The following is a 49,169-nucleotide window of genomic DNA, read 5'->3' as shown; positions in this document are numbered from 1 at the left end:
GCTAGTACAGAAACAAAGTATTTTCCAGAAGAATTACGTCTTACTGTGGCATTGATAATACGACCTTCTATTTCACGGCTTTTAGCAAAACGAACCCAAGCTTGGGAAGTTTGATTTCATTGTCTACAATGGCAATATTTCCATTTGTATGCTTTGTGTATAAGATTGAACTTTGTTCTTCTTGCTTTTGAATCGTGGTGCATCATTTTGTTTTTTGAAGAATCGTGAGTACGCATCAGCAAGATTCTTTACTGACGACTGAATAGAGATACTATTATAACTTGACTATATTGTAACTTAATCTGATATTTATTACTGTACATAAATTCACTTTATAATAAGTTATTAACTCAATTAATATTGAAAGTCTAATTAAAAAAAATGTACCAATAATCGTTTCACCATCATGTAAATATAATGGTGTCGATTTTTTGAATGATTTATTATATTCATCTAGCTTACTTGGCGAAGGTATGCCTTCAGGTTGATAAATATATCCTAATACACCGTTCGCACCTTCTGCCAATATTATATAAGGTTCTACAAGCATTAAGTTTTCCATATTAGGACCGTATGTTTGCCCATTTTCATTTGTTGGATAACCATCGCTTAAAATACTAGCCCTAGTAGGTATAACTAAATCCTGATGCTATTGTTATCATCTGTCATTGTTTTATTACTGAAAGAGGTATTACTTGATGGTACTAAAAAGAATATTATTGCCGACAACATTAGAAAAACAGTAAGCACCTTAATATTTATCTTTTTACCATTTTTATTATTGTAAATCCTCCTGTTGAAACTCTTCTTTTATAATTTAGAAAGATTTCCTTTTCTTAATATTCCTCCTTTCTTTATTTACTATAAATACTATAAAAATTAATATGGTTAAAAAGTATTTGAAGAAACAAAAAAATGGATAACTTTACATTGAATACTGTAAAGTCATCCATTTTGAATGGTTAAGATAAACTTCATTTAGTTGGCGGGACCCCTTAAACTAACATACTATACTAGAAAGATATCATTTTCTTTCTTCAAAATTTCATTCTAAGTAAAACGGTTAATTTATCCCACATCTAACTGGCAGTAAAACCCCCACCTCAAGAGTTAAGAGAATTCAGAAGCGCTAGGTGGGGGATAACTGAAAGTCAAATGTCCGATTGGTTCGGGCCTACAGGACGTAGGTCACAAAGGCGTTGTAACAGGACGTTGCGATCTTAGCCTTTGTTCTACTTCTTGTCCAGTGGGGGATGATAGAACCCCCCCACTGATGGAAGTTTCACTTTATTTTAACTTCGGAGAACTACACTTACCGGAACAAGATTTTTGCAGCTCACACGCAGAGCATTTTCCTTTTTTTGATTTATTGATAAATTTCACTAATGCCCAAGTTGCGTAACTAAAAATAGCAGTGCCTATTATGATACTAGCAATCATATGTTCCACCTACTTTTTTGAGGTTATACGAGACCGAATAGCTTGCCACCTTGATAAATTACTAAACACAGAGTATAAGCAATTGTGATTGCATAAACAATCGAAATAGCTGTCCATTTCTTAGAGCCTGTTTCTTTATAAATCGTTGCGATCGTTGCCAAACATGGAATATATAAAAGAATAAAAACCATGAAACTGTAGGCAGCGAGTGGAGTATAATAATTTGATAATATACCTTGCAAGCTTGCTTCGTTTGGAACAAAATGAATAATATTCATCGTAGAAATAATTGCCTCTTTCGCCAAGAATCCAGTAATTAACGAAGCAGCAGCTTGCCATGTACCAAATCCAATTGGCTCCAATATTGGTGCCAGAATATTTCCTATCATCGCTAAAAAGCTATGGTCCATGTCCACATTTAAACCATTTGGTCCTGCATAAGATAAGAGCCAGATAAAGACAGAGCCTGCAAAAATAAACGTGCCGGCTTTTCGTAAAAATCCTTTCCCTTTATCCCAAGTACTCCTCCATAGCAACTGAAAATGAGGGAGTCGATAAGGCGGAAGCTCGATAACAAATAATGATGTTTCAGATTTTAATAATGTGGTAGAAAAAATCTTTGCTAGGATAAAAGCCACAACGATACCAAGAACATAAAGACTGAATACAACAAAAGCTTTATGCCCTGCAAAAAAAACTCCTACAAATAATGCATAAACAGGTAACCGTGCTGAACAAGACATGAACGGCGTTAATAGAATGGTTAATAGTCGTTCACGCGGTGTTTCAATTGTTCTCGCCGCCATGATTCCAGGTACATTACAGCCAAACCCGATCATCATTGGAATAAATGCTTTACCGTTTAGTCCTACCGATTCCATTATCCGATCCATTACAAGTGCAACACGAGCCATATACCCGGAATCTTCTAGTAAGGATATAAAGAAGAATAAAATAAAAATCTGCGGTACAAAGACGAGAACCCCGCCTACTCCAGCTACTAATCCTCGAAGTATTAAGTCATGAATGAAACTGGAAGCATGAACTGCACTTAGCATTTTTTCGATCATACCCGCTATTGGACCTGTTATGAATGAATCTAATGCATCCGATAAAGGAGTTCCGAGCCAATCAAATGTCAACATATAGATGAAGTACATGAGTAACAGGAAAATCGGCATTCCTAAATACCGATTGGTTACAATTTTATCTATTTTGTCTGATAGAGGAACAGTCGCATCTTTTCTTGTAATAGCCTCTGAAAGAATGTTGTCAATCACTTCTTTTCTCTTTAAGTATATGAAATTTGGAAGTGATTTTCCTTCATGTTGATAGGTCAACTTTGATTTTAAATCAGATAAAATCATTTCCAGCTTTTTTGGTTCAACAATGTTTGATAAGTATTGCTCTACGTATTCATTTCCTTCAAACCATTGAAGGGCAAGCCATCTTGGAGAATGTTCCGTTGCCCCGATTATCTCTTCAGTTAGGGCTGTAATTGCTTCTTCGATTTCTTCCCCATAATAAACGAGTTCTGTTTGCTTTGTTTGAATTGATTCTCTCGAAATCATCTCCACCAGCTTATCGCATCCCTTGCCGCTTCTAGCAACAACAGGAATAACAGGAACTCCGAGAATATGTGAAAGCTTGTGAAAGTCAATCTGAATCCCACGATTTTTTGCCACATCAATCATATTTAAGCCAATAAGTACAGGTTTATCAAATTCAAGCAATTGAAGTGTCAAATGTAAATTACGTTCCAATTGTGAAGCATCAAGTATATTTAACAATCGACTAACTGGTTCATTTAAAAAAAACGAAGAAACGACTCCTTCATCTTTTGATAACGGGTTTAGCGTATAAACGCCAGGTAAATCAATTAATCTATCAATATGATTCTTAAAAATCCCGACCTTCTTTTCAACGGTGACGCCGCTCCAGTTGCCAACATACTCGTAGGAACCAGTTAGATGATTAAACAATGAAGTTTTCCCGGTATTAGGGTTTCCGATAAGAGCGATTTCCATTATATTTTCTCCACCTCTAATTGTTCAGCTTCTTTACGGCGTATTCCTACACACTGACCGTTTGACTCGATCATAATGGGTCCGCCAAACGGCATCACACATTTCAAACAAACTTCTGAACCTTCAGTTATACCTAAATCAAGCAAACGTCTTTGAACAAGTGGACTAACATGAGAAATGTTCATAATGATGCCTTTATCCCCTGTTTTTAACGTACCAAACATATCAATCATCCTTTATTTTCATTTAATGAGAATGATTATCACTATTTTATAAAATCATTTTAACATTAAAAGCTGCGATGATAGACATGAAATTTGTGACAATAATACGAAAAAACTTCAGTTTTTTTCTCATAAAATGATGATTAGTGGTGTCAATCGTAATAGTTCTACTACAATAATAATCAAAATGAGGAAAAATATTGTTACTACCCCATATTTGTCTCATTATTACTTATGGAAAATTGTCTTTTACTGCTTTTTGCAGTATACTGATACAGCGCTCAAGATCATGCTTTATTAATTTTTTGTATGCGTTCACTTTTTCTTTATCACCTATATGGTAAACAGCCACTTCTTGATATTTTGATCCTTCTTTTACTATTTTTCCTCTAGTCAATACGCCATCTTCTAAAAGCTCATGCAATGCGCGATATATTTCTGAATGCTGCGGTTTATAGCCATCACCATCAAACCTTGATTTGATGTCATCAAGCAGCTGCATCCCATACGATTGATTTTGTTCAATGTAAGTAATTAAATAAATTTTTAAAAAAGCCCGTTGTTTGATTAAAAAACCTGTACTTTTTCTCTGTTGATTCTGACTTTCCACCAAACTCCACCCCCATTTATGGGGAATTATAACACATTGTGCTAAATTCACAATGAATAAACTTATCTTTATACTCTATATGTAGTAAAAATGCTTTATTTTCTTATACGCAAGTTTATAAGAATGGGTTTTTTAGCATCTCCCCTCTTTTTATCTTCCTCTGTTACATTATTTTCTTAGATTTTTGTTTAAAAAAACTGGGTTCTCGTACTACTGAAAATCACAGTGTTTATTTTAAGTGGTCAGATTTGGGAAATGCGATTTTTTACTAACCTTGCTTATCACAAATTTGCTTTTAGGCAGCGTAGGCATTCTTACCACGCTAAAGCTTAAATCCTGTTCCGGAACTTCATAATCTATATATTTTGTCAAAAAGAATAGGCTTGCCTTTATCGCTTCTATTGTCACCCACTCGCCAGGACAGCGATGCCCCTTATAATGGTTCCCGCCTCCTTGAGGTATAAGATCAAATAGACTGCCTTTCCAATCTTTAAATCGCTCAGGTTTGAACTCATCCGAGTTTTCCCATAATCTTGAATCGTGATTGGTGCCATAAATATCTAGCAACACTAATTCTCCTTTATGAAAGTGATTTTGCCTCCAAGTGAAATTACTGTGTACCCTTGCACCTAAAAACGGACCAAAAGGATAAAAACGGCGGATCTCTTGAATAAACATTTGAAGGTAATCACCTTTATCCGATTGCAACTTCTTTCGGCACTCAGGATGTTCATGTAAAGCTAATGCTCCAAAGGTGATATATGTCGCTATCGCAACAATAGGCCGCAAAACATTAATGAGTTCTATAGCTGCCATTTGTGTATCAAGAGGTTTTCCATCCATTTCACGATGAAATGCGATAGCATGCACCGCTGTCCCTTCAAGTGAATCCAACTTACAGGTGCGGACTTGTTCAATGACCTCTCTGATCCACTTTTCTGCTCTCGCACGCGCCCATCTCCCTTGCCAATGTCTCGGTCCTACAGCTCCAAATGCATCAACCATCGACCCAAAGTCTCTTGCCCTTTGCTTTACCTCTGTTTCTTGCAATGGAACACCAGCCCACTTGCACGCTACTTGGCACAAGATTTCCTGAGCTTCATCGAAAAGTACTATCTTGCCCATCTGTTCCCATCGACTAGCTCTCATTAGCCACTGATCTAAAGTCAGATCTGCAAGTGATTTTAGACTTTCGGGTGTCATTAGCGACATAAACAAAAGTTTCCGATGTTTATGAGCATCACCGTCCATTGCTTGTACTGCATTTTCTCCAAATAACGTTTTTTGAATTCTTTTAGGCGCTGCTCCTTTTCGCTGAAACAATTCATTATTATAAAACACCTTTGCGGCTTCTTCTCCACTCATGCAAATCACCTTCTCTCCGAACAAACGAGTTGCAAAGATATCCGACTGATAACGACGGCACCTGTTTTGAATGAACAGGTAACCTTCAAACAACAGCGCAAGGCTACTATCCAAGCTTTTATCACGGGGAATTTGCCCATTTAATTTCATAAGTATTTGTCTCCTTTTATACAATCTGTTACGCATATGATAACCTGATTTCTCAGTAAAATTACCGCATCTAGTGAATAATCATGTAATCCAGATAAGTTGCCGAGATCAGAGGAAGTCATTCCTGCCTTCTAATTAGCAGCATCATTACATTGTATAGACATAAAGAACTAGTTACTTGACCATCCTCATGATGCTTCTTAAACTACTAATCTGAATATAAACCCTTAAAAAATTTTCTACTTATATGTTCCAAATAAGGTTGTATGAGCCATCTTTATGAAATATAATCATAGTAATAACGACATTAAACAAATGAAAAGGATACAACATGAACCAGCTTTGCGGTTGGGAAACGTAAGCATTTTTAGAGAAATATTCAAGTAGATCTTTCCGTGTGGTAGTGGATAGGTTACTTTCGAAGTATAGAAAGAAGATGGATGATAAAGACGAATGCTATTTTACAGCAGCCATGCATATCAGCATCTAAAATCGTGGATGACTCTCTTATGAAACTTCACTTAAAGATGAAAAATCCTACTGAGAGGAGAACTTTAATGAAAAAGACGATAAATCAGTCGCAACTTGATGAGATAATGTCCTATGCGACAACGAAAAAGAATATATTTGGTGCTGTACTATGTGTGGAAAAAGAGGATGATTCGTTATCGTTAGTAAGTGGTGTTGGAAATATACAACCAGATGATCAATATTTCATTGCAAGTGTAACAAAATTATACATCACAGCAGTCATATTAAAATTACGGTTGGAAAAACAATTGCAATTAGATGATAAAATTTCCAAGTATCTTTCAAAAGAGATTGTAAGTCACATTCACGTGTTTAAAGGGATTGATTATTCGAATGAAATTACAATCAAGCATCTTATGTCTAATACATCCGGAATTCCAGAATATTTTTCCTCTGATGTAATAAAAGAATTAGTAATCAACGGGAATGATGATTCATGGCCTCTTGAGAAAACACTGGAAGTAATAAAGGAGAAGAAACCAAACTTTATCCCTGGTCAAAAAGGAAAAGCATCATACTCTGACCCAAACTATAAACTTTTAGGGAAAATAATTGAAACAATCACAGGAAAGCGCATTCAAGATGTATTGAAAGAGTTTATTTTTGACGAGCTGAAACTAGAAAAAACTTACGTATTTGAAGACGTAAAAGATTCACGCCCAGTCCCAATATATTACAAATCAAAACCGCTTCATCTGCCCCTTTACATGTCTTCTATTTCATCGGAAGGAGGCGTTGTTTCAACAGCAAAAGAAACAATGATATTTTTTAGGGCTTTTTTTAACGGACACTTCTTTCCCAAGGAGAATCTTACAGAACTAATGCATTGGAATCTGATCTTTGGTCCGGGAGTCTTTTATTACGGAATTGGCATATCACAACAACCATTATCACTCTTCGAATTTAAAAGGGGATTAATTGGACATTGGGGCCATTCCGGGGCATTTGCGTTTTATCATCCTAAAACAGACATTTATTTCACAGGGACCATCAATCAATTTACCGGACACGGTGTAGCTGTGAAGTTAATGAGAGATGTTATTAAGTTTTTTAAGGAGTAGGCAGTCGATTTTTCAACTGGGTTTCCGACTATATTGAGGAAATATATACTCGGGTTGTTTTTGACTTCATATGAATGATCCCGTTAAAAATTGAAAATACAGCTGATTCCTTGTTAAGAAAAACAGCTGTATTTTTTGTCTAATTGTGATTGACTTTTGGGAACAGCCCCGTCCATTTAATTAAATTAATCGAATGCCTAAAAGTGATCAGGAAAATGATCATTCCCAACTTTTTATCAAAATATAAAATGAGATAATATATAAATGGTCAAGGGGCCACGGGCTTAACGAGGAACTTTATCTGGTATCATTCAAATAAACCACCTTTTTAAATAATATAATATTGAATGTTACTTATGATTGATATGTAATAAATAGTTTCATGCACTTAAATTTTGATGTAAGTCCTCTTTACCGAAATCTGCTATCTGAAAGGTCAGCATTTCCTATCCTAATTGTCTTAGTTAACGTAGAAAATCAAAAATGTATGAACGTATAATCCTCGTTATTTTCACAGAATCCAAATAAAAGAACATGATTGAGCGAGCATGAAATAACATCATTATTTATGCTCGTCTACAAAATTTTATTTCTTTTGCAATGCTTGTTCAAGTAATTGAATCACAAAACTTTCGAGTGAGAGATTAGCCTGTTCTGCTCTTTCTATTGCTTTCTCCTTTAATGATGTTTCAATATAGATAGAAAGACTTTCCACTGGGGGCTGAATAACAATTCGATCATTGCTTTCCTTTATCTCTCCACTTACAATTGATTCTCTTATCATTTCAGTCTCTTTTTCACTCAAGTTAAGCTTAGGAATGAAGAATTTTTTCACTCTTACTTTTATCTCACCACCACTTTTTTCTAATTGCATATTTTCTACTCCAGCAAATGTATAAAGTAAATCAAGGACTGAAAAGACATCGGAACGAACATTGATAGCATCTTCTAATGAAGGTGCTTTGAGAACAAACGTTGCATATCCTTTGCTCGTCACATATTTTTTTGGTTGATATGGATAAATAGAACGATAATTGTATTTCTCAATCTTCGTAATTGGCAAGATCGTTCCCCCTTCTGTCAAGAAGGTTCCGTTTTTTTCATTTAACTCAATCACTCTTCCAAATTCACCTGTCTCTTTATGTTCAAATGGTTCAAATAAATAGCGGTTGTTTTCTTTAGAAAAAAAAGCTTTTTTTCTAGTTTTCTTCTGATAATATGTACTTTTTCGGAAAAGATCGAGGTCCTTTTGTTTGATGAAGTATTGCTGTTTTCCTTGATAGATTTCTTTTCGAGCAGGAAGATAGCCGTTTTTAATATCTTTCAATACTGTTGATACAGACAGTTGTAGGCATTTAGCCGCCTCCCTAGTAGTGAATCCCGGTTTCTCCCTTATCTTTTTTAACTTTTCAATATCTATCTTTTTAAAATAGTATGTTCCATCTATTTGCCAATCTTCTTTATTAATTGGATGCAGCTTCCCTGCTTTGACATAATGATAAATCGTTTGTACCGTACACGATAATAGATTCATTGCTTCCTTCGTGGAAATAAACGCTTCGGAATGATTCATTTACGCTCTCTCCTTCTCTTCATCTATGTTTCATAAAGTTTTATTTTAATGATAAATAAACGTATGAAAATGAGTATAGGTGACTAATAAACTATTATTCACCTATATTAGGTTTTACAAGTATTATTTATATGGTAACATATATGTATACTTTACCCCACTCTTATGATTTAAAGATGGATGGAGAATAACTGAAAGTTAAATGTCTGATTAGTTCGGGCCTACAGGACGTAGGTCACAAAGGCGTTGCAACAGGACGTTGCGATCTTAGCCTTTGTTCTACTTCTTTTCCAGTTGGAAGAGAGAATTTATTCACTTTAAATTGGAAAAAGATCATTTGAACTGTAAAAAAATAGGGCGTTGGAGAAACGCTCTATGTTGCATTTATCTTTTGAAACTTGGGTAATCCATCAGTAAATGCAAATTTAGATAAGGGGGATCAGAATTGCAACAACTGACAATGACAACGAAAAGCCAGCGTGGAATATTTGCTATAACACATTGGCTGGATCGTACTGCGCTCTCTTTTTTGGAAGAAAAGAAAAGAGAAAATGAACGTGAAGATCAATTTGCTTATGCTGGATTCTCTGATCTTGATATGATATATTATTTTGTCCATCGCAAGCAGCATATTAGAGAAAGCCATGATCGAAAAATAGAAACAAAGAAAGAATACATACGAGATTTGCTGCAATTTTATGAAACTTGTTTAGATCATGCTGAGTTTTTAGCGGAAGATGTAAAACAAATTGATCAAACATCCCTCATACGCACATTGAAGCCGCGGCATCTAGAATCATATGTAGAGTGGCTCGCCGCCGTTCCATTGGGAAAAGGAGGAAAAGTTTATCAACTTGCAACGATTGAAAGAAAAGTAGTTGTCTTAAAAAGTTTTTTCAGATGGCTTTATGCTGTTGAGTATATTCATTCGCCTCTTCATACTACTTTTATTCGTACAACAACAAGGATCGAGGATCAGCCGCATCGTGAATTATCATATGAAGAGGTAAAAGAGCTGCTTGCTTTTTATGAAGATCACCCTATCAATTATGCCATTCTATTACTATTGGCAACGACCGGACTAAGGATAAGAGAAATTGCGACAGCGCGTTGGAAAGATTTAATGTATGATAAGTACGAAGATTTGTATTTTTTACAGGTAAAAGCGAAACGAGGAAAATTAAGAGAAGCAGTTATATTTCCTTATGTATTTGCAGCGATCCAAACATTTAGGAACAGAAGAGGATTGTCTAGCCATTTAGATAAACAAGATGAAAGTCCACTTTTTACAACAAATAAAGGAAATGCTTATTCGTATAAATATTTAAGCAAGTATGTTACTCGTATTATTTCAAATACAAAGCTCCCTTTTTTAGAAGACAAGGAAACAACGATTTCTCCCCATGTTTTTCGTCATTTTTTTGCTGAATATAGCTTACATCAAGGAGCTAATATTGTACAAATTCAAGAAACATTAGGACATGCTGATCTTCAAACAACTCGGCGCTATTTAGATAAGACATTAAAGCGGAAAAATAACGCTTCTTTAAAATGGAATAAAAACGTTTTTTGAATTTGCATCATGAAAAATCATTCAAAAAACACCATCCTTTATAAAAGGTATGGTGTTTTTTGATTACATTAACTTACGTTCTAAAGTCAACTTACCCTTTTTTCTGTCTATTGCTAGTTAAATGTGGGATAAAACAACACCAGGTGGAACGCGATCGCTTAATAAATTACTGTTGTTTACTGAATTCTTGAACTCGAAAAACTCCATCAATCAATTCGACATGATACAATGTATCAAATCCTTCGTCATAAGAAGGAGGTTGGAGTTTACTTATTGTACTTTTGATTGCTACTTCTGGAACCTTCTCTTTACCCTGGCGTAATTCGTTCCTTAAGATTGATTTTGTGCAGTGAGGCTTAAAATAATAGCCGATAACGTTAAACCCCGCGTTTTTAGCTACTTCAATGTATTTCATTCGTGCTTCTTGTGTAGGATTTGTATTATCTACAACAAAAGACTGCTTGGCATGAATGCATGCCATAAAAAGAGATTTTTCTCTATATCTTGTCTTCAGCATATCTAAGTTAATCCTAATGTGAGTATTGAAAAATTTCTCCTTGTAAAAGGTTGATTTACCCGAAGCTTGTATTCCAATAAAAATAATACATTCCACTATCACTCATCCTTATCTATTTAAACATATTTTTTGATGTCATCTTTATTTAAGAGAATATTGGCGTTTCGTGATCGACGTCCCACTTTCTTCTTTGTGTTCACCTTTAAGGTAATACTGCCACATAGGCAACTCATTCTTATAACGCATTTATTAGTTTTTCATCCAATGGTTTCTCTAGGCCCTGAGTAAAAATGTGAAAATGACACCTGCCTATCCTTATATTTCAGAAAGTCGTCATGGCAGATTATAACGAAAGGCATTTTCGTATTCCTTTATTCTATTTCCAAAATCGTCCTTTTTCATGCACGCATCACCTTACATTTCACTTCATTATTTTATTTTAAAAAATAACATTAAAAAACGGACCGACTTACATACTTATTTATTTATCAGTATTCTACTAAATAACTATAAAAATATGATGATTCATCTTATTTCAGGGGCAACGATGCCGCAGATATTGCGTTATATCTTTACAGAGGTTATTTTTCTCATAGGGATACCAGGAGTACTCGTCATATTACTATTTATTATCGTCTTTCAAATAATCGTGCCACTGCATGTTTTAATCATCTCAGCAAGTGTCATTTTCATCATCTTGTTGGCAATGATTCCTATTTATTTACAATTTCGTCGTTTACCGATCTCTAGATTGCTGAAGCGAGAGGAGTAATATTGTGATTCAATTAAAAGGTTTATGCAAATCTTACTTAGATGGGAAGAAAAAGTTAGAAGTGTTGAAAGGCATTGACTTAGACGTCAAAAAAGGAGATATGATCGCAATTATGGGAAGGAGCGGTTCTGGGAAATCGACATTACTCAATATTCTTGCCGGCCTGGAACAAATAGATAGTGGTGAATATTTTTACGATCAAGAGCGGATCAATGATAAAAGTTTGAATGAGTTAGCGGATTTCCGTAGACGAAAAATAGGATTTATCCTCCAGAATTATCCGTTGATTGACAGTAAAAATGTGTTTGATAATGTGGCTTTGCCATTGCGCTATAGTAAACAATCAAAAAAGGAGATTCATGAAAAAGTTACGAACTTGCTATCATCACTACATATCGAGCACTTAAAAGATAGATGGATTGATATGTTGTCCGGAGGAGAGGCGCAGCGTGTTGCTATTGCTAGGGCACTTGTTCAAAATCCTGAATTAATACTAGCTGATGAACCGACAGGGTCTTTAGACGAAAAATCCGAAAAAGAAGTACTAGCTCTGTGCAAAACATTAAATGAACAAGGAAAAACACTTATTCTTGTTACCCATCACCCACAAGTGGCTTCTATTTGTCATAAAACGTATACGATCAGAGATGGAAAATGCTTTCTTTCTGAGAATATAACGGGGCAAGTATTAAATTCAGATGCTAACAGTAGGTTAACCTTTGCAAATAGGAACTGATAAAGCCAACATTTTCTAAGCAACTCATAAAAAAGCCCTGAAAACACCCTTGGCTTTGATGAATCAAATTTTTTCGTTTATTGATCTTAAAAGCAGATCAAACCACATCCAGTGATCACTTGAAAAATCGGAAGTTTTATCGGAGATGTTCATCGTTAACATGTCTGAATTCAATACATTTATGCATTGCTTACTCTTTCCAAAATGCTTTTAGGAAACACTTGCATCCTTATGTTTAAATAATGATCTTGTCATGCCTTATTGTTAAACAATTATTAGCCAATTCCCTATACGTAAAGGAATTGGCTAATTTTTTTAACATCTTTACTGGTAGGAAAATATCATTTAAGCTATTTAACATTCTTTCTTAAATAAAGCTGTCAAAAGTGCAGAAACACCAAATACTTCACTCGATTGTTTCATTTCTTTCATCCTGCGTATGTTTATTTCAGTGAAGTCTTTAAAGATAGCTCTTAGCTTTTTATCCGTATACCCTAGTCCTCCTTTAAGACTTTGTAGTCTGTATACATCCCAATCTGTTATGTCTGCCCCGCCTAATTCTCCCCCGCGCACAAAACAATTGATTGAAAAATAACCACCTGGTTTTAAAGCCTTGTTCACCAAATCAATATAATTCATTCTTCTGTGGAGCAATATGATGAAAGCATCCTGTATCGTACACATAATCATATATTCCTTCTTCAATTTGTAGGTTAAAAATATTGTCACAAATAAAATTAACATTTACATTTTTTTCATTCGCTCGTTCTGTTGCCCACTGAATTGATTTTTGCGATAAATCTACGGCATCAACTAAACATCCTTTTTCAGCAAAATAGATGGCATTTCTACCTGGACCACAACCAAGTTCAAGGACTTTTCCTTGCTTAAATAATTTTTTCTCGAAATATTCAACTAAATTTTCATCAGGCTTATTCACAAAAAAGGGAATTTCTTTTTCGCGATCAGAGTAAAAATCTTCCCAAAACTTCGTTGGTTCGCGCAATAATGAATCCAACATCTCCAATAAATCATCATAATTAGTAATTATTTCTTTCATTATAACCCCCTCTTTACAATTTAATTTCCACACATCCTTATCATATATATTCCTCTCCTAATAAAATAGGATTATATTTTCTACTTTGCTTATTTCTGTGTCTGTCTTAGAAAATACAGCGTTTTTCTCCACCAGATTTTAAAGTCAATTACGTTTATTAGATTGTAAGTAAATACAATAAGAATAGATGGACTGAATAGGACAAAAACGGTTTGATTTAGCTTATAAGCCAGCAGAATCTCGATTAAACTGTTCGTTTTAGCTTATAAAGCATCACTTTCCTGCTTATTTTTATTTATCACTGTTTGAACAAGAGAGAAAAATGTGATATGTACGAGTATCTACAAATCGATTCTTTAAAATCGTCACGATGAACGGATTCCTATATACTTTCTTGTTTTTAAAAGAACGCTTCTTCCCATATAGGCAAATAGTTTATAAATATTATTGTGAATTTAGCACATAGTGCAAGAATAATAGATTAAACTTTGACAGATAAGTCTTTCTTTTTATTTTCACGAATTAATGTTCGCATAAAGGGTAAATAGAAAATAATGATACAGCCAACTGCTATATATGCTAATTTTAATCCAAATACATCTGTTAAAGTACTACTAATCATTGGACCTATCATCATTCCGATAGAATATGCAGTATTGTAGATAGCGAAGGTTAAACCATAAGCATTTACACCACTTTGTTCAGAAACATTGGCCAATTCCGGCAATGATGGTGTTAAGACTAAAGCCATACTAATCCCAAGTAGACCCATTGCAAGTGCTTGAATCCATATTGTATCTGGCAATATAGTCAACGGCAGTGAAATCGATACCATTATTAAACCAATAATAATGGTTTTGATATGGCCTATCCGTATAGAAAACGTTCCTATAACAGGAGCTAGTAAACCGTATGATAAAGTAGGTACAGCAAATAATAAACCGATATATCCAGGAGTAATATTAAAATGTTTTTGCAAGTGTATAGGAAGAGTCGGTTCTAAAACACTTGGAACGGATGCTCCAATAATAACTACGCCAGCAATAATGAGCAAACGCCGATCACGCATTACTTTAAAAGGAGATAAATAATTTTCAGATTTGCTACTCGGAATATCTCGAAGTAGTATTAGTCGTAAAACACCGTCAAAAAGAGCAAGACCTGCAGCAAATAAGAATGGTGCTTGGTAGCCTCCTAATTCGTAAAACCAACCACCGACAGTTGGACCTAAAAGTGTCCCTGCTGCTTGACCTGACAATGCAATTCCCATTGCTTTTCCTCGTTCTTCTGGAGGATAAAGATCTGCCAGCAGCGCCAATCCTGCTGTCCAAGTTACAGCTGCTGCAACTCCTTGGAGAGCCCTTGCAACAATTAATAGTATATAGCTATTAGCAATACTGAAAAGAATGGTTGCTGCTGCCAAACCTAACAATCCCCATAGCATCGGCCCCCTCCGCCCTATTCTATCAGATAGTAATCCAAAAATAGGTGTTGCTATAAAAAGCGTGATTGCATAACTACTGAACAGAAAGCCAATAGCAGTTTGCGATACTCCTAGAGAAGAAGCGTATCCTGGTAGTATAGGCACAACCAAACCATAAATCAGCATATCCGTAAATATCGCGATTGCAACAACAAACAAAGCAGCCTTGCGAGTACGACTTAATTCTTTTGTATTTGCCATTTCATCACTCTCCGTTAAAAAATAAACGATCAATACACTATAGATATACTTTTATCAAATGAGATTTTTTAAAACGAATAAAACTATTTTTTCTTTTGGGATAATAGCTTTTCATTTATTTGTTTAATAAAATTCAATTGAAGTTCACATTGTTCATACATATTAGTAAAAATCAACATTACATTTTCTGGGATATCGATAAAATTCTCTTTTTCTTTTTGACCAGCTTTCATTTCCTCATAAATGGTTTGAATCGTCAGTTTTTGTTCCTCTAAAGCATTTAATATTTCTTCTTTTGTAGACTCATTCATAAATGTTAAAGCTGTATATAATTTTGCTGGGAAAATAACAGAGGATTCTTTAAATGATTTAATAACTAGTCGTTCAAGCTCTTTTTTTCCTTCCAACGTAATGTTATATATAGCTTTTGAGCGATTGCCTGTTTGTTCAATCGTTTCTAATACAACTAACCCCTCTTTCTCCATCCTTTTTAAAGCGTGATAAATGGATGCAGGCTTAACATAAGCCCATTTATCTGTTTGCGATAATTGCATTTTCTGTTGAATTTCATAGCCAGACATTTGCCCAAATGTTTGTAATAAACCTAGCACCATTGTTCTCGTCATTTTGTCACCTCAGTAAATATTTTATAATCAATGTATAATACTAAACGTTTAGTATTGTGATAAAAATTATAGCATGATCGGTAATGAATGTAAATATTTGTTTTACCGATCATTTGTATATATTTAAGTGTAATTTTGCGCATCCAACATGAAGAACCTAACATCTTTTCTCATGAGAAGATGCTGGGTTCTTTATTGCTATTTGTAGTGCTTTTAGGTGCTATCCTCCCACTATGTAGATAACGGTAGCGAATCTAGTAAAACTCGAATGTCAATAAGAAAAACAATAATGGGAATTAAGTCTTCCTAGTACATCGTCTAAAGCATGGTATTTATTTAAACTAATATAAAACTGCTAAGTTGATTTTTTTAGCTCATCTATTTATTGAATTCATTAACTGGAAGAAGTATTCAGGTTTTTGAGTCTTATTTAGGTTATACCATGAATGTAATGTATCTGGTGCAAATACATCTAATTTTTTCAGTACTTCCATCGCAAATTCCAGAGGAGCTACTCCTGATGCAGTAACCAAATTCTCATCAGATACCGCAGGTCCCATCTCATAAAATTTTTCTCCTTTATAATTAGGACAGACCATTATAATATAACTTCCCTGACAGCTACCGTCAGGGAAGTTATCATACTTGATGAAATTTTATTAACGATAACACTGTTATTAAAGTTTCTATATCCATATACTTGACGTATTTCTTCTAAATGCTCAGCCTAGTTGTATCACGTTGAGCATATCAAGAGTAAACCTCTGGATTTCCTTTCTTTTCGCTGTTCTGATGTCAGCAGTTTCTTTCACAACAGACTATAAATCTACTGACTATAGCATGGTTATTTGACTTACGTCTGGCTTTTATAAGTTGGCTGAAAAAGTAGGTAAGGAAACAGCCGAATATTATCGTGAAGCCTATGATGGACCAAAGGGTAATGCACTGGCCTCAAAAGCAGAAGAAATGTACAGTTATCTAAGTAATGAGTATAAGGCATATTACGATTACAGTTGGGGATGGTCAAGGCTTCATGCCATGCAAACGACTCTACCCTTTACGATTGGCCTGCTTCTAATTGTGGTATTGTCACCCATGTTTTCTAACGAATATGGCAAAAGAGTAGATTCTCTGCTTTTGAGCAGCAAATATGGCAAGAACAAATTGATAAAAGCAAAGTTAGTTACCGGATTTTCAATTGCGATTATCTCATGGTTATTTATTCAACTAATAAATATAGCCATCATTTTTTACTTTTTTGGAATAGAAGGCTCAAAAGCTTTTGTTCAAAACTGGGCGGTGAATCCGAGCCCTTACGCTCTAACTTATCTAACAAGTTATCTTACGGTTACTGCTATAAGCTTTGTAGGACTCCTGTTTTTAATATCAACAATCTTGTTTATTTCATCTCGTAGCAAGGGTCCTTTTATTTCACTTATCATCGTAGCGATTATTACTTTGTTTCCTACATTGCAACTCGATTTTATCGCCAGTAGAGCAGCACAGAAAATCTTGATATTTATGCCTGCTAATATATTAATAGGTGTGCACCATGTAAAAAACTTTGATGCTTTCTATCTCTTTGGCAAAGTAATCATGCTACCTTCTGCAGCAACGGTTGTTGCCTGTTTATTATCAATACTAATGGTAATTGGGACGTATTATAGCTTTAAACAACATCAAGTAGAAAATTAGTAGGGTAATTAATTGTGGCTAAAACATTTGATTTTTGGCTTGTTTTTATATGTTGATTACACTCAATTAAGGCGAATTGCTGGTCAAAATACCTTGGTTCAATTGATGGACTTATTATCGGAGCGTTAATTTGGATAGGGTTAGATGTGTTTAGCTAATTCAATCTAGAAATATATAAACTAAAATTGTATAATTTACTTTATGGTTCATAACCAAGTTTTCTATTATACATTCATATATCCCTCCTATAGATATATGCATTTTTAAACAGAGGTGTTTTCTTATGTTATTTTTTGATCGAATTTTGATCATGGTCCCTCCGATTCCGTAGCTATCGAATAATCTTTATATCTGAGATTTCTAAGTTATAGGAGGGTTATTAGAAATGAAAAAAATCTCAGTACCATCATTATGGTTAATGATTATTCTTGTGGCATTCCCACAAATTAGTGAAACAATTTATGCACCTTCTTTACCTGATATTTCTAGCGCTTTGCATGTAAGCAGCAATGCTACTCAGCTTACACTTAGTATATACTTTATAGGTTTCGCCCTAGGCGTCTTTTGTTGGGGATGGCTATCCGACTTGATAGGACGGCGCCCTGCAATGCTTTGGGGGATCCTTATTTATGGTATTGGTAGTCTTTTATGTTACCTATCAACCTCAATAGAGCTCTTAATGATTAGCCGTATGATTCAAGCATTTGGTGCAAGTACAGGTTCTGTAGTAACACAAACGATTCTTCGCGAAAGTGTTGCTGGACATAAACGTCATGCCATGTTCGCACAAATCTCTGCTGTTATTGCATTTACGCCAGCCTTAGGACCATTAATTGGTGGTTGGGTTGATCAAGCTTTTGGCTATAGAGCTGTATTCTTTACACTCATTGCGATGAGCATTGGGATTTTTATATATGCATTTACAGCTTTACCTGAAACAAGAACAGTTACAACGATAAATAAAATAAATGTTTTTCAGGTGCTAAAACGCATTATTACAGATAAAAAAGTAATAGCATTTAGTTTGCTAATTGGAGGTACAAACGGCATACTATTCAGTTATTATGCTGAATCGCCATTTATTTTCATTGAATACTTTAAAATATCTCCAGGATTATATGGTTTTTTAGGAATAATCGTAGCATTAGCTTCTATTGTGGGAGCAAATATTTCAAAACGTTTATTGCCTATTTATAAACCAGAAAAGATTATCTATATTGGATGTTTAGTCATGACAGTAGGTGCAATAGTCTTGACAACTATCATTCTAAATGGAACAAGCCCTAACGTCTTTTTTGCTACTGCAATTTTAGCGGCAGTATTTATCATCTTATTAGGAATAGGAGTTGCTTTGCCTAATTGTCTTAGTTTGGCGCTTGTAAATTTTCAAGATGTAATCGGAACAGCTGGTGCTTTATTTAGCTTAGGTTATTATATAGTAGTCAGTCTCATCACATGGGGAATGAGTCAAATTCATACTGGTTCATTGTTAGCAATGCCGTTATATTTCCTTGTGTTAGCTTTCTTCATGACAATTGCTTGTAGGATATTTATTTATCCTTCTAGGCTTGAAAAAGCTATTTCTTTTAAAATTTAGTTTCAGTATGTAGATATACGAAAAGAGGCTCATTTCAGCATGAGCCTCTTTTTTATGTGATAATTATTTATTATTTGAAGGCTAATACTTGTACAATAAATGAAATAGGCGATGTGATAGATTTTAAAAACCAGTCTATGCCTCGGCCAGACATTTGACTTTTCGTTTTCCCTAACCTAAACTTCTTCGCTTGACTTGCCAATAAATATGAATAAAAATTATTGCTATTTGTTTTGATCGAAATTGCCTTCTTTCATCTTTAGTTGCAAAAAGATATTTTTCTATGTGAATTTAGCACATGCTGCTTAATTTAAATGACTTGTACAATTATAACGCTCACAAGACCAGTTGTTATTTTCATATACTATTGTCGTAAGTGAAGTATTTTTTAGATTTGTTTCCATATTAGCTTCTCGCAATATTTTTGTTAGTAAAAGTTTAAGAAAAGCACCATGACTAACAATTAAGATGGATTCATGATGATGTTTCTTTATGATTTCATCTATAAAAGACAATCCCCTAGCAATTACATGTTCAACTTCTTCAATTCCTAAATCTAAAGTCCTCCAATCCTTTCCCCACTTTTGAATTCTTTCTTTTTCTGTTGTTCCTTCAATCTTACCTCCTGCAACTTCACAGAGCCTTGCATCATAAATGATATTTCCAGTCCCGATTTTTTCTTCAATCGCTTCAGCTGTTTGCTTTGCCCGCAATAAAGGACTTGAATAGATTACGTTCCAATTTTCATGACTTAATCGTTCTGCAAGCCTGTATGCTGCTGTTAAACCATCTTCGTCAAGTGGAATATCAGAACTTCCTTGCGCCCTTCCTTCTTTATTCCATGATGTACTTCCATGACGAATTATCCCAATTTTTATCATTGTTCTCCCTCGTTTCATTTTCACTTCACCACTTCTAAAATATTTTAACTGAATAGCATCATCTCAATTATCTTAACTTTCTTCCGATCCAGCTTGGAGATACAGGTTGAAGCCCTACCTCCCTCGCCCATATCGATAGTTGCCCAATATGATGAATTTCGTGAGCGATTATGTGCCGGAGCACTTCACCGTGAGTATAAGACACTGGATCCCATGATACCTTCACTCTTTCATTCTCCCTTTCAATTGACCAGTCCTGAAGAAACTTTTCAATCTTTTCATGATATTTATCTGAAAGATATTTTACTTGATCGATAGAGTGATAATCCTTCATATCTATTTGTTCATCTGCTTCTCCTTGAAGTGCACGAACCCAACTGTATTCTACATCAATAATATGTACAAGTGTATATAAAATATTTCCTATCCCTCCTGTTCTTCTTTGCAGTAGTTCTTCATTCGTTAATTGCTTGGACCATTCCATCCATTCTTCTCTCACTTGCCAATTATAACGAAATAAGGTGATCATTCATTTGCTTCCTCTCATACGATTGTTTGTTATTTGCTAGCTTATCATTATTTCCGTAAAAATACGTCGTCTTACCATTTTTTTAAGAAAATCTTTATTTAAAATCATGTATGAGCATAAAAATATGTTTTGCCAGATGTTTAAATTCCATGAACCTTCATTTCTTTCTTCTGGAATTACAGTTTTAATACGGATAAATTAGTAGAATAATGTAACGATCCATATTTTTGTGGACACAAGAACAAATACGTCTATTCAACTATGTGGTACGAAATTGGAACAAAGAAATTATCCATATTTACGTGAATCGAACGATGAAATACGAGGTCAGTCCAAGCTTAATGGAAAAGCTCGTCAAGTTATCAGAAGGATTTGCTGGCTCAGACTTAGAATCTCCAGTAATGGAAGTTGCTAAGCACGCATACAGACTTGGAGATGACTCATTGATGATCATCCTTTATCCGCTATTTTGAAAATATCGTTCCTCTTTCACAGACGAGTCCAGAACAGATTGACTATATTCGCAAATGGGGGCTAGAACGAGCTGTCCCAGCAGGAAAATCATTTGAAGAGACAGATGTTTCAACAACAGCTGTCGAACGAAGAAAAACACCTAGAACGGTAATCGTGTAAGTAAAGCATTTATCATGCTAAATATAAAGAAAAATAACCATCAATAGGCAGCTTGTCACCGATTGATGGTTTTTTCTCTTATTTCTCCTCAATTAAGCTCATTAGAGGTACTTCTTGCTCGGCTTCAGGTTGAGAAAGAGGATAAATTCTAGCCATTTCCGTATTCTCATTAACATGTTGAATATAGATAGGCGTTCCGTTATAAGTAACATTTGCCATAACTGGTGAAGCAGCAATTTCTTTTGCCCTTTGTGTCTTCACGTTTCAGCACCTCCTTTTTTCATCAAGGACAGTTATAATGTTTACTACCTGCTACAACAATATTCCTCTTAGTAAGGAGGACAACAAATAAACAAAGCCGTTCTGATAAAAAATGTAATCACGTCGTTATACGGTTTGATGGAGACTTAATCGAGATACAATTTACCGTTCCGCTCTGAATTGCCCTTCTATTAGCAAGACAGGAATAATTGGGATTTTACACATTTCATACATCTTGAATCCACTTAAGTAATTGTCCAGCTACGATAGGATGGTCCAGATAGGCGAAAAAATTGTGGGGATTGTGGTCACCCTCGCTATCTTTCCAAAATGTAAATATTCTAGGGAAGTCTTCAATTTTTTGAACGAGATTTCTGCTAAGCATTAAATGAAAGTCATCGTGAACATCACCGTCATGTGCTACATAGTCATCTTTCGCATTGATGTTGATCCAGTTTATGATGTTTTTCGGGTACCGCCCGTCTTGCGGTTCGGTGGAATCATACAGATTTCTCAGCACAGCAGGTTCACCGAGCGGATTTCCGAGAGTCATCCATAATTTTATCTTTTTTTCCCATAATTCTTTATATTCGCTCATCCGAGAGAATTTCCATAATACGTCGTACGAAACCATACACCCCATACTATGAGAAACCAATGCTACGTCTTCATCTTCAAGCAAGATTTTTTTTAAAGGTTTCTGAAGTCTTTCACGAATTTCTGATCCGACAACACGGCTGAGCAAGTAGGCGCCTAAATCGGGAAGGAGTTTAGCAATTACCCTATCCTCGGCACCGAACATGGAGAAGACCGGACTCATCACTCTTGACAAATCGTCATATATTTTAATAAGTCCTGCATCTTGAATCCACTCTTCATAATCCTTTTCTGAAAACTGATCGGTTGGACGATTCAGCATACGCTGTAAATCTTCATCATAATAACCCGGTCGTACGTACCATTCCCCGTTCACTTCTACCATCTTTTGCTTTAATCTTGGATGAGCTTTTATCATAATACGATTGTTAATATCACCGTAATAAACAAATGTTACCTTGATAGTCCCTTGTTCTACAGCTGTTGCGGCATCTTCATTAACTCGTCTTAAACCTGCGATGAGAGACGTTAGTACGAGTCGTTCCATTTCTTTACATTGAGGTTTCTTATCGCGGCCGTGAATGATAACTAGATGCTTGGCTGCCATGATCTCATCACTCCATTATAAACGTTTTTGTATGTGCATCTATATATTGCTCGTACTCGTTAGAAATATGAGTAAAAAAACTCGTTAGACTCACTACAAGCATAAAAAAGCAATCCCACCATTTTTTTGGATTGCTTTTTTACGTTTTATGAACAGTAACTTTTACTTAGTTGTTTATTTCATTTTGTTTATAATAGCCTTTATAAAAACACAAAGTAGATCACAGCAGCAAGCACCAAGCGATAAATGGCAAATGGAACGAGCTTGATCCGATTGATCAGCTTCAAGAAGAAGCGAATCGAAAGAAGTGCAAATATAAAAGCACTAATAAATCCAACGACAAAAAATGGAACAACCTCCATCGTAATCGAATCCCAGCTGTTCAAAAGCGATAAAAAGCTTGCACCAGCCATAATCGGTACGGCCATAATAAAGGTAAAATCAGCAGCCGCACGATGACTCATACCTATTAGGACACCGCCAGAAATAGTCGAACCAGAACGAGAAAACCCTGGCCACAGGGAGAAACATTGAATGAGACCTACTGTTAAAGCTTGTTTATATGTAATTTGATCAACAGTCTCCGTCTTTGGACGGCGTGGTCGAAACCAATCGGCTGCGAGCATAAGAAAGGCTCCGAGAACAAGGCCGATGACTACAGTCTTAGTAGAGAACAAGTATTCATCAATGTAATCATCAAATAACAACCCTAGAATACCAGCTGGAATGAGACCGACGATAATCTGCAATAGATTCAAACGCGGGCCTGAAGTTGTCTGTCCAGACATTTTTTTTAGCCCGAGCAAGTTCATGAAACGATCCCACATGAGAACGACGACAGCAAGTATTGATCCCAATTGGATAACAATCTTGAACGTATTGGCTACGTCCGGTGAAAACATATCTTTCGTTTGAAACAAGAAATCATCGACGATAATCATATGGCCAGTGGAAGAAACCGGTGCAAACTCGGTCAGCCCCTCAACCAATCCTAGTATGATTGCAACAAATGCTTCCCATAAACTCAATAGAATTCACACTCCTATCTTTCTTGATTACCTTGCTTACCGAATATTTTATCGAAACCTTTCATCTAATATATTAATAGAGACATGAAATTATCCTTTATCATATCTCTATACATAGAGACGATTTAAAAAAGCAAACATCTACAGTTTCTTTCAAAAAAGATGAAAGCTGTGCTCATCCTCTACCTGTGAAGATTTGGATGCATCGTTCTTTCCCTTAAATTTACCAGTATTCTTCTTTCGAGAAAAAATGGGCTGGCTTTCTTCTAAATCAATAGATATCTGCTTTTTTAAAGTAGATGATTGTTGCCAGTAATCCAGCAATAGATGTCATTCCAATCGCAATATACGAATATAGTGGAGGATATTCAGGAACAAAACTATTTGTTGCTATTACATTTACGGCTGACCAAGGAAATAAGACGCTATATTCTTTATTTGCAATCGCTACGTTTCCCATTGTGATAACGGCGGTGAAAATAATGGTTGGAACATAATTTTTAAACAAAAATGTAACAAATATCGTTGGGGTTGATAGAAGAAAAAGAAGGCTGCCACCTATGATAAATTGCTTTAAAGATTGTATTAATACGGCAGCACTCAAACCTTCAACCTGTCCGATAAGCCCCAACATAAATGTCAATCCCCAAGCAGTGAAAGTTAATACTTGAATCCAAATGAATAGCAGCACCAATTTACTTATAATCAGACTCATTCTTGATACAGGAATGGTTAATAAGTTTTTCAACGTATCTTCTACATATTCACGATTAAACAAATAAGCCGTAATGACACCATATAAAAGGGTTCCGATTAACAGGAGGACATACAAGTTGGTTTCGGAAAAAAATTCACTAAATAGAATAGCTTCATGAGGTTTTTTGGCTTTTACATCTAAATAACCGATAAAGATCATCAATGGGGCTGCTGCCGCTCCGATTACACTGACCATAAACATTTTAGCTCGTTTAAGCTTTAACAGCTCGGTGTATAATAAATTAACCAATTGTTCCACCTCCTATTAATTTGATAAAGTAATCTTCTAATTTATCCTCACTCATGGTAATCTTTGATACGTCAATGTCATGTTCTACAAACATCTTGTTCAGTTTACTCTGTTGGCCGATATGCGAAAATACACGGATCTTTCCGTCGTCATGAACTTCGTAGTCAACAATATCAAAGTGCTTCTCCAGAAGCATAGCTGCTTTATTGTCGTTAGATACTTGAAACTCAAGATATTTGCGGTTTCTGTTTCTAAGTTCCTCAAAAGAGAGCTCTTCAAGCAGCTTGCCTTCATGAATAACCCCGATATGATCGGCTAGCTGCTCGATTTCAGATAGAATATGGCTAGAGATTAAAATGGTTATCTTTCTTTCTTCAGCAAGAGACTTAATGAGTCTTCGGATTTCCTTAATACCAACTGGATCCAAGCCATTGGTAGGTTCGTCTAATATTAACAGCTCCGGATGATGGAGAATGGCTCTAGCGATGCCCAATCTCTGCTTCATTCCCATCGAGTATTTGCCAACTAGCTTTTTCGTTTCATGCTGTAGTCCAACGATCTCAAGTGCTTCTTCAATCGCATTTTTTTTATGGACGCCCATAAGCTTTGCGTTGATTAATAGATTTTCTCTACCTGTCAAGTTTTCATAAAACCCTGAATACTCAACAATTGACCCTATTCTCCTTAAAATTTCTTTTTGATGCTTAAACAAATCTTCTCCGAATATCTCGATCTTGCCGTGGGTAGGTTTTATTAACCCTAATAACATGCGAATTGTCGTCGTTTTACCTGCACCATTTCGACCTAGAAAACCGTAAATCTGCCCTTGATTTACATTTATCTGAAGGTTGTCTACTGCTTTCTGGGTTCCATAAATCTTCGTTAAATTTACAGTTTTAATCATGTTATCCCCCTGCTTTTAAGCTATTATTGGGCATCAGCTCCATAGTTACATGTTAAGCAGACGATTTTAAAAGCCTCTTAATTAGTTCTTAATTATTTCTTAAAGCACCTACGAATCGTTTCGTTTTGGGAGGGTAAAACTAAAAGTCGTTTTTATTCCAGGTTTACTTTCTACCCATATTCTTCCTGCATTTTTTTCGACAAGAGCTTTGGCAATGGCAAGACCCAACCCGCTGCCTCCATGTAAAGGATTCCTTGAGCGCTCTGTACGATACATTCGTTCGAATACTTTCGCTGCATCATCTTTTGAAATCCCAACCCCCTTGTCCCATATGTTTAGTTGATATTCTTTCGTGTTCTCTATTAGCTTGATCCCTAATACTTTTCCATCTTTTCCATACTGTATCGCATTCTTTATCATATTATTGATGATTCTCCTCAAGCTTAGGCAATCTGCCACGATCAAGCATTTTTCTTCTGGAATAGAGACTTCTAACTTCATATCGATTTTTTTCAAATCCGGTAAAAACTCAATCACTGATTCCCTCGCAATCTCTGCAAAATCAAGCAATTCCGGTTTCAATGGAATCTCATTTGCATCTAACTTTGCTAAATGAAATATTTCATCGATCAAATCCTTTAAAGCATTTGCCTTCTTAGAAATGACCTCTACATATGCTTGTCTTTCTTCTCTCGAAACTGCTATATCATCCTTTAGAGCATCTACATATCCTATAATAGAGGTAAGTGGAGTCCGAATATCATGAGAAATATTAGACAGTAGACTCTTTCTTGCCGCCTCGGATTTTATCGTTTGAACTTTAACTTTGTCTAATTGTTCGATCAACTCATTGATAGAGAAAATTACTTCAGAAAATAAAGGATCATCGTTAGTCAATAATCTAGTATTGACATTTCCAGCAATTGCACGTTTTAATGCTCTAACGATACCCTTTAATTTCACCATAAATCGGAACCTCATGAATAGCAGGATTGCTGTTATGATAAAAAGCACAGTAAATAAAACCCCACGAAAGATTCCTTGGGGCTCATTTGTCATTTCCATCATGACAAGTCCTGTCATGATTAGCAATTGAACAATGATGAGCAAAATACTCTTATCATGATTCATCTTTTTCACCTACAAATTTATACCCTATTCCCCATACTGTCTGAATAAATTTCGGATCAGACGGATCATCTTCTATCTTCTTTCTAAGCTTTCTAATATGTACCATAACGGTATTATCATCTTCGACAAATTCACTGCCCCAAACTTGACGAAATATTTGGGTTTTCGTAAAAACTTGTTCAGGATGGGAGGCAAAAAACTTCAGAAGCTCAAATTCTTTTGCTGTTAAGGAAACCTCTTCGCCAGCTTTCATGATTGTGTATTTTTTCACATCAATCGTTAAGTTTTTAAACTTTATCATTGTTTCTTCATGTACACTGCTTCCATTGCTTCCTAATATTAAAAACCGCCTCATATGTGCCTTAACTCTAGCAATCACTTCATTTATACTAAAAGGCTTTGTAATATAATCATCCGCCCCTATGCTTAACCCTAAAACCTTATCAACCTCCTCGTCCTTAGCTGTAAGCATCAGTATCGGAATATTGGTTTTATTTCTAAGTGTTCGGCATACCTCTATACCATCAATCTTAGGCATCATCAGATCCAATATGATGAGGTTATATTTTTTTTGATCAAACAAACGAAGGACTTCCTCTCCATTTGCTGCTACGTCTACTTTATACATTTCTCTTTGTAGATATTTTTGTAATAAATCTCTAATTTCTTTTTCATCATCGGCTATAAGTACTTGAATATCTTGCATCTTCTCACCTGCTTCTTCTCTGATTGACGATTTATCCCACATCAATTGGCTTTTTCGTGGACGCTGTGATTTTAGCCCTTTGTTCTAATCAATGAGGAATGAGAGAGCTCCCCCACTTTATAAGCCTTTTATCTATATTTGTTGTATTACAAAATTCGATGCAGCTTGAGTATATAATTTTCTTATCAACGAGTCTGCTCTATATCTAGCTTAGACATTTACCATCAAAAAAATAAAAGTCATCCTATTTTAGCAAACTTGTAGATTTAGTTTAACCAATTCATTGAGAAATGCAAATGAAGAACAAGTTATAAAGTTTTTGTAAAGGAGGATATTTTTTCAATGTTATTTAGGATGCCCCCGTATCTTTTTGTTTATCGTATTCGTTTATATATTGAGGTTAGTCATTAATCTATCTAGGATTGAACTACCTTGTAAAAAATCAACTATGCGAAATGGAGGCTGGAATGAAATGAATGCAATTCCTTATGTAATTGAACAATCGCCAAGAGGAGAAAGATCATATGATATTTATTCCCGTTTATTAAAGGACCGCATCATTATTATTGGCGACGAAATAAATGATCATTTAGCTAATAGTGTTGTTGCTCAGCTGTTATTCCTTGCTGCAGATAATCCTGACAAAGATATTTCCTTATACATTAACAGTCCAGGCGGCTCTACTTCAGCAGGCTTTGCTATCTTTGACACGATGGATCTAATTAAACCAGACGTGCGAACAATTTGTACCGGAATGGCCGCATCATTTGGAGCAATGCTGCTTCTTTCAGGAACAAAGGGAAAAAGATTTGCTTTGCCTAACAGTGAAATCATGATTCATCAGCCGCTTGGGGGCACTCGAGGGCAGGCAACTGATATCGAGATTTCGACACGAAGAATGTTGAAATTAAAAGACCATACTCATCGAATTATTTCTGAACGTACCGGACAACCATTGGAAAAGGTAGCAGCCGATACAGAACGTGATTTCTTCATGTCTGCTCAAGAAGCAAAAGAATACGGTATTATTGATGAAATCATGATGAAAAAATAAGAAGCTTGAAGGGCAAACGCTTCGATCAAAGCGTTTGCTCTCTTCATTAGTCAGTTAGACATTCATAAGTATGGGGAGATGCTTCCGCTATAAAAGGACTTTTTTCACCTACTGAGAAAAGATGCAGCTCGTGCATTGCTCGGGTACAGGCTGTATAAAAAAGCTTCCGTTCACTCTCTCTTCCATATTGTGTTAAAGACGCATTATAAATAATGACTGCATCAAATTCAATTCCCTTTGCCAAATAGGAAGGTAAAATAGACACCCCTTTATCGAACGTATGTGCTTTTTTATCGATAAAGCGAATTTCGATCTCATTGTTTAGTTGTTCAAATGCTTCCTTGCTTTCAGCTGCTGTTTTACAAATAATAGCGATTGTTTGATGGCCATTTGCTGAAAGTTGACGAATACGCTCAATGATTTTTCGATGTAGATTATCGGTCTTCTCTACTTTAGTTAGTGTTGGCTTCAGTCCATTGCGATTAAACGCTTCAATCGTTTCTCCTCCTGGTATGAACTCTTTTGTGAACGCTACTATTTGCTGGGTAGAGCGGTAGCTTTTCATGAACGTCATTTTCTCGGAATGCTCTAATCCTTGTAAATCACTTGATAATAAAGTTGGTGCATTCATTGCATGAGCGTATATTGCTTGATTAATATCGCCAAGGATTGTCATCCTGCTATAAGGAAAGAGCTGTCTTAAAAAAGCAAATTGAAATGGTGAATAATCCTGTGCTTCATCAATAAACAAGTGGCGTATTTTTGTATTTGCTTTTCTCCCCTCAAGTTGGTCTTGCAAGTAAAGATAAGGAGCGGCATCTTCATAAGCTAACTCCCCTTGCTTGATCATCTTTATTGTATAAACGCCAATATCGTTCCAAGTTCCCGGCAAGTTGTCTATATCGATAAATTCGTGCAGCTGAAATAGTTGGCAATACAACTTTTTCATATGAATAAACTTAAAGTGCTTTACTGCTCGTTTAATTGGATTAAAATACTTTTTCACAATCATTTTTGCAATCAGTGCCTGCTCACGCTCTGCACCATCAAATGTATCTTCATTAGATTGGAGTTTGTGATACACTTTTAAATAATCTTCTCGATCCAATAGCTCACTTTCAGCGATAACCCAATCTTTTGTACGTTCATGCTTCTCGAAAGCAGACAATTTTTTTAAAAGCCATTTAGCTGTCATCTCCATACGATTAGGAATGGAGATAGATGTTTCGAGAGAATAAAAATATTGGTTGATTTGTTGTGCTGAAATCAACGTTTTCCCTCTAAAAGAAATCTTTTTAAATAAAAGCTGCTTCTCAGATAGAAGAGCAACGTATTGATCAATAAGTTCTTTATATGAGAGACTTGCTTTATAGGCAATGCCTGTTAGCCTTGTTTGATATTCCGGCTCTTCCATTGCGGTGAGCAAGTATTCCATTTGTGAAAAAGGATCTTCCAGATGAAACTCTCTCCCGAGCCGATTTTCTAAATATGATTGAAAAGTTGTCTGTTCCATATTATCTTCGCCTAATTCAGGCAGAACAGTTGCAACATAGCTATTAAATAAGGGATTAGGAGAAAACAGCATGATGTTTTCGGACTGTAATGATTTACGATAACGATAAAGTAAATAAGCAACACGCTGCAATGCAGCAGATGTTTTTCCGCTTCCAGCTACTCCTTGTACGATTAAATATTTGCTTCGTTCATTTCGAATAACTTGATTTTGCTCCTTTTGAATCGTAGCAACAATACTCTTCATTTGGGTGTCCGCCTGATTGCCAAGTACTTCTTGCAGTAAATCATCGCCGATCGTAACGCCTGTATCAAACATACTTAAAAGCTTTCCTTCCCTGATGATAAACTGACGCTTCAATTCCATATTTCCATGAATCGTACCGATCGGAGTTTCATATTTCGCTGCACCTGGAGCATAGTCATAGTACAAGCTGGAAATTGGTGCACGCCAATCATAGATAAGGAACGTTTCTTCTTTTTCATCCATTAAAGATGTAATTCCTAGATAGATGCGTTCGGTTTTGCTTTCCCCCTCTTCTAAAAAATCAATGCGGCCAAAGTAAGGAGATTTCTTCAAACGGTGCAAGTTTTTCCACTGTTGATAAAATTGCCCATGGCTTCTTTCCCGTTCCGACAGCATTTCTGCCTGTTGTTTAATACTTGTAAAAGTCTCGCCGACATCATCAGGTTCATCTAAATTGACAGTGACGTCATCCCAAAAGGTTTTACGAATATCAATAATATTTTCTTTCAAGCCTTCCATATTGTTTTTCAGATGCACCGTTTTTTTATCAATGATTGTTTTGATCCAATCAAGGCGCTGCTGCTCTTTTTGCCGTTCAGTATTCATACGTAAAACCTCCTTTAAAAATCATGCGTTTTCATTTGACAAACGATAAACAATGTAGTAAAATTATAATTGGAATACTTTATACTTTTAAATATAAAGTTGGCATAACTCTTATCTTATCATTCAATTGTATGAATTTCAAGTGATAAAAAGGCTAAACTGATTATCGTTTAGCCTTTTCTTTCGTGATCAAACAACCGATAACATATGTTTTCTTTTGCAATACTTAACAAAGCCTCGTAGGGATCTCCTTTTAAATGTAAGAGCTGGGCAAATGCAGGTTCAGTTTTAATGCCTTGCTGTTTCAATTTTATGACTTCTTCCCTCATTGCCGGATTCCCTTCCAGGAGAACATGCTCAATTAACATGTGCAAATAAGCGTTTTGCTGCTCCACAGGCTGCGGCTGTGCAAATAACTCAAACTCAAAATCTGCAAACACAAAGTTTGCTTTGATGACTGGCACACCTCTAATCTCTTTTCTTTGCAAAGCAAAACCTTTTTTCTCGCTGTATAATTTTCTTACTTGCAGTTCATATTCTGTAAAATCATACACTTCCATCACGATATCTAAGTCTGATGTGCTAATGTCTATTCCAATCGGAATCGTCCCACATAAAATAGGATTGTACATTTGTAAATCTGCCATTATTCCAAGCTTTGTGATCGCACCATAAGCTTGTTGCTGCCTTTTATTTCCGCTTTTTAAATAGTGTATTGAATGAAACTTGTATCTATCCTCTTGTACCACAAATATAAGCTCCTCCTCAAATTACTTTACGCGGGTTTCTCCATCGCCTCCAAACCCAAACCAAAATTCCCAATCTGCGTAGCTGCCATCAACCTGATAATATACTTTATTTACTTTATCATAGCGAAAAACGATTTCATTTAAAATAGATTGCAGCTCATTCACATCCATTGTGTATATTGGCCCTACTTGTTTGACGAACGATTCATTAAAATCCACAATCAATGTACCTTTGTCAAATGCCACTGCATTCAGCCATTCCTCTTGACTAGATTTTTGTTCCAATATCGTTCCTTTTGGAGGTTGTTGGAGTAGTTTACGTAGCTGCTTCTCAATGAAAAGATGATTTTTTCCAAACTGTGAAATATCATAACCTTTGGATGCCCCTTTTGCCTTGGGACTCTTTTTTTGAAGAAATTGATACTCAATATCTCGTACCTTTTCATCTGAAAGCTTAAAGTGCTGTTGGAAATCAGCCAGAGAAATACGATCTACTGTTTCTGCCCATGCTCCAAATTCTTTTCGTCCAACATATGAGATTAAAAAATCTGGAATAGAATAAGCAACGTCATCAAACACATGATATTCTGGCGGGATTACTGGGAGATTCCAGGAACTAAAATAACGTATGATTGAATGTACATCTTGATCTGTGAGGTTAAATGCTTGCTGGAAACTTTCAAGTGAATAATCTTCAGTCTTGCTTGCCCATTTAAAATAGCGATCTAATCCAACGTGATAAATAAGGCCTTGTGCAATTGGGCTATCTTCACTTGTTTCTTGATTCGGAAAATTGATTGTAATTGTACTCTTTTTATTATTTGATTCATCAACGTATCCTACTTTGGCACCCAAGCTTTCCGCAACGAATCGAAGCGGAACATAAGTATGGTTATTGTACTTTAAAAAGTTGATCTTCTTAGGTAATTGTTTTTCTTCACCATTTATGAACAAGTTTACCGGAAATAAAAAAGCCTTTACATACTCTCCAGCAAGCACGGTTGTTGAACTTGCAATTGCTATACCTATCGTGAGTCCTAAAAGAAACATCCTCTTTTTCACCTTCGACACTCTCCTTTTTTATTTTAATTTTTAAAAATATCTTTATATGTTCAAGAGTTTCAAAATTGGCATTTCTAGATGAATCAGCCTTATTTTCCCTTTAGAAAAGAAGTCCTGTCAAGCGATTTTCAATTTTAAGAACGCCAAACTGATTTTAAAATGGAAAGATCATTGTTCTTAATATATTATTTATATCCTTTTTCATTGGTGCAAGAGCCTTGGGAATACAATTTTTTAATTAGCAATGAATAAAGCCCAATGTTAAGTATAATAAGACTAGAGTTAGATATTGCAAAAAAAAGACCCTTGGAATGAATCCAAGATGGCCTTATAGAATGGACTATATTAAAAATCTTTTTATCTTTATATATAATTTATATCCTTTTGCCTCGACTGGCATGAAAATTACCAGCCGGAGGCATTGGGACTATTATTTTTAATTGCAATGAAAAAACTTGTAATACAGAAATTAGCTAAAGATAAACCAATTAATTTAATCTAAATGAAAAAAGATTAAATATTGAATCGTGGTAAGATGATAGCTAGAGATAAAAGTATTAATTTCCAATCTACTTTAATAGTGACACTTATCATACTGAAAAAATTAAAATTTATAATTATATAGATCCTCTCCTTAGAGAGTCCCTATTCCTCTTTATAAGATTTTATAATTAAATAATAACGATTACAAGTAAAAAATTTACATTTTGGGTGTTTCATCTATTTTCATGATTAGTAATAAATAAAAGAGGTGTAAAGGTTATGATGACAAAAAATATGAAGTCGTCGTAGATACAGGAATGTTAGCGAATGTTTCACTTTTGGTTCTTGTCATCTCACACGTATTATCATTAAATTCAGTTAGGTTTTATAAAGGAAAAAGGTACAACAGGATGGCTTACGCATGAAGAAATTGAAATGGAACAATAAACGCTATCATAGACAAAAATCCTTTACAAAAGTTGGCATTACTACACTTTGGCAAGTAGACCTCACTGATCGATTAAACACCATTCTATCTCTCTTCTCATCACACTATTAGCCTTTCCTTCCATCTCTAAAGGAGCTGTCCGGTTAATAGGATTCAGTTAATTCGAATAGTTATAAATGGAAGTGATTAGGCAAGATATCAGCCAAATAAAGCTGTTTATCGTCCCATCGTAATCTAACCATTCTTTTACAATCTATTAAAAATAGCTGGCATCCGCCAGCTACAAAATTAAAAACAGGTGGAGAAAAATGCCCTGATATGCTCCCCTGTTTTTATTAAACATCGTCAATCTAATCTGTAACATCTTTCTCTATTCTTCCACGCCTAACGCTAGTCGGATCATAAGGTCAATTGCAATTGGCAGTGCGTTTTCATCGATGTCGAATTTCGGATGATGATGTGGATATTGGCTTTTATCACTTTGCATCCCAACAAAGATAAACGCGCCTTTTTTTGCTTTTAAATAGTAGGAGAAATCTTCGGCTCCCATGATTGGTTCTACTTTCTGTATGACTTCATTTCCATACGCATGTTGAATCACTTTTTCTACATCATGACATGCTTCAGGATCGTTCACTAACGGCGGTGTTCCAGTAATAAATGTAAACGTTCCTTTCGCTTGGAAGCTCTCGCAAATGGACGTTGTCAGCTCCTCCATCCGTGTTCTCATGAGATCAACGGCGTGATAAGACATCGCTCGCACGGTGCCTTTTATCGTAACTGAAGCAGGAATGACATTATATGATGATGAGCCGGATTGAATGCTTCCAAAAGAAATAACCCCCGCTTCCATCGGATTTAAGGAACGACTTATAATGGATTGAAAAGCTTGAATTAAATGGGTAGCGATATAAATTGGATCAACAGCAAGATGCGGCTGGCCGCCATGTCCGCCAATCCCTTCAATTTTAATTTCAAAATCGTCGCAGGAAGCCATTGCAGCACCAGGGGTGAAGCCAAGTTTTCCTAGTGGAAGGTCTTGCCATAAATGAATCCCATAAATTTCATCTACCTCATTCAGTACGCCTTCTTTTACTAATTGATCGGCGCCGCTTGGAGACATTTCTTCAGAGCTTTGGAAAATGAACAATACGTGATGCTGAAGAAGATGGCGATTTTCACTCAGCCATTTTGCCACTGCTAACAAGACAGCCATATGACCATCATGCCCGCAAGCATGCGAGATGCCAGAAATCAATGATGTATACACTTTGTTCCCTTCCTCTGGAATCGCAAGGGCATCCATATCTGCACGCAAGGCAATCGTCTTCTCGCCTTTCGTACCTTTTAAAAACCCAATTACATTCGGAGCAGAGAAGTCTGTCTTTATTTCAATATCAAGTTTTTCTAACTCTTCGCGAATATAAGTGGCAGTATTATATTCTTGCCCAGATAATTCTGGGTGTTGGTGAAAATGTCTTCTATGTTTTACAGCCAATGCTGCTAATAGGTCGTTTACATAAGATGTCTCTATCATTTATTTCTCTCCTTTCATATATGTAGCCTCAAAAAAGCAGCAATCTAAAAAAGAATGCTGCTTTTATTATACGTGCAAATGATGGCTGCTTCTACATTTCTACAAATATATGCTGACATGCAGCAGCTTCAAAGTAAAGATTGCTAAACAATGTCACAAGAAATCTTAGAAAGGTCCATACTGAATCGCTTGCGCAATCAATAAAAATACAGCTCCAACTAAGATTTGAATAAGGATAAATGGCCAAATCCATTTAACCCATTTTGTAAATGGTATCCCTGCAACGGCAAGGCCAGCCATTAAAGGACCTGCTGTTGGAAAAATCGAGTTTGTAATTCCATCCCCTAATTGAAACGCAAGGACAGCAGTTTGCCTTGTTACTCCTACTAAGTCTGCTAACGGAGCCATAATTGGCATTGTTAGTGCAGCTTGGCCACTTCCAGAAGGGACTAAAAAATTAAGTCCTAGTTGTACAATAAACATGCCGATTGCATTTAAGGATGGAGGCAATACATTTAGAAGTGATGATGCATAGTATAAAATTGAATCCATCAGATTTGCGTGTTGAAAAATGACTAGAATCGTTTGTGCAAAACCAATGATTAAAGCACCACCCATGATTTCTCTTGCACCATCTATAAAGTTATCTGCAATGCTATTTGCAGATAACCGGCCAACAATACCTATTATAATGCCAAATAACATAAACAAACCAGCAATCTCCGTAATGTACCAATCAAATTTAATCACACCGATAATCAGTGTAATAAAATTGAATAAGAAAATAATGAGGACCCATTTATGGCGCGTTTCCAGCTTCATTTGCTTTGACAGTTCTTTTTCATTTATTGTTGCATAATTTCCTAAAAAACGACGACTCGGATCGGCTTTTATTTTTTTGGCATAACGATAGACATAGATAACGCCAATGATATAAAAGATAGCAAACATTACCAGTCTCAGCCCCATGCCGGAGAAAGTCGGCAATTCAGCAATTCCTTGGGCAACTCCGATATTGAAAGGGTTCATCACGGCTGTTGTGAACCCAATTGTCGCACCGAGTGAAACGATCGCAAAGCCAACGATCGCATCAAAACCAAGAGCCACAGCAAGTGGTGCAACAATAGCGATATAGACGATCGTTTCTTCTGACATTCCCATTAATGTTCCGCCAGCAGCAAAGAAAAACATCAACACTGGAATTAAGATCATCTCTTTTTTAGCTAGTTTAATAGACATAAAATGGACAAAGGCATCAAGCGCCCCTGTTGCTTTTAAAATCCCGAATGCTCCCCCGATAATCAAAATAAAAAAGATAATACCTGTTCCTTCCTGCATCCCTAAATGAATGTTTGAGAACATTTGAAAGAAACCAACAGGAGATGATTCTGTGAAAGAAAATGATTCTGGATTAATAATCGATCTGCCATCAACTTCTACTCGTTCATATTGTCCAGCGGGGACAATATAGGTTAAGATCGTAGCTATGACAATAACGCAAAATATAAGGACAAAGGCATTAATACCGCCAGCCTTTTTTTCTTGTACTTGTTGTTCTGAAATGGAATGCTTCATTCTAGTTAGCTCCTTGATGTAAACTTAGATGTAATATTAAGCACGATAACGTATTTTTATGCATACGTATCATTATAATGAAATCGCCAATAAATACAACCATTTCTTACGATATTTTTTTATAAAAATAATTTCCAGAAGATTAAAAAGAATAAAAAATCCTTTTAGTGCAGGATTAGTACGGGAAAATTCTTTTATGTGAAGAAACTGTATAATACATATTTTTGCATAAAAAATCAGTTGAAGAATGGAGAATCGACTTCTAAAAAATGAAAAAAGATTGTCATTTGCATGAATAAACAATGACAATCCAAAATCAGTAGTTTTGTATTTAAATAAGTTCAAACAATAATTTCCAGATCATATAGAAAGCTACAATCCAAATAATGATGGCAGAGACCTTATTGATTCTATTCATCCATTGAGCGGATAGCTTAAATTGGCGAATCATGCTTCCTGCTATAGCCAACCCGATAAACCATAGCCATGAAACGATAATCGTTGTAATCGTAAACGCCCATCTCTCATCTCCAGTGTAGCTTAATGAATTCGTACCAATGACACCGATTGTATCGAGAATAGCATGAGGATTTAACAGCGAAACAGAAAGAGCAAAGACGATTTGCTTTTTTCTTGAAAATTGCTGTTCTGAAGCTTGATCGATTGCAACAGCTTCACTTTTCCAAATGGACCAGCCCATGTATAAAAGAAAGAAAAAACCAATGCCAAAGAGCAAAAGCTTGATCCATGTAAAGGCTAAAAGAATAAGCGAAACGCCAAGCACTGCCAAAACGATTAAAAACGTGTCACATATCGCTGCTGTTAACACGACTGGCATCGCTCGCATTAGCGATGGCTGTGTTGCTCCTTGATTGAAAACAAATACATTTTGTACACCTAAAGGGATAATTAATCCAAAAGCAAGAATGATTCCATGTAAAATTGGTTCTAGCACTATGAACCTCCTTAACGTTAATAATGGCTTTATTGTAAGCTGAAAAAAATAAATTGTCTCCAGCCAAATGGATGGAATACAATCCAACCAAATGCTAAAATAGAACAATTAAAAGAAATAGAGGTCTTTTTCATGAAGCATTCAGAATGGAAGCCTAATCCTTCCGCAATGGCTCCTTTATATGAACAAATTAAAGATTATTTGCAAACAAAAATTATTAATGGCGATTGGCCAGTTGGAACAAAGCTCCCTCCCCAGAGAAGATTGGCGGCGATGTTTGATGTAAATAGAAGTACTGTTGTGACAGCATTAGATGAATTAACTGCACAAGGACTCATTGCCGGCAACAGTGGAGGCGGAACAAAAGTAATCAACCATACATGGAATGTGATGGCAGCAAATCCGCCCCCAGATTGGCACTCTTATGTAAAGGCTGGGGTGTTTCATCCGAATTTGCCAACCATTCAAGAGATTAATGAGGCGGAGTTTTCGCCTGATGTCATTCGACTTGGAACAGGGGAGCTTTCTCCAACACTATTGCCAACTGCGGCGATGCAAGATATTTTTCAGCGTCTTCCCAATCGAATGACATCATTAGGATATGAAGAACCGAAAGGCAATCTTTTTTTACGTAAACAAATTGCTCATTATCTAAAAAAATGGAATATCGACGCAGCTCCTTCTTCTATTTTGATTGTTTCGGGAGCGCTGCAAGCTTTTCAGCTTATTTCCATCGGTTTATTGCAAAGAAGTTCCACCATTTTGCTAGAAAGACCATCGTATCTTTATTCATTGCGATTATTCCAATCAGCTGGAATGAAGCTCTTTGGCATCCCGATGGATGAAGATGGTCTGCAAGCATCTTTCATTGCGAAATATAAAGCACAAAGTAAAGCAGCGATGCTCTATACAATTCCTTGCTTTCACAATCCAACTGGCACTTCTATGACAGAAGCTAGGCGTACAGCATTATTGGAAGTCTGTGAGAAAGAGGGGCTGCCATTAATGGAGGATGATGTATATCGAGAGCTTTGGATCGATGAGCCCCCTCCTCTTCCGTTAAAAAGCCGTGATCGAAGCGGGCTGGTACTTTATTTAGGCAGCATGTCGAAAACATTGAGTCCTGGACTGCGGATCGGTTGGGTGGTAGGACCAGAACCTGTCATCAATCGGTTAGCTGATATTAAGATGCAAACTGATTACGGCGCTAGTTCTTTATCACAGTGGGCTGTCGCCGAATGGCTAGTCAGTGGACTATACGATCAACATATTCACTTTGTAAGGGAACAGCTTAGAATTCGACGTGATACAGCACTGCAAGCTCTTCAAGCGTACTTTTCACCATTTGCAACATGGACTGTGCCGAAAGGAGGTTTTTATATTTGGGTACATATAACTTCTCCTCTATCTATGCGCCAGTTGTTTGAGACTGCGTTGAAAGAGCGTATTTTAATTCATCCAGGACATTTGTATGATCCACAGGCTACACAATCGCTGCGCATTTCATATGCATATGCTTCGTTAACCGACTTAGAAAAAGGGATTGCTCGTCTATCTTCATTAGTAAAGCAAGCGATTAATCATGATAAAGAATGAATGAAAAAAGCATATTCTCCTATCCTGCCTATTCGAAAATGCTTGGCTAAAGCTAATTTTGAAATTGTCTTCCTTTTCAATGGATGTTAAAATATGGACATTATCATTAGGGGAAGGGTGCAAGCAATTGAAAACAGTTACTATTTATCATTATGATGCCTTTACTAATCAACCTTATTTTGGAAATCATGCAGGAATTGTGCTAAATGGGGAAACACTAACCGATGATGAAATGCAAAAAATTGCTTTTGATGTCGGTTTTAATGAAACGTCCTTTCCTATTAAATCAACGGCTGCTGATTTAAGGATTCGCTACTTTACGCCAGGACACGAAATGAATCTATGCGGACACGCAACGGTCGCAACCATTTTTGCATTAAAAACAAAAGGCTTGCTGCCCGATAAAAAAGAGTTGACAGTTGAAACGAAAGCAGGGATTTTACCCGTTCAAATCAATGATCAACACGACATTACCTTGACGCAAGCAAGCCCAGAATTCCAAACCTTTAACGGATCTCGAGAGGATATAGCCGAATCGATAGGCCTTCATGTAAGCGAGTTGGATGAACATTTTCCGATCATTTATGGGAGTACAGGAATCTGGACTTTATTAATTCCCATTAAAAAGCTTGCTTCCTTTAAAAAAATGAAGCCGAACAATCAGGTATTCCCTTCTATATTAAAAGAAATTCCAAAAGCTTCAATTCACCCATTTTGTTTAGAAACATATGACCCAGAAGCCCAGATGCATGCACGCCATTTTTCTTCTCCCTACTCTGGAACGATTGAAGACCCTGTAACCGGTACTGCTTCAGGTGTAATGGGAGCGTATTATGCTAAATTTATTAAAAAAAATTTTAAACATACGCTTACGCTTCTTATTGAGCAAGGACAGGAAATGGGTAAAGACGGCCGGGTAAAAATAAGTGTTACAAAAAATGTTCCTAACAAATTTGATGTGAAAATGACAGGAAGTGCAGTATTTGTAACTCAATTCTCTCTATCTTTATGAGAACCGAAGAGGCATTACCCCAACGTTTTCCTTACGACATTGAAGCATACATAAAAGGAAAAGAGCATTTAGTGCTGGAGATTGAACGAAAAGCATTCGTATGGCATCAAGGGACAAATATGTAGATTAGACTATGTCCTATAAAAACTTTCCCAGTTATGATAAAAAGCTGTTCGACACCTGTCAAACAGCTTTTTATGTAAAATATTATTTCCTATAGATGCTGCTTTTATTGTGCTGCTTTCTCAGATACAACAGTAAATCGTTCCTTCACATGCTGTGGATGTTCAATTTCATCTAAGACTGCAATTGCGTAGTCTCTATAACTGACATAACTTTCTCCTTGAGCATTTACAAGTAGATGATCTTTCCCTTTTTGATAAGAGCCTGTTCGCATTCCTTCTGGATCAAAAAAGGCAGAAGGACTAATAAAAGTCCAGTTAAGAGAATCAGTTTGTTGTAAAATGGTTAAATTCTCCGCTTGGTTCACAGCTGTCGGCAAATATTCTTTCGGAAACTCAGGTGTCTCCATCAATCGAACTGTTTTCCCTTCATCAACAAATAAGCTTCCTGCACCGCCTACCACGATTAATCTTGTATTTGGAGCATCTTTAAGTGCATTAATCAACACATTTCCAGCTTCCACATGAAGATGCTCTTGTCCTGGTAAAGCACCAAATGCATTCACAACAACATCAAAATCCTTTAAATCATTCGAAGATAAATCAAAGATGTCTTTTTCGATAATGGCCGTATGCTGATCTTTCACTTTAGAAGCGTTTCTAACAATTGCAGTCACTTCATTGCCTCTATTAATCGCTTCCTCCATAATAAGCTTCCCAGCTTTGCCGCTTGCACCAATGATGCCGATTTTCATGATTTCTCATCTCCTGCATGATGTTTATTTGAAAAATTTAACTCGCTCTTCTAATGGTTTAAATTCCTTGTCCCCTGCTGGTGCTGTTGGCTTGCCAAATGGCATTTGGGCAATTAATTTCCAGCTGCTAGGAATATCCCATTCTTTTCTTACTTCATCATCAATAAGTGGATTATAGTGCTGTAAAGTCGCGCCAAATCCTTCTAATTCTAATGATGTCCAAATAACATATTGGAGCATTCCTGATGAATGTTGAGACCAAATTGGGAAGTTATCTTTATATAATGCAAACTGTTCCTGAAGCGAATTAATTACTTCTTGATCTTCAAAGAATAAAACTGTACCATAGCCGCTACCAAAAGCATTCATTTTTTCTTCTGTACTGCTAAATTGATCAGCAGGAACGATTTTTCTTAATGTTTCTTTTGTAATATTCCACAATTTATCATGTTGTTCATTTAACAAGACAACAACTCTTGCACTTTGTGAGTTAAAAGAGGAAGGTGTATGCTTGACCGCGTGATTGATTACTTCTTTGATTCTTTCATCTGATACAACCGCTTCTTTACTAATTCCGTAAATAGATCTTCTTTCTTCGATAGCAGTATAAAAATCTTTTGTATTATTTGTCATTATTTATCTCTCCTTATTCGTTCAATGTTTTTTATATTTTCTCCCAAAAAGCTTTTCATACTCTACTTTTCTCAAACACAGAGTCGAATATGATTCCCGGATGGGTCTTTTGTTATTAGAATTCCTTCTTCTTCCTGGACGGAAACGCCTAATGTTTTTAACTTATTTACTGCTTCATTTCTCGCTTTTTCATTAGGAAATACCAATGAAAACCACTTCATTCCAACACTATTTGCTGCAGGGGCTTTTGCTCCTACACCATTCCAAGTATTCATACCAATATGATGGTGGTAGCCGCCTGTTGAAATAAAGGTTGCTTGCTCGCCATATCGGTTTACAACATTAAAACCAAGTCCTTTACAATAAAAGTCTTCCGCTTTTTGTAAATCTGATACATGGAGATGAATATGTCCCATAATCGTATGTTCTGGCAAACCGTTCCAGGGCTCTCCTTTTGTTTCTTGTAAAAGGTTCTCTATATCTAGCCGTTCGGTTGTCATCAATATTTGTCCATCTTCCTTTATCCATGAATGAAGAGGACGATCAGCATATATTTCGATGCCGTTGCCATCAGGGTCTGCTAGATAGATCGCTTCACTGACACGATGGTCAGAAGCGCCTTGCAGTGGATATCCCGTATTAATAAGGTGAGATAAAGCCTTCGCTAAATCGGAACGCTGCGGCAATAAAAGAGCAAAATGGTACAACCCTGTCGTTCTCGGCTCTTTTGTTAACACATTTTCCGGCTGTTCAATTGTGACAAGCGGTGTTTTTCCATCTGCCGTTAATACCACTTTTTTTCCGATATGCTCAAGAATCCTAAATCCTATTATCTCTTGATAAAACAGAAGAGATCGTTCTACATCTTTTGCAAGTATGTGAACCTGATTTACAAACGTAGAAGGATCACGATGAAATGTCATTATATTTCTTCCCTCCTTTTTCTAAATGATACCAGATCATTCCAAAAGTATTTAAGCTTCTTTACTGGAACGAAACAGTACTTTGTCAACTGAAAAAAATGAACTTCCCGTAATTGCAAGATGAATCGACATCGCTAGTAGCGCTAATTCGAATTCATAACCTGCCATTTGCGCTGATCCCATAAAGCCAGCTGCAAATTTAATTTTTATAAGCGCCCCAGCCATAATGATTGCAAATAGGACGGAAACAATTCTTGTTCCAATTCCTAGTATCATGGCAATGCCGCCTACCAACTCAATAGAAGCTGTTGCATATGCTGCAAATCCTGGAAGACCTATGCTCTCAAAGAATCCAACCGTGTTGCTAATACCGCCTTGAAATTTAGCAAAACCATGAATAAAAAATGTGAGGCCTAAAATAATACGTACTATAAATCCAGCTAGCTCGTATTTGTTCATCATTATTTTCACACTCCTTTTTATTAATAAAATCGATGATTGATTATAGCTAGTTGTATCTTTTCTTTCGTACCTGAGGAAGTTTAAGTACGGAAAAAACATAAAGATAAGTTACTTACTTTATGTAAGTTAGTATATGTTTATAAATTAGTTGTGTCAAGTATAAAAGTTATTTTTTATAAATAATTTATTTTTTTATGTTATAATAGGGTTATGGGTAAACAGAGATGTCTGACATGATTGGAGGTAACCACAAATGAACCAATCTAATTTGTGTCCACGATTTGAAAAAGCGATGAGCATTTTAAGTCAACGCTGGACGGGATTGATTATTTATCAACTCCTTGCTGGTCCGCAGCGATTTTGTACAATTGAAACTTCTATTATGATTAGCGGCAGAGTTCTTTCAGAAAGGCTAAAAGATTTAGAGCATGAAGGAATTGTGAAACGAGAGGTATTTCCAGAAACACCTGTTCGGATAGAATATTCTCTAACAGAAAAGGGGCGTGCTTTAGAACCTATTTTGAAAGAGATTGAAAAATGGTCGCAAACATGGTTAGAAATAGAAGGAGATGCTGCAATTCAAAAATAAAGCCAATTGCTCTTTATAGAACAATTGGCTTTTTGGCATGTAACAATAACCATACACATATGTGGTTATTGTTATCTCTATTTAGTAAAAAAACCATTCCGGTATAATCGGCTATTTCTCATGCTTTTTCAATATCTCTTTATATTTTCTTTAAACAGCTTCGCTTGGTGAAACCGTTCTGTTGATTATCGTTATTTAAGATGAGAACTACAGACCAAACTAAATTCAAGAACGATTTCCTCCTAACATTCGCAGCTCTCAGCATACTCTCCATCCTTCCTCCCCGAGAAAATCCTTATCTCATCATCCGTTTATTTTGGCGAAAGCAATCCGTGCCCTTCTAAATATTTCCTTGCTGCTTTCTCAGCAGAAACTCCTTTAACATTGACTGCGTAGTTCATTTCCTGCATCTCTTTTTCCGTTATTTTTCCAGCAAGTTTATTTAATATGCCTTCAAGTTCTGGATATGCCTCAAGCGTCTCTTTTTTTAACAATGGCGCACCTTGATAAGGTGGGAATAAATGCTTGTCATCTTCTAAAATTTTAAGGTTGTATTGCCTTAGTTCACTATCTGTGGAGTAGGCATCGACAAGCTGAATATCGCCTGTTTCTATTGCCTTATAGCGAAGTTTTGGCTCCATCGTTTGGATATTTGCAAATTCAATGTTGTATAATGTTTCAATCCCTTTGTAGCCATCTTCACGATCTGTAAATTCCAATGTAAAGCCAGTTTTTATGTGCTGCTCCACTCGTTTTAAATCAGATATCGTCTTTAATTGGTATTGATCAGCAAATGCTGCTGGTACAGCAAGCGTATACGTGTTATTGTAAGCCATTGGTTGCAGCAGCACCATTTGATATGTCGTTTCCAAACCTTTTCGCGCTTGCTCATATACATCTGCTGTATGAGTGCTAACTGCTTCTTCCTTTAAAAAAGCGGTAATTGCAGTTCCTGTAAATTCTGGATAGATATCGATATCGCCTGATTTTAGCGCATTAAAAACGAAAGAAGTTTTACCTAAGCTTGGTTCTATGCGAACATGTAAATCGGTGTCTTCTTCGATCAGCAGTTTATACATATTTATTAATATTTCTGGCTCTGCTCCTAGTTTGCCAGCAATGACAAGCTCCTTCTTTCCTACATTTGTTAGCTGCGGAATGATGAGTATACATACCGTTGCAATGATAGCAATACTTCCCACTATCATCGTCCGCTTGAAGGAAACTCTTTCTACTGCTCGTAAAACAATATCAAAGAAAATGGCTAATAATGCTGCTGGTATCGCACCGAGAATAATAAGATAATGATCATTGCGGTCGATCCCAAGTAAAATAATCTGCCCCAATCCTCCCGCTCCAATCAATGCTGCTAATGTCGCCGTTCCAACGATAAGTACCATCGCAGTACGAATGCCAGCCATCATTACTGGTAAAGCAAGCGGCAGTTCTACTTTGAATAGACGTTTTCGATGATTCATTCCCATTGCACTTGCTGCTTCAATAAGCGAGTTGTCCACTTCCTTAATACCAGTATATGTATTACGTAAAATAGGCAGTAATGCATAGATGACGAGTGCAATAATGGCAGGGACTTTGCCAATCCCTACCAAAGGGATCAACAAGCCTAATAATGCTAAGGAGGGAATTGTTTGCAAAACAGCTGACATGCCAATGATGCCTTCTGCTATTTTCATATGACGTGTAAGGAAAATACCAAGAGGAATTCCGATCATTATTGCTAGAATAAGAGCTATAGCTGATATTTGAATATGCTCAACGAAAGCATTGAATAGTTCACCTTTTCTATCTTGAAAGACTTGCCAAAATGTATTCATTGAAATTGTCTCTCCCCTATTCTGGAGGCTAAATACTTCACCAATACTTGTCTTGTCATTGTTCCGACAATTTCACCATCCTTTTCTACTGCTACGGCGTCTTCATCGGCTAGAAGCGCTAAAGCCTCTTGTATCGTCGTATGAGACGATACTGTTTTAGCTTCAGCTGCAGCAGGCTTCATCCATGCTAATAAGTCTTCGATACACTCATGTTCATAATGACCGTTACCGGAACGAACGAAATTTTTTACAAAAGCATTCACTGGATGTTGAATCAGTTGTTCTGGAGCGTCAATTTGCACTACCTCTGCGTGCTGCATCACACAGATACGATCTCCAAGCTTCAACGCTTCGTGCATATCATGCGTAACAAAGACGATCGTTTTATTAATTTGCCTTTGCAGCGTTAATATATCATCTTGCAGTTTTTCTCGACTAATTGGATCTAATGCACTAAATGGCTCATCCATTAAAATAATATCAGGATTAGCGGCAAGAGCACGAATAACACCAATCCGCTGCTGCTGGCCGCCTGATAGTTCATGGGGCTTTCGATCGCGATAGGTTGCCGGATCAAGGCCAACCATTTCTAAAAGTTCGTCAATTCGTTTTTTTATCTTCTCTTGCTTCCATTTCTTTAACTCTGGAACAATTGCAATGTTCTCAGCAATCGTCATATGGGGAAAGAGTGCGATTTGCTGCAATACGTAGCCGATATTCCAGCGCAATTCATGGATATCATAGTCGCTTGCTTTTTTCCCTTGAATAAAAATCGTCCCCTCTGATAAATCGATCAAACGATTAATCATTTTTAAGGTCGTCGTTTTCCCGCTTCCACTTGGACCAATTAAAACAAAAAACTCCCCTTTTTCGATCGTAAAATTTAGATTGTGGACTGCTTTCGTTCCATCAGGATATATTTTTGAAACACGTTGAAATCGAATCATTATTTTTTCCTTTCTCGTAAACTCGTGCGACCTTAGATGCTATTTTGTGAAAGAGGAAGAACTCGGAGTAATATTTTCGTAGACAATAGATAGATATGTTTCGATATGTTTGCACGTATTTTTTCTTCATACTGAACGATCTTTCTTACTGAGTCAACAGAAAGCACTTTTGGTTTTTTTAATTTATTCAAGATGTTAATCGATCATGTGCATCATTTAACGCTGAACACTCTTATTCTTCGAGGGACTGGATGCTTTTCTTGTTGGCCGCTTGAAAAACATATCTTCCTTGTTTTGAAAATAATTTCTTTATATAAATGTATTAATACCATCTTCTTTGATAATTCCATCGGAGTGAACGAAAGGAAACTAAATAGGTTTCCTACCTAATAATTAATCATTTTCTTCATTGACCTTCGGAGGATCTGCTAAAAAAAACCGTTCAAAATCGAACGGTTTTTCCTAAAAGATCTTATTGTTTAGACGAATCATACACGAAGTTCACAAAACCATCCTCGTCGGGAACTGCGTCTTCTTCTATAAAGCCTAATGCTCGAAAGCAGGCGATGCTTGCGAGATGATCTTCTTCAATCTCTGCCTCCCATTTTTTAACGGATTTCAACTCAGGATGTATCAACACTTGACGAAGTAACTCTTTGCCGTATCCGCGATTTTGCAGAGAAGGATTGACAATTAATGCGATATAGCCAATCTCCTCCTCGATTTCTACAATAATAATGCCAACAAGTTCGTCCTTCGCGTAGCCTGCCCAGATGAAATACTGATCATTTGAACAAACATTATTATACCAGCTTTCCAAAGGCAGCATGCCAGCCATTCGATCCTGAATTTCTTTATCGTTAAACCATGTTTTCAACATAGGCAAATGATGATCTTGCAAAACTTCCATTCTCTCAATATCGGTGGAACGTTCATACAATTGATACATATGAGTTTCCTTATCTGTAGATTTTGCGATAGCAAATGCTTCTTTTACACTGCGTTTGTTTTGAATCATCTCATAGAAAAAACGCAATGCAAACATAAGCGCCGCATTCCCATCTGGATAATCATCTGGACCTATATAAGCTGAACAGCCATTTTCTATAAAAGCTTTCGCTAATATAGCGTTACCAAGTGAGCACCCATTGCCGAGCACCACCTTACCATTGAGTTTAGTAAAGCGAGCGATTTCTTCCGGCCCAAAGTCAACACGAGGTTCTCCTTCTTCATATACCGATTCATCTAATTCAGGCATGAGAAATCTTCCTTCATCCCCGTGAAATTCAAGAATAATGAAATCTGTCTCAGGATACAAATCGTCACCAGACAATACGTCAATCAAATCGCTTGGTCTTCCAATCCAATACGTAAATACTCTTGCACCAAAGAATTCAAGCGCAGTACGTAATCCGTTCGCACTCATATCACAATCTGGTCCACATACTAAAGCAACATTCATTTCAGGTTTACTCATTTTTCTCGTCCTCCAATGTTATCCATCTTATTGTTCGTTTTAAAGATAATAAAAATGGATATAAATGGAGGCGCTCGAGGTAGAGTAATACGTTAACGGTTTAACTTTTTCATTATAGATACTTCCTCCTATAAAAAATTAATTAAATATTACCATACATAATTGGAAGCATCAACAATCTCGTTAAAAATTTTACATTATTAGTTTACATTTCCTGTTAGTAATTGTTTATAAAAGGAATTGCTAGTTCTGCTATTCTTTCATATCCCTTATTATTCGGATGTAAACCATCGTTTGTATATGTTGAGAGATTTTTTGTATTAATTCCACTGTTATTATATAAATCCAATACAGGTAGCGAGTACATGACTGCAATTTGTCTTATTGCTTCCACATAGTCTATCAGTTTATGCCCAGCAGTATTAGTAGATTCAATCGTATAGCCTGCATTATCTCGATGCAATGGTGTCCATAGATAGATGCGAGTATTCGGGTTGCTAGCAATGATATAATCTAATAAACTTCTATATGCGCCATAAAATGTATTTGTATCAAAAGTAGTATCGAAAACGGAACCGATAATGCCTAATGTACGGTTTAATTTAAAATCATTTGTACCTGCAAAGATAGTAACAATATCTACACATGCATAGTCAATACTTTTTCCAATCACTGTTGTTGAAGAAGCATCAGGACCTGTCATAGAACCTCCGCTGTACGCTTTGTTTTCAATATCACCGAACTCAATTTCTTTATTCATTAACGCCTGGAAAACTCCTGTTGCAGAAATAGAGTCTCCTAATGTTACCCAATTTTTCTGATGCCACTTGCTTCTATTTCTACTCATCATCATTCCGTTGCCAAAACCTTATAAAACTCTATAAGAAATTGTTTGCTCCCTGTTCTACGTGTCCGATTTTGCCGAAGCTACTCTCGTTTGGTGTAACACTCCGAGGGCGTAAATTCCGATGCAACGAATCGTACATATTAGCAATAACTTTTAGGTGTTAATTTGCTAATTCATAGCGTGACAAATTGATAGATGCATTCAAGTCCCTATCCATTT

44 protein-coding genes and 4 pseudogenes are annotated in these 49,169 nt (G+C 36.2%); 12 read left to right on the top strand and 36 right to left on the bottom strand.

Annotated elements, in window-relative coordinates; all coding sequences use genetic code 11:
• The 6 genes and pseudogenes from J2S08_RS19655 to J2S08_RS19630 form a co-directional block, all read right to left on the bottom strand.
• A pseudogene (locus J2S08_RS19655) lies at positions 1-276 on the bottom strand (IS200/IS605 family element RNA-guided endonuclease TnpB); the annotation flags it as partial.
• A gap of 1,011 nt (positions 277-1,287) precedes the next feature.
• Positions 1,288-1,440, bottom strand: coding sequence for a FeoB-associated Cys-rich membrane protein (locus J2S08_RS19650; RefSeq protein WP_307232600.1), 153 nt, complete (start codon positions 1,438-1,440; stop codon positions 1,288-1,290).
• Between the two features lie 23 nt (positions 1,441-1,463).
• On the bottom strand, positions 1,464-3,467 hold the full coding sequence (gene feoB, locus J2S08_RS19645) for a ferrous iron transport protein B (protein ID WP_307232598.1): 2,004 nt from the start codon (positions 3,465-3,467) through the stop codon (positions 1,464-1,466).
• Positions 3,467-3,691, bottom strand: a complete 225-nt coding sequence (locus J2S08_RS19640) for a FeoA family protein (RefSeq protein WP_307232595.1) — start codon at positions 3,689-3,691, stop codon at positions 3,467-3,469. Before J2S08_RS19640 ends, feoB begins: the two co-directional genes overlap by 1 nt.
• A gap of 232 nt (positions 3,692-3,923) precedes the next feature.
• Positions 3,924-4,301 (bottom strand): helix-turn-helix transcriptional regulator, encoded by a 378-nt coding sequence (locus tag J2S08_RS19635; protein WP_370875721.1) that lies wholly within the window; start codon positions 4,299-4,301, stop codon positions 3,924-3,926.
• 234 nt (positions 4,302-4,535) lie between these two features.
• Entirely contained in the window at positions 4,536-5,816 is a 1,281-nt protein-coding gene (locus J2S08_RS19630; protein ID WP_307232591.1) for a cytochrome P450, read from the bottom strand.
• A 527-nt stretch (positions 5,817-6,343) separates the two neighbouring features.
• Here J2S08_RS19630 and J2S08_RS19625 point away from each other — a divergent pair.
• On the top strand, positions 6,344-7,408 hold the full coding sequence (locus J2S08_RS19625) for a serine hydrolase domain-containing protein (RefSeq protein ID WP_307232589.1): 1,065 nt from the start codon (positions 6,344-6,346) through the stop codon (positions 7,406-7,408).
• Positions 7,409-7,994: 586 nt separating this feature from the next.
• Here J2S08_RS19625 and J2S08_RS19620 read toward each other — a convergent pair.
• A complete protein-coding gene (locus J2S08_RS19620; RefSeq protein WP_307232587.1) occupies positions 7,995-8,981 on the bottom strand; it encodes a helix-turn-helix domain-containing protein in 987 nt (328 codons plus the stop codon).
• Between the two features lie 445 nt (positions 8,982-9,426).
• On the opposite strand from J2S08_RS19620, the gene J2S08_RS19615 reads away from it, so the two are divergent.
• Positions 9,427-10,554 carry a tyrosine-type recombinase/integrase gene (locus J2S08_RS19615; protein WP_307232584.1) on the top strand — a complete coding sequence of 376 codons (1,128 nt, stop codon included), beginning with the start codon at positions 9,427-9,429 and terminating at the stop codon, positions 10,552-10,554.
• Positions 10,555-10,720: 166 nt separating this feature from the next.
• On the opposite strand, the gene J2S08_RS19610 is transcribed toward J2S08_RS19615, so the two are convergent.
• Positions 10,721-11,167 carry an AAA family ATPase gene (locus J2S08_RS19610; RefSeq protein ID WP_307232582.1) on the bottom strand — a complete coding sequence of 149 codons (447 nt, stop codon included), beginning with the start codon at positions 11,165-11,167 and terminating at the stop codon, positions 10,721-10,723.
• A gap of 451 nt (positions 11,168-11,618) precedes the next feature.
• Here J2S08_RS19610 and J2S08_RS19605 point away from each other — a divergent pair, with 451 nt between their 5' ends.
• Together J2S08_RS19605 and J2S08_RS19600 are read left to right on the top strand one after the other, a co-directional pair.
• Positions 11,619-11,843, top strand: a complete 225-nt coding sequence (locus J2S08_RS19605) for a hypothetical protein (protein ID WP_307232581.1) — start codon at positions 11,619-11,621, stop codon at positions 11,841-11,843.
• A gap of 4 nt (positions 11,844-11,847) precedes the next feature.
• Positions 11,848-12,579, top strand: coding sequence for an ABC transporter ATP-binding protein (locus tag J2S08_RS19600; protein WP_307232580.1), 732 nt, complete (start codon positions 11,848-11,850; stop codon positions 12,577-12,579).
• A 354-nt stretch (positions 12,580-12,933) separates the two neighbouring features.
• Here the strand turns inward: J2S08_RS19600 and J2S08_RS19595 are convergent.
• The 4 genes and pseudogenes from J2S08_RS19595 to J2S08_RS19580 form a co-directional block, all read right to left on the bottom strand.
• Positions 12,934-13,639, bottom strand: a pseudogene (locus J2S08_RS19595) (class I SAM-dependent methyltransferase).
• 481 nt (positions 13,640-14,120) lie between these two features.
• The gene (locus tag J2S08_RS19590) at positions 14,121-15,323 is read right to left on the bottom strand and encodes an MFS transporter (protein WP_307232579.1); all 1,203 of its coding nucleotides are present in this window, start codon (positions 15,321-15,323) and stop codon (positions 14,121-14,123) included.
• An 83-nt stretch (positions 15,324-15,406) separates the two neighbouring features.
• The gene (locus J2S08_RS19585; protein ID WP_307232578.1) at positions 15,407-15,949 is read right to left on the bottom strand and encodes a PadR family transcriptional regulator; all 543 of its coding nucleotides are present in this window, start codon (positions 15,947-15,949) and stop codon (positions 15,407-15,409) included.
• 374 nt (positions 15,950-16,323) lie between these two features.
• Positions 16,324-16,557 (bottom strand): annotated as a pseudogene (locus J2S08_RS19580) (glutamine amidotransferase); the annotation flags it as partial.
• Between the two features lie 265 nt (positions 16,558-16,822).
• Here J2S08_RS19580 and J2S08_RS19575 point away from each other — a divergent pair.
• Positions 16,823-17,644 carry a hypothetical protein gene (locus J2S08_RS19575; RefSeq protein WP_307232576.1) on the top strand — a complete coding sequence of 274 codons (822 nt, stop codon included), beginning with the start codon at positions 16,823-16,825 and terminating at the stop codon, positions 17,642-17,644.
• Between the two features lie 385 nt (positions 17,645-18,029).
• Positions 18,030-19,241 (top strand): multidrug effflux MFS transporter, encoded by a 1,212-nt coding sequence (locus J2S08_RS19570; RefSeq protein ID WP_307232574.1) that lies wholly within the window; start codon positions 18,030-18,032, stop codon positions 19,239-19,241.
• Positions 19,242-19,546: 305 nt separating this feature from the next.
• Here the strand turns inward: J2S08_RS19570 and J2S08_RS19565 are convergent, their stop codons facing one another.
• Both J2S08_RS19565 and J2S08_RS19560 read right to left on the bottom strand, forming a co-directional pair.
• Entirely contained in the window at positions 19,547-20,122 is a 576-nt protein-coding gene (locus J2S08_RS19565; protein ID WP_307232573.1) for a histidine phosphatase family protein, read from the bottom strand.
• Positions 20,123-20,189: 67 nt separating this feature from the next.
• Positions 20,190-20,651 carry a DinB family protein gene (locus J2S08_RS19560; RefSeq protein WP_307232572.1) on the bottom strand — a complete coding sequence of 154 codons (462 nt, stop codon included), beginning with the start codon at positions 20,649-20,651 and terminating at the stop codon, positions 20,190-20,192.
• Between the two features lie 314 nt (positions 20,652-20,965).
• Here J2S08_RS19560 and J2S08_RS19555 point away from each other — a divergent pair, with 314 nt between their 5' ends.
• The gene (locus tag J2S08_RS19555; protein WP_307232571.1) at positions 20,966-21,124 is read left to right on the top strand and encodes a hypothetical protein; all 159 of its coding nucleotides are present in this window, start codon (positions 20,966-20,968) and stop codon (positions 21,122-21,124) included.
• A 238-nt stretch (positions 21,125-21,362) separates the two neighbouring features.
• On the opposite strand, the gene J2S08_RS19550 is transcribed toward J2S08_RS19555, so the two are convergent.
• The 7 genes from J2S08_RS19550 to J2S08_RS19520 all read right to left on the bottom strand — a co-directional run bounded on the left by J2S08_RS19550 (position 21,363) and on the right by J2S08_RS19520 (position 27,524).
• Entirely contained in the window at positions 21,363-21,545 is a 183-nt protein-coding gene (locus tag J2S08_RS19550) for a small acid-soluble spore protein H (protein WP_307232570.1), read from the bottom strand.
• Between the two features lie 226 nt (positions 21,546-21,771).
• Complete coding sequence (locus tag J2S08_RS19545; protein ID WP_307232569.1) at positions 21,772-22,749, bottom strand: hypothetical protein; 978 nt, start codon at positions 22,747-22,749, stop codon at positions 21,772-21,774.
• Between the two features lie 200 nt (positions 22,750-22,949).
• Positions 22,950-23,777, bottom strand: a complete 828-nt coding sequence (locus J2S08_RS19540; protein ID WP_307232567.1) for an undecaprenyl-diphosphate phosphatase — start codon at positions 23,775-23,777, stop codon at positions 22,950-22,952.
• A 271-nt stretch (positions 23,778-24,048) separates the two neighbouring features.
• Positions 24,049-24,783 (bottom strand): ABC transporter permease, encoded by a 735-nt coding sequence (locus tag J2S08_RS19535; protein ID WP_307232566.1) that lies wholly within the window; start codon positions 24,781-24,783, stop codon positions 24,049-24,051.
• Positions 24,776-25,687 (bottom strand): ABC transporter ATP-binding protein, encoded by a 912-nt coding sequence (locus J2S08_RS19530; RefSeq protein ID WP_307232564.1) that lies wholly within the window; start codon positions 25,685-25,687, stop codon positions 24,776-24,778. Before J2S08_RS19530 ends, J2S08_RS19535 begins: the two co-directional genes overlap by 8 nt.
• Positions 25,688-25,795: 108 nt before the next feature.
• Complete coding sequence (locus tag J2S08_RS19525; protein WP_307232562.1) at positions 25,796-26,818, bottom strand: sensor histidine kinase; 1,023 nt, start codon at positions 26,816-26,818, stop codon at positions 25,796-25,798.
• Positions 26,808-27,524, bottom strand: coding sequence for a response regulator transcription factor (locus J2S08_RS19520; protein ID WP_307232560.1), 717 nt, complete (start codon positions 27,522-27,524; stop codon positions 26,808-26,810). Before J2S08_RS19520 ends, J2S08_RS19525 begins: the two co-directional genes overlap by 11 nt.
• A gap of 472 nt (positions 27,525-27,996) precedes the next feature.
• Between J2S08_RS19520 and clpP the strand changes: the two genes are divergently transcribed.
• Positions 27,997-28,578, top strand: coding sequence for an ATP-dependent Clp endopeptidase proteolytic subunit ClpP (clpP, locus tag J2S08_RS19515; protein WP_307232558.1), 582 nt, complete (start codon positions 27,997-27,999; stop codon positions 28,576-28,578).
• 46 nt (positions 28,579-28,624) lie between these two features.
• On the opposite strand, the gene helD is transcribed toward clpP, so the two are convergent.
• From helD to J2S08_RS19500, 3 genes are all read right to left on the bottom strand, one after another.
• A complete protein-coding gene (gene helD / locus J2S08_RS19510; protein ID WP_307232556.1) occupies positions 28,625-30,943 on the bottom strand; it encodes an RNA polymerase recycling motor HelD in 2,319 nt (772 codons plus the stop codon).
• 170 nt (positions 30,944-31,113) lie between these two features.
• The gene (locus tag J2S08_RS19505; RefSeq protein ID WP_307232554.1) at positions 31,114-31,692 is read right to left on the bottom strand and encodes a DUF4269 domain-containing protein; all 579 of its coding nucleotides are present in this window, start codon (positions 31,690-31,692) and stop codon (positions 31,114-31,116) included.
• 21 nt (positions 31,693-31,713) lie between these two features.
• Entirely contained in the window at positions 31,714-32,754 is a 1,041-nt protein-coding gene (locus J2S08_RS19500; protein ID WP_307232553.1) for a stalk domain-containing protein, read from the bottom strand.
• Positions 32,755-33,658: 904 nt separating this feature from the next.
• Here J2S08_RS19500 and J2S08_RS19495 point away from each other — a divergent pair.
• Entirely contained in the window at positions 33,659-33,796 is a 138-nt protein-coding gene (locus J2S08_RS19495) for a hypothetical protein (protein ID WP_307232551.1), read from the top strand.
• Between the two features lie 259 nt (positions 33,797-34,055).
• Here J2S08_RS19495 and J2S08_RS19490 read toward each other — a convergent pair whose 3' ends face one another.
• The 3 genes from J2S08_RS19490 to J2S08_RS19480 form a co-directional block, all read right to left on the bottom strand.
• The gene (locus J2S08_RS19490; RefSeq protein ID WP_307232549.1) at positions 34,056-35,222 is read right to left on the bottom strand and encodes a M20 metallopeptidase family protein; all 1,167 of its coding nucleotides are present in this window, start codon (positions 35,220-35,222) and stop codon (positions 34,056-34,058) included.
• Between the two features lie 165 nt (positions 35,223-35,387).
• On the bottom strand, positions 35,388-36,797 hold the full coding sequence (locus tag J2S08_RS19485; RefSeq protein WP_307232547.1) for a YfcC family protein: 1,410 nt from the start codon (positions 36,795-36,797) through the stop codon (positions 35,388-35,390).
• Between the two features lie 331 nt (positions 36,798-37,128).
• Complete coding sequence (locus J2S08_RS19480) at positions 37,129-37,752, bottom strand: LysE/ArgO family amino acid transporter (protein ID WP_307232546.1); 624 nt, start codon at positions 37,750-37,752, stop codon at positions 37,129-37,131.
• Between the two features lie 132 nt (positions 37,753-37,884).
• Between J2S08_RS19480 and J2S08_RS19475 the strand changes: the two genes are divergently transcribed.
• Both J2S08_RS19475 and J2S08_RS19470 read left to right on the top strand, forming a co-directional pair.
• Positions 37,885-39,348: an aminotransferase-like domain-containing protein gene (locus J2S08_RS19475; protein WP_307232544.1), complete on the top strand. Its 1,464-nt coding sequence runs from the start codon at positions 37,885-37,887 to the stop codon at positions 39,346-39,348.
• 127 nt (positions 39,349-39,475) lie between these two features.
• Positions 39,476-40,360, top strand: coding sequence for a PhzF family phenazine biosynthesis isomerase (locus tag J2S08_RS19470; protein WP_307232542.1), 885 nt, complete (start codon positions 39,476-39,478; stop codon positions 40,358-40,360).
• A 229-nt stretch (positions 40,361-40,589) separates the two neighbouring features.
• On the opposite strand, the gene J2S08_RS19465 is transcribed toward J2S08_RS19470, so the two are convergent.
• From J2S08_RS19465 to J2S08_RS19450, 4 genes are all read right to left on the bottom strand, one after another.
• A complete protein-coding gene (locus J2S08_RS19465) occupies positions 40,590-41,237 on the bottom strand; it encodes an NAD(P)-dependent oxidoreductase (protein ID WP_307232540.1) in 648 nt (215 codons plus the stop codon).
• A gap of 24 nt (positions 41,238-41,261) precedes the next feature.
• The gene (locus J2S08_RS19460; protein ID WP_307232538.1) at positions 41,262-41,870 is read right to left on the bottom strand and encodes a nitroreductase family protein; all 609 of its coding nucleotides are present in this window, start codon (positions 41,868-41,870) and stop codon (positions 41,262-41,264) included.
• Positions 41,871-41,941: 71 nt separating this feature from the next.
• Positions 41,942-42,793 (bottom strand): VOC family protein, encoded by an 852-nt coding sequence (locus tag J2S08_RS19455; RefSeq protein ID WP_307232536.1) that lies wholly within the window; start codon positions 42,791-42,793, stop codon positions 41,942-41,944.
• Positions 42,794-42,844: 51 nt separating this feature from the next.
• Positions 42,845-43,255: a DoxX family protein gene (locus J2S08_RS19450; RefSeq protein ID WP_307232535.1), complete on the bottom strand. Its 411-nt coding sequence runs from the start codon at positions 43,253-43,255 to the stop codon at positions 42,845-42,847.
• A 253-nt stretch (positions 43,256-43,508) separates the two neighbouring features.
• Between J2S08_RS19450 and J2S08_RS19445 the strand changes: the two genes are divergently transcribed.
• Positions 43,509-43,844 carry a winged helix-turn-helix transcriptional regulator gene (locus J2S08_RS19445; RefSeq protein ID WP_307232533.1) on the top strand — a complete coding sequence of 112 codons (336 nt, stop codon included), beginning with the start codon at positions 43,509-43,511 and terminating at the stop codon, positions 43,842-43,844.
• A gap of 311 nt (positions 43,845-44,155) precedes the next feature.
• On the opposite strand, the gene opuFB is transcribed toward J2S08_RS19445, so the two are convergent.
• From opuFB to J2S08_RS19420, 5 genes and pseudogenes are all read right to left on the bottom strand, one after another.
• Positions 44,156-45,679, bottom strand: coding sequence for an osmoprotectant update ABC transporter permease/substrate-binding subunit OpuFB (opuFB, locus tag J2S08_RS19440; RefSeq protein WP_307232531.1), 1,524 nt, complete (start codon positions 45,677-45,679; stop codon positions 44,156-44,158).
• Positions 45,676-46,626, bottom strand: coding sequence for an ABC transporter ATP-binding protein (locus J2S08_RS19435; protein ID WP_307232529.1), 951 nt, complete (start codon positions 46,624-46,626; stop codon positions 45,676-45,678). Before J2S08_RS19435 ends, opuFB begins: the two co-directional genes overlap by 4 nt.
• A 472-nt stretch (positions 46,627-47,098) precedes the next feature.
• Positions 47,099-47,536: a GNAT family N-acetyltransferase gene (locus tag J2S08_RS19430; protein ID WP_307232602.1), complete on the bottom strand. Its 438-nt coding sequence runs from the start codon at positions 47,534-47,536 to the stop codon at positions 47,099-47,101.
• Positions 47,537-47,560: 24 nt separating this feature from the next.
• Positions 47,561-48,103 (bottom strand): annotated as a pseudogene (locus tag J2S08_RS19425) (delta-aminolevulinic acid dehydratase); the annotation flags it as partial.
• Between the two features lie 217 nt (positions 48,104-48,320).
• Positions 48,321-48,950, bottom strand: a complete 630-nt coding sequence (locus J2S08_RS19420) for an SGNH/GDSL hydrolase family protein (protein WP_307232526.1) — start codon at positions 48,948-48,950, stop codon at positions 48,321-48,323.
• Positions 48,951-49,169: the final 219 nt, after the last annotated feature.

It is taken from the genome of Bacillus chungangensis (genome assembly GCF_030812995.1).
Taxonomy (GTDB): domain Bacteria; phylum Bacillota; class Bacilli; order Bacillales; family Bacillaceae_C; genus Bacillus_CF; species Bacillus_CF chungangensis.
This window is presented reverse-complemented; position numbering and strand designations above follow the sequence as displayed.

Excerpts from the sequence above, each read along its gene's own strand:
- J2S08_RS19650 (WP_307232600.1), bottom strand. The coding sequence starts at position 1,440 with ATGATTGCTAGTATCATAATAGGCACTGCTATTTTTAGTTACGCAACT.
- feoB (WP_307232598.1), bottom strand. The coding sequence starts at position 3,467 with ATGGAAATCGCTCTTATCGGAAACCCTAATACCGGGAAAACTTCATTG.
- J2S08_RS19640 (WP_307232595.1), bottom strand. The coding sequence starts at position 3,691 with ATGTTTGGTACGTTAAAAACAGGGGATAAAGGCATCATTATGAACATT.
- J2S08_RS19630 (WP_307232591.1), bottom strand. The coding sequence starts at position 5,816 with ATGAAATTAAATGGGCAAATTCCCCGTGATAAAAGCTTGGATAGTAGC.
- J2S08_RS19625 (WP_307232589.1), top strand. The coding sequence starts at position 6,344 with ATGAAAAATCCTACTGAGAGGAGAACTTTAATGAAAAAGACGATAAAT.
- J2S08_RS19620 (WP_307232587.1), bottom strand. The coding sequence starts at position 8,981 with ATGAATCATTCCGAAGCGTTTATTTCCACGAAGGAAGCAATGAATCTA.
- J2S08_RS19605 (WP_307232581.1), top strand. The coding sequence starts at position 11,619 with ATGCCGCAGATATTGCGTTATATCTTTACAGAGGTTATTTTTCTCATA.
- J2S08_RS19590 (WP_307232579.1), bottom strand. The coding sequence starts at position 15,323 with ATGGCAAATACAAAAGAATTAAGTCGTACTCGCAAGGCTGCTTTGTTT.
- J2S08_RS19585 (WP_307232578.1), bottom strand. The coding sequence starts at position 15,949 with ATGACGAGAACAATGGTGCTAGGTTTATTACAAACATTTGGGCAAATG.
- J2S08_RS19570 (WP_307232574.1), top strand. The coding sequence starts at position 18,030 with ATGAAAAAAATCTCAGTACCATCATTATGGTTAATGATTATTCTTGTG.
- J2S08_RS19565 (WP_307232573.1), bottom strand. The coding sequence starts at position 20,122 with ATGATAAAAATTGGGATAATTCGTCATGGAAGTACATCATGGAATAAA.
- J2S08_RS19560 (WP_307232572.1), bottom strand. The coding sequence starts at position 20,651 with ATGATCACCTTATTTCGTTATAATTGGCAAGTGAGAGAAGAATGGATG.
- J2S08_RS19555 (WP_307232571.1), top strand. The coding sequence starts at position 20,966 with ATGAAATACGAGGTCAGTCCAAGCTTAATGGAAAAGCTCGTCAAGTTA.
- J2S08_RS19545 (WP_307232569.1), bottom strand. The coding sequence starts at position 22,749 with ATGGCAGCCAAGCATCTAGTTATCATTCACGGCCGCGATAAGAAACCT.
- J2S08_RS19530 (WP_307232564.1), bottom strand. The coding sequence starts at position 25,687 with ATGATTAAAACTGTAAATTTAACGAAGATTTATGGAACCCAGAAAGCA.
- J2S08_RS19525 (WP_307232562.1), bottom strand. The coding sequence starts at position 26,818 with ATGAATCATGATAAGAGTATTTTGCTCATCATTGTTCAATTGCTAATC.
- J2S08_RS19520 (WP_307232560.1), bottom strand. The coding sequence starts at position 27,524 with ATGCAAGATATTCAAGTACTTATAGCCGATGATGAAAAAGAAATTAGA.
- clpP (WP_307232558.1), top strand. The coding sequence starts at position 27,997 with ATGAATGCAATTCCTTATGTAATTGAACAATCGCCAAGAGGAGAAAGA.
- helD (WP_307232556.1), bottom strand. The coding sequence starts at position 30,943 with ATGAATACTGAACGGCAAAAAGAGCAGCAGCGCCTTGATTGGATCAAA.
- J2S08_RS19495 (WP_307232551.1), top strand. The coding sequence starts at position 33,659 with ATGAAGAAATTGAAATGGAACAATAAACGCTATCATAGACAAAAATCC.
- J2S08_RS19490 (WP_307232549.1), bottom strand. The coding sequence starts at position 35,222 with ATGATAGAGACATCTTATGTAAACGACCTATTAGCAGCATTGGCTGTA.
- J2S08_RS19485 (WP_307232547.1), bottom strand. The coding sequence starts at position 36,797 with ATGAAGCATTCCATTTCAGAACAACAAGTACAAGAAAAAAAGGCTGGC.
- J2S08_RS19475 (WP_307232544.1), top strand. The coding sequence starts at position 37,885 with ATGAAGCATTCAGAATGGAAGCCTAATCCTTCCGCAATGGCTCCTTTA.
- J2S08_RS19465 (WP_307232540.1), bottom strand. The coding sequence starts at position 41,237 with ATGAAAATCGGCATCATTGGTGCAAGCGGCAAAGCTGGGAAGCTTATT.
- J2S08_RS19460 (WP_307232538.1), bottom strand. The coding sequence starts at position 41,870 with ATGACAAATAATACAAAAGATTTTTATACTGCTATCGAAGAAAGAAGA.
- J2S08_RS19455 (WP_307232536.1), bottom strand. The coding sequence starts at position 42,793 with ATGACATTTCATCGTGATCCTTCTACGTTTGTAAATCAGGTTCACATA.
- J2S08_RS19450 (WP_307232535.1), bottom strand. The coding sequence starts at position 43,255 with ATGATGAACAAATACGAGCTAGCTGGATTTATAGTACGTATTATTTTA.
- J2S08_RS19445 (WP_307232533.1), top strand. The coding sequence starts at position 43,509 with ATGAACCAATCTAATTTGTGTCCACGATTTGAAAAAGCGATGAGCATT.
- opuFB (WP_307232531.1), bottom strand. The coding sequence starts at position 45,679 with ATGAATACATTTTGGCAAGTCTTTCAAGATAGAAAAGGTGAACTATTC.
- J2S08_RS19435 (WP_307232529.1), bottom strand. The coding sequence starts at position 46,626 with ATGATTCGATTTCAACGTGTTTCAAAAATATATCCTGATGGAACGAAA.
- J2S08_RS19430 (WP_307232602.1), bottom strand. The coding sequence starts at position 47,536 with ATGGAAGTTTTGCAAGATCATCATTTGCCTATGTTGAAAACATGGTTT.
- J2S08_RS19420 (WP_307232526.1), bottom strand. The coding sequence starts at position 48,950 with ATGAGTAGAAATAGAAGCAAGTGGCATCAGAAAAATTGGGTAACATTA.